This window comes from Tepidiforma sp., assembly GCF_034433535.1.
Taxonomy (GTDB): Bacteria; Chloroflexota; Dehalococcoidia; order Tepidiformales; family Tepidiformaceae; genus Tepidiforma.
Map to the genome: position 1 here is coordinate 1 of NZ_DAOUAO010000187.1, position 47,279 is coordinate 47,279.

General features: G+C 70.9%; 50 protein-coding genes and 2 tRNA genes. 25 read left to right on the forward strand and 27 right to left on the reverse strand.

What is annotated here, in order from left to right; genetic code table 11:
* Window positions 1–525, reverse strand: a 525-nt coding sequence (locus tag VAE46_RS09690) for a zinc ribbon domain-containing protein (protein WP_322796732.1), incomplete at its 3' end; no start/stop codon positions are given.
* 106 nt (window positions 526–631) lie between these two features.
* On the opposite strand from VAE46_RS09690, the gene VAE46_RS09695 reads away from it, so the two are divergent.
* Window positions 632–2,800 carry an ATP-dependent helicase gene (locus tag VAE46_RS09695; RefSeq protein ID WP_322796733.1) on the forward strand — a complete coding sequence of 723 codons (2,169 nt, stop codon included), beginning with the start codon at window positions 632–634 and terminating at the stop codon, window positions 2,798–2,800.
* Window positions 2,797–3,720 (forward strand): mechanosensitive ion channel family protein, encoded by a 924-nt coding sequence (locus VAE46_RS09700; RefSeq protein ID WP_322796734.1) that lies wholly within the window; start codon window positions 2,797–2,799, stop codon window positions 3,718–3,720. Before VAE46_RS09695 ends, VAE46_RS09700 begins: the two co-directional genes overlap by 4 nt.
* Window positions 3,721–3,740: 20 nt before the next feature.
* Here the strand turns inward: VAE46_RS09700 and VAE46_RS09705 are convergent, their stop codons facing one another.
* Complete coding sequence (locus VAE46_RS09705; protein ID WP_416223961.1) at window positions 3,741–4,202, reverse strand: winged helix-turn-helix transcriptional regulator; 462 nt, start codon at window positions 4,200–4,202, stop codon at window positions 3,741–3,743.
* A 115-nt stretch (window positions 4,203–4,317) separates the two neighbouring features.
* Here VAE46_RS09705 and ilvD point away from each other — a divergent pair, with 115 nt between their 5' ends.
* Complete coding sequence (gene ilvD / locus VAE46_RS09710; protein ID WP_322796736.1) at window positions 4,318–5,991, forward strand: dihydroxy-acid dehydratase; 1,674 nt, start codon at window positions 4,318–4,320, stop codon at window positions 5,989–5,991.
* Window positions 5,992–6,023: 32 nt separating this feature from the next.
* Here the strand turns inward: ilvD and VAE46_RS09715 are convergent, their stop codons facing one another.
* Window positions 6,024–7,094, reverse strand: coding sequence for a hypothetical protein (locus VAE46_RS09715; RefSeq protein ID WP_322796737.1), 1,071 nt, complete (start codon window positions 7,092–7,094; stop codon window positions 6,024–6,026).
* A gap of 107 nt (window positions 7,095–7,201) precedes the next feature.
* On the opposite strand from VAE46_RS09715, the gene VAE46_RS09720 reads away from it, so the two are divergent.
* Together VAE46_RS09720 and VAE46_RS09725 are read left to right on the forward strand one after the other, a co-directional pair.
* Window positions 7,202–10,576 carry a carboxyl transferase domain-containing protein gene (locus VAE46_RS09720; protein ID WP_322796738.1) on the forward strand — a complete coding sequence of 1,125 codons (3,375 nt, stop codon included), beginning with the start codon at window positions 7,202–7,204 and terminating at the stop codon, window positions 10,574–10,576.
* A 75-nt stretch (window positions 10,577–10,651) separates the two neighbouring features.
* On the forward strand, window positions 10,652–11,584 hold the full coding sequence (locus VAE46_RS09725; RefSeq protein ID WP_322796739.1) for an L-lactate dehydrogenase: 933 nt from the start codon (window positions 10,652–10,654) through the stop codon (window positions 11,582–11,584).
* 144 nt (window positions 11,585–11,728) lie between these two features.
* Here VAE46_RS09725 and VAE46_RS09730 read toward each other — a convergent pair.
* The 4 genes from VAE46_RS09730 to VAE46_RS09745 form a co-directional block, all read right to left on the reverse strand.
* Window positions 11,729–11,805, reverse strand: a tRNA-Glu gene (locus tag VAE46_RS09730).
* 74 nt (window positions 11,806–11,879) lie between these two features.
* Entirely contained in the window at window positions 11,880–12,893 is a 1,014-nt protein-coding gene (locus tag VAE46_RS09735; RefSeq protein WP_322796740.1) for a cytochrome c biogenesis CcdA family protein, read from the reverse strand.
* A 51-nt stretch (window positions 12,894–12,944) separates the two neighbouring features.
* A complete protein-coding gene (locus tag VAE46_RS09740; RefSeq protein WP_322796741.1) occupies window positions 12,945–13,193 on the reverse strand; it encodes a hypothetical protein in 249 nt (82 codons plus the stop codon).
* A 92-nt stretch (window positions 13,194–13,285) separates the two neighbouring features.
* A tRNA-Glu gene (locus VAE46_RS09745) sits at window positions 13,286–13,362 on the reverse strand.
* Window positions 13,363–13,410: 48 nt separating this feature from the next.
* Here VAE46_RS09745 and VAE46_RS09750 point away from each other — a divergent pair.
* From VAE46_RS09750 to VAE46_RS09765, 4 genes are read left to right on the forward strand one after another with little or no spacing between them, the layout of a single operon-like run.
* Window positions 13,411–14,655 carry a hypothetical protein gene (locus VAE46_RS09750; protein ID WP_322796742.1) on the forward strand — a complete coding sequence of 415 codons (1,245 nt, stop codon included), beginning with the start codon at window positions 13,411–13,413 and terminating at the stop codon, window positions 14,653–14,655.
* A gap of 52 nt (window positions 14,656–14,707) precedes the next feature.
* Entirely contained in the window at window positions 14,708–15,667 is a 960-nt protein-coding gene (locus VAE46_RS09755; RefSeq protein ID WP_322796743.1) for a cyclase family protein, read from the forward strand.
* A gap of 1 nt (window position 15,668) precedes the next feature.
* Window positions 15,669–16,082 (forward strand): TIGR03618 family F420-dependent PPOX class oxidoreductase, encoded by a 414-nt coding sequence (locus VAE46_RS09760; RefSeq protein ID WP_322796744.1) that lies wholly within the window; start codon window positions 15,669–15,671, stop codon window positions 16,080–16,082.
* Window positions 16,079–16,783: an HAD family hydrolase gene (locus VAE46_RS09765; protein WP_322796745.1), complete on the forward strand. Its 705-nt coding sequence runs from the start codon at window positions 16,079–16,081 to the stop codon at window positions 16,781–16,783. The genes VAE46_RS09760 and VAE46_RS09765 overlap by 4 nt, the downstream gene beginning before the upstream one ends.
* Here VAE46_RS09765 and VAE46_RS09770 read toward each other — a convergent pair.
* Together VAE46_RS09770 and VAE46_RS09775 are read right to left on the reverse strand one after the other, a co-directional pair.
* Window positions 16,780–17,406: a TetR/AcrR family transcriptional regulator gene (locus VAE46_RS09770; RefSeq protein WP_322796746.1), complete on the reverse strand. Its 627-nt coding sequence runs from the start codon at window positions 17,404–17,406 to the stop codon at window positions 16,780–16,782. The genes VAE46_RS09765 and VAE46_RS09770 overlap by 4 nt on opposite strands.
* Window positions 17,407–17,493: 87 nt before the next feature.
* Entirely contained in the window at window positions 17,494–18,333 is an 840-nt protein-coding gene (locus tag VAE46_RS09775; RefSeq protein ID WP_322796747.1) for an alpha/beta fold hydrolase, read from the reverse strand.
* 89 nt (window positions 18,334–18,422) lie between these two features.
* On the opposite strand from VAE46_RS09775, the gene VAE46_RS09780 reads away from it, so the two are divergent.
* On the forward strand, window positions 18,423–21,194 hold the full coding sequence (locus VAE46_RS09780; RefSeq protein ID WP_322796748.1) for a glycoside hydrolase family 38 C-terminal domain-containing protein: 2,772 nt from the start codon (window positions 18,423–18,425) through the stop codon (window positions 21,192–21,194).
* A 26-nt stretch (window positions 21,195–21,220) separates the two neighbouring features.
* Complete coding sequence (gene murJ / locus VAE46_RS09785; protein ID WP_322796749.1) at window positions 21,221–22,819, forward strand: murein biosynthesis integral membrane protein MurJ; 1,599 nt, start codon at window positions 21,221–21,223, stop codon at window positions 22,817–22,819.
* A 16-nt stretch (window positions 22,820–22,835) separates the two neighbouring features.
* On the opposite strand, the gene VAE46_RS09790 is transcribed toward murJ, so the two are convergent.
* Window positions 22,836–23,663, reverse strand: a complete 828-nt coding sequence (locus tag VAE46_RS09790; protein WP_322796750.1) for an enoyl-CoA hydratase-related protein — start codon at window positions 23,661–23,663, stop codon at window positions 22,836–22,838.
* Window positions 23,664–23,788: 125 nt separating this feature from the next.
* Here VAE46_RS09790 and VAE46_RS09795 point away from each other — a divergent pair, with 125 nt between their 5' ends.
* From VAE46_RS09795 to pheA, 8 genes are all read left to right on the forward strand, one after another.
* Window positions 23,789–24,820, forward strand: coding sequence for an aspartate-semialdehyde dehydrogenase (locus VAE46_RS09795; protein ID WP_322796751.1), 1,032 nt, complete (start codon window positions 23,789–23,791; stop codon window positions 24,818–24,820).
* A 75-nt stretch (window positions 24,821–24,895) separates the two neighbouring features.
* Window positions 24,896–25,873: an SDR family NAD(P)-dependent oxidoreductase gene (locus tag VAE46_RS09800; protein WP_322796752.1), complete on the forward strand. Its 978-nt coding sequence runs from the start codon at window positions 24,896–24,898 to the stop codon at window positions 25,871–25,873.
* Between the two features lie 534 nt (window positions 25,874–26,407).
* Window positions 26,408–26,623, forward strand: a complete 216-nt coding sequence (locus tag VAE46_RS09805) for an acetyl-CoA carboxylase biotin carboxyl carrier protein subunit (RefSeq protein ID WP_322796753.1) — start codon at window positions 26,408–26,410, stop codon at window positions 26,621–26,623.
* 55 nt (window positions 26,624–26,678) lie between these two features.
* Window positions 26,679–26,867, forward strand: a complete 189-nt coding sequence (locus VAE46_RS09810) for a hypothetical protein (protein ID WP_322796754.1) — start codon at window positions 26,679–26,681, stop codon at window positions 26,865–26,867.
* A 33-nt stretch (window positions 26,868–26,900) separates the two neighbouring features.
* On the forward strand, window positions 26,901–27,368 hold the full coding sequence (locus VAE46_RS09815) for a universal stress protein (RefSeq protein ID WP_322796755.1): 468 nt from the start codon (window positions 26,901–26,903) through the stop codon (window positions 27,366–27,368).
* Window positions 27,365–27,778 (forward strand): TrkA family potassium uptake protein, encoded by a 414-nt coding sequence (locus tag VAE46_RS09820; protein ID WP_322796756.1) that lies wholly within the window; start codon window positions 27,365–27,367, stop codon window positions 27,776–27,778. Before VAE46_RS09815 ends, VAE46_RS09820 begins: the two co-directional genes overlap by 4 nt.
* A 2-nt stretch (window positions 27,779–27,780) precedes the next feature.
* Window positions 27,781–28,455 (forward strand): TrkA family potassium uptake protein, encoded by a 675-nt coding sequence (locus VAE46_RS09825; protein ID WP_322796757.1) that lies wholly within the window; start codon window positions 27,781–27,783, stop codon window positions 28,453–28,455.
* Window positions 28,456–28,459: 4 nt separating this feature from the next.
* A complete protein-coding gene (gene pheA, locus VAE46_RS09830) occupies window positions 28,460–29,281 on the forward strand; it encodes a prephenate dehydratase (RefSeq protein WP_322796758.1) in 822 nt (273 codons plus the stop codon).
* 12 nt (window positions 29,282–29,293) lie between these two features.
* Here the strand turns inward: pheA and VAE46_RS09835 are convergent, their stop codons facing one another.
* The 4 genes from VAE46_RS09835 to VAE46_RS09850 form a co-directional block, all read right to left on the reverse strand.
* Complete coding sequence (locus VAE46_RS09835) at window positions 29,294–29,743, reverse strand: hypothetical protein (RefSeq protein ID WP_322796759.1); 450 nt, start codon at window positions 29,741–29,743, stop codon at window positions 29,294–29,296.
* Entirely contained in the window at window positions 29,740–31,311 is a 1,572-nt protein-coding gene (locus VAE46_RS09840) for a signal peptidase I (RefSeq protein WP_322796760.1), read from the reverse strand. The genes VAE46_RS09835 and VAE46_RS09840 overlap by 4 nt, the downstream gene beginning before the upstream one ends.
* A gap of 25 nt (window positions 31,312–31,336) precedes the next feature.
* Window positions 31,337–31,702: a hypothetical protein gene (locus VAE46_RS09845; RefSeq protein WP_322796761.1), complete on the reverse strand. Its 366-nt coding sequence runs from the start codon at window positions 31,700–31,702 to the stop codon at window positions 31,337–31,339.
* Between the two features lie 101 nt (window positions 31,703–31,803).
* A complete protein-coding gene (locus VAE46_RS09850; RefSeq protein WP_322796762.1) occupies window positions 31,804–32,184 on the reverse strand; it encodes a hypothetical protein in 381 nt (126 codons plus the stop codon).
* Between the two features lie 257 nt (window positions 32,185–32,441).
* Here VAE46_RS09850 and VAE46_RS09855 point away from each other — a divergent pair, with 257 nt between their 5' ends.
* Window positions 32,442–32,753 (forward strand): XdhC family protein, encoded by a 312-nt coding sequence (locus VAE46_RS09855; RefSeq protein WP_322796763.1) that lies wholly within the window; start codon window positions 32,442–32,444, stop codon window positions 32,751–32,753.
* An 87-nt stretch (window positions 32,754–32,840) separates the two neighbouring features.
* Window positions 32,841–33,131, forward strand: coding sequence for a twin-arginine translocase TatA/TatE family subunit (locus VAE46_RS09860; protein WP_322796764.1), 291 nt, complete (start codon window positions 32,841–32,843; stop codon window positions 33,129–33,131).
* 20 nt (window positions 33,132–33,151) lie between these two features.
* On the opposite strand, the gene VAE46_RS09865 is transcribed toward VAE46_RS09860, so the two are convergent.
* A complete protein-coding gene (locus VAE46_RS09865) occupies window positions 33,152–33,868 on the reverse strand; it encodes a hypothetical protein (RefSeq protein ID WP_322796765.1) in 717 nt (238 codons plus the stop codon).
* Window positions 33,865–34,794, reverse strand: coding sequence for a DMT family transporter (locus VAE46_RS09870; RefSeq protein ID WP_322796766.1), 930 nt, complete (start codon window positions 34,792–34,794; stop codon window positions 33,865–33,867). Before VAE46_RS09870 ends, VAE46_RS09865 begins: the two co-directional genes overlap by 4 nt.
* A gap of 131 nt (window positions 34,795–34,925) precedes the next feature.
* Here VAE46_RS09870 and erpA point away from each other — a divergent pair, with 131 nt between their 5' ends.
* On the forward strand, window positions 34,926–35,312 hold the full coding sequence (erpA, locus tag VAE46_RS09875) for an iron-sulfur cluster insertion protein ErpA (RefSeq protein ID WP_322796767.1): 387 nt from the start codon (window positions 34,926–34,928) through the stop codon (window positions 35,310–35,312).
* A gap of 93 nt (window positions 35,313–35,405) precedes the next feature.
* Here erpA and VAE46_RS09880 read toward each other — a convergent pair whose 3' ends face one another.
* Entirely contained in the window at window positions 35,406–36,059 is a 654-nt protein-coding gene (locus tag VAE46_RS09880) for a hypothetical protein (RefSeq protein ID WP_322796768.1), read from the reverse strand.
* Window positions 36,060–36,153: 94 nt separating this feature from the next.
* Between VAE46_RS09880 and VAE46_RS09885 the strand changes: the two genes are divergently transcribed.
* Entirely contained in the window at window positions 36,154–36,459 is a 306-nt protein-coding gene (locus tag VAE46_RS09885) for a hypothetical protein (protein WP_322796769.1), read from the forward strand.
* A 50-nt stretch (window positions 36,460–36,509) separates the two neighbouring features.
* The gene (locus VAE46_RS09890; protein WP_322796770.1) at window positions 36,510–37,040 is read left to right on the forward strand and encodes a shikimate kinase; all 531 of its coding nucleotides are present in this window, start codon (window positions 36,510–36,512) and stop codon (window positions 37,038–37,040) included.
* Here the strand turns inward: VAE46_RS09890 and VAE46_RS09895 are convergent.
* From VAE46_RS09895 to VAE46_RS09915, 5 genes are all read right to left on the reverse strand, one after another.
* Entirely contained in the window at window positions 37,027–37,836 is an 810-nt protein-coding gene (locus VAE46_RS09895; protein WP_322796771.1) for an enoyl-CoA hydratase, read from the reverse strand. The genes VAE46_RS09890 and VAE46_RS09895 overlap by 14 nt on opposite strands.
* 69 nt (window positions 37,837–37,905) lie before the next feature.
* Window positions 37,906–38,769: a M15 family metallopeptidase gene (locus VAE46_RS09900; protein ID WP_322796772.1), complete on the reverse strand. Its 864-nt coding sequence runs from the start codon at window positions 38,767–38,769 to the stop codon at window positions 37,906–37,908.
* Between the two features lie 42 nt (window positions 38,770–38,811).
* Window positions 38,812–39,588, reverse strand: a complete 777-nt coding sequence (locus VAE46_RS09905; RefSeq protein ID WP_322796773.1) for an alpha/beta hydrolase — start codon at window positions 39,586–39,588, stop codon at window positions 38,812–38,814.
* Between the two features lie 3 nt (window positions 39,589–39,591).
* Complete coding sequence (locus VAE46_RS09910) at window positions 39,592–41,013, reverse strand: alpha/beta hydrolase (protein WP_322796774.1); 1,422 nt, start codon at window positions 41,011–41,013, stop codon at window positions 39,592–39,594.
* Window positions 41,014–41,083: 70 nt separating this feature from the next.
* Window positions 41,084–41,728 carry a transglycosylase SLT domain-containing protein gene (locus tag VAE46_RS09915; protein ID WP_322796775.1) on the reverse strand — a complete coding sequence of 215 codons (645 nt, stop codon included), beginning with the start codon at window positions 41,726–41,728 and terminating at the stop codon, window positions 41,084–41,086.
* 92 nt (window positions 41,729–41,820) lie between these two features.
* On the opposite strand from VAE46_RS09915, the gene VAE46_RS09920 reads away from it, so the two are divergent.
* Window positions 41,821–42,339: a DinB family protein gene (locus VAE46_RS09920; protein ID WP_322796776.1), complete on the forward strand. Its 519-nt coding sequence runs from the start codon at window positions 41,821–41,823 to the stop codon at window positions 42,337–42,339.
* Between the two features lie 4 nt (window positions 42,340–42,343).
* Here VAE46_RS09920 and VAE46_RS09925 read toward each other — a convergent pair whose 3' ends face one another.
* The 5 genes from VAE46_RS09925 to VAE46_RS09945 all read right to left on the reverse strand — a co-directional run.
* Entirely contained in the window at window positions 42,344–42,931 is a 588-nt protein-coding gene (locus VAE46_RS09925) for a CehA/McbA family metallohydrolase (protein WP_322796777.1), read from the reverse strand.
* A 9-nt stretch (window positions 42,932–42,940) separates the two neighbouring features.
* The gene (locus tag VAE46_RS09930; RefSeq protein ID WP_322796778.1) at window positions 42,941–43,840 is read right to left on the reverse strand and encodes a LysR family transcriptional regulator; all 900 of its coding nucleotides are present in this window, start codon (window positions 43,838–43,840) and stop codon (window positions 42,941–42,943) included.
* A 105-nt stretch (window positions 43,841–43,945) separates the two neighbouring features.
* Entirely contained in the window at window positions 43,946–44,476 is a 531-nt protein-coding gene (locus tag VAE46_RS09935; protein ID WP_322796779.1) for a cyclic nucleotide-binding/CBS domain-containing protein, read from the reverse strand.
* Between the two features lie 100 nt (window positions 44,477–44,576).
* Complete coding sequence (locus VAE46_RS09940; protein WP_322796780.1) at window positions 44,577–45,617, reverse strand: 2-oxoacid:ferredoxin oxidoreductase subunit beta; 1,041 nt, start codon at window positions 45,615–45,617, stop codon at window positions 44,577–44,579.
* Between the two features lie 2 nt (window positions 45,618–45,619).
* Window positions 45,620–47,279, reverse strand: a 1,660-nt coding sequence (locus VAE46_RS09945) for a 2-oxoacid:acceptor oxidoreductase subunit alpha (protein ID WP_322796781.1), incomplete at its 5' end; no start/stop codon positions are given.

Here is a 47,279-nt window from a genome sequence, read left to right on the forward strand (position 1 = left end):
CTGGCGGGGCGGCTGTGCCCCGGGCGCCGCGAACTGCCGGGCCTGCGGTGCCCGGGCCGGCCGCGCGCCGTAGCCCTCCCGGGGCGCCTTCTCCAGCCCGCAGTACGGGCAGGCCACCCACGCGTAGCTCAGCGGACGCCCGCACTGGCGGCACGGCTCCTTCAGCTGCGTCCGGCACGACGGGCAGACCAGGAAATCATCCTGCACGCGCCGCCGGCAGGTGGGGCAGGCTTTCTGGTCTTCCAGCTCCTGCAGCAGGGCCTCTTCTTCGAGCGAGCGTTCGTAGAGTTCGGTCAGCGTGTAGCGGGGCCGCACAATCAGGTACACCCAGTGCCCCGGGAGGAAGAAGAGCAGCACCAGCAGCACCGCGACCGTCTGGATCACCGGGTCGCGGCTGCGCTGGCGGATATCGCGGTATGTCCAGAACACCAGGGCGACCCACACGGCCGCCAGGTAGATGATGATGACCGCGGCGAGGTAGCGGACGGTCGCTTCCCAGGAGCCCCCGGGCCAGGAATCGAACATGTGCAGCTCCGCGGCGGCGCGCGCCCCGCATCACCTTACCGCAGCCGCTGCCAAGATGCAGCCGGCGAATCGCTCAGGCGGATGATCGAATGTTACGATGGCGGCCGTGGAACCCCCGCTCGCGCCGGCCGACCTCCTCGCCGGGCTGAACGACGCCCAGCGCGCCGCCGTCACCCACGGCAATGGCGCCGTGCTCATTCTCGCCGGCCCGGGCAGCGGCAAGACCCGCGTCATCACCCACCGGATCGCGTGGCTGGTGCGGGAGCGCCGCGTTCCACCCTGGAACATCCTCGCCGTCACGTTCACCAATAAGGCGGCCCGCGAGATGCGCCAGCGCGCGGCCGCCCTCATGGGCGAAGACGCCGCCGCCCTCCACCTCGGCACCTTCCACGCCATGTGCGCACGCTGGCTCCGCATTGATGGCGAGGCCGTCGGCCTGCCCGCGGACTTTTCGATTTATGACGATAGCGACCAGCTCGGGGTGATGAAGCGCGTCCTGGAGGAGCTCCGCATCGACCCCCGCCAGGTTGCGCCGCGCTCGCTGCTGGCGCGCATCTCCGCCGCCAAGGCCGAGCTCCTGGGCCCGGAAGCCTTCCGCGCTCAGGCCCGCACCTACCAGGACGAGGTGGCAGTGAAAGCCTACGAGCTCTACCAGGCCGCCCTCCGCCGGGCCGGCGCGGTCGATTTCGATGACCTCCTCCTGCGGGCCATCGACCTCTTCCGGGACCCGGCGCTCCGCGAGAAGTGGGCCGGGCGCTACCGCCACGTGCTGGTCGATGAGTTCCAGGACACCAACCGGGCCCAGTACGAGCTCGCCCGCCAGCTGGCTTCGGTGCACCGCAACATCACCGTGGTGGGCGACCCCGACCAGAGCATCTACTCCTGGCGCAGCGCCGACATCCGCAACGTCGAGCACTTCCAGCGGGACTTCCCGGGCTGCGCCATCCACCTCCTCGAGCAGAACTACCGCTCCACCAGCCCCATCCTCGCCGCCGCCGATGCCGTCATCGCCCGCAACCCGGGGCGGCACCCGAGGAAGCTCTGGACCGCACGGGCCGGCGGCACGCCCATCGCCACCTACGAGGCGTACAACGACGAGGAGGAGGCCGAGTTCGTCGCCGCCGAAATCGGCCGCCAGGTCCGCGCGGGCCGGGCCTACGCCGATTTCGCCGTGCTCTACCGAACCAACGCCCAGTCGCGCGCGTTCGAAGAGGCGCTCGTCCGGCACCGCATCCCCTACCGGCTGGTCGGCGGCGTCCGCTTCTACGAGCGGCGCGAAATCCGCGACCTCCTCGCCTACCTGCGGGTCATTCACAACCCGGCCGATGAAGCCAGCCTCCTCCGCATCATCAACGTCCCCGGACGCGGCATCGGCGACCGCACCGTCGAGCGCCTGCGTGAACAGGCCGGCCGCGCCGGTTCGCTCTGGGCTGCCTGCCAGGCCGCCGCCATGGGCAGCCTCCCGGAGGTCACGGGCCGTTCCGCCGGCGCCCTCCGCCAGTTCGTCACCATGCTCCAGGACCTCCGCGAGCACCGCACCGGGCGGCTCACCGACCTCTTCGAACGGCTCCTCAACGCGACCGGCTACGTTCGCTACCTGCAGGAGGGCGACGACGCCGACGAGCGGCTCGAGAACGTGCTCCAGCTGCAATCCCTCCTCGCCGAGTACGAAGAGACGGCCGGCGAGGGCAACGACCTCGCCACCTTCCTGCAGGATGTCGCGCTGGTCACCGACGCCGACACCCTCGATGGCGGCGCCAACGCGGTCACCCTCATCACCCTCCACGCGGCCAAGGGCCTCGAATTCCCCGTGGTCTTCCTCGTCGGCATGGAAGAGGGCATTCTCCCCCACCAGCGGTCGTTCGATGACCCCCTCCAGATGCAGGAGGAGCGCCGCCTCTGTTATGTCGGAATCACCCGGGCGATGGACCAGCTCTATCTCACCCGCGCCTACCGCCGGATGACGTGGGGCAGCTCCACGGTCAACCCGCCCTCGCGCTTCCTCGCCGATATCCCGGCCACGCTGCTTTCGCCCCATGGCGGCCGCTCACGTGGCTACCTCGGAACCGCCGAGGCCGCGCCTGCCATCGACGACCGGCCGCCCGCGACCGATGCCGCCTGGCCTCCCGGGACCCGCGTCCGCCACCCGAAGTTCGGGGAGGGCCGGGTGACCGACGCAAGGGTCAACGGCGGCGATATCGAGTACGTCGTCGAATTCGACACCGCCGGCACCCGGCGGCTGCTCCAGAGCTACGCACGCATGGAGGCGGTATGACCGGCTACCTCCCCTTCCTGCTGCCCACCAGCCTCGACGAGTGGCAGGACTGGCTCCGGACCAACGGGCTCACGGTCGTCCTCGTCGTCGCCGGGCTCGTCATCACGCGCATCGTCGTGCAGCGGGTGCTCGGCCGGGTGGTATTGGGCGCCTCGCTGCGGGCCGCGAAGGTCCGCGCCGAGGACCCCGAGGTTGTCGAGCGGCGCGTCAACACCCTCATGTCGACCCTTGGGTGGCTGTTCAACATCTTCCTGGCCCTGCTGGGCGCCGCCATTGTCCTGGACCAGCTCGGGGTGCAGGTCTCGGCCCTCATCGCCGGGGTCGGCGTCGCCGGGCTGGCCATCGGCCTCGCCGCGCAGACGCTGATCAAGGACGTGATCAACGGCCTGTTCATCCTCGTCGAAGGCCAGTACGCCGTCGGCGATGTCGTCCAGGTGGCGGGCGTCAGCGGGCAGGTCATTGAAATCACCCCGCGCCGCACCGTCCTGCGCGATTTGAACGGCCACGTCCACATCATCCCCAACAGCGCCATCACGGTGGCCACCAACATGACCCAGGGCTTCGCCCGCATCAATCTCAATGTGCTGGTGGCCTACGAAGAGGACCTCTCGCGGGTCATCCCCATCGTCAACGAGGAATGCGAGCGCCTGGCCGCCGACCGCCCGGAGGACGTCCTGTCAACCCCGCAGGTTGTGAGGGTCGACCGCCTGGCCGATGACGGCGTCGAACTGAAAGTCGTCGGCGATGTCAAGGCGTTCAAGCAGTGGGAGCTAGCCGGCGAACTCCGCCGCAGGCTCAAGGACCGGTTCGACCGCGAAGGGATCGAAATTCCCTACCGGCACGAGGTGCAGGTCCCCCCGCGCCCCCGCCAGCGGGAGGCAGCACCGCCTCCGGAGCCGCTCGAGCTCGAAGGCGACTGAGGGGGTTGCGCCGACTGCCGTCAGTCCGCGGAGACGGGCGCGGGCGCCTGCCGTTCGGCGCGGACGCGGCGCGGGTCGAGTGGTTCGCCGCAGCCCCCGCAGACCATCACGGCGCCCAGTTCGTGGCCGCACGCATGAGTCAGCCGCACCGGCGGCCCCTCGGGCCCCGCCATCCAGCGGTCGCCCCACGCCAGCATGGCAATCAGCACGGGGTAGAGGTCGCGCCCTTTTTCGGTCAGGCGGTATTCGCAGCGGGGCGGCCGGTCCTGGTACTGCCGGCGCTCCAGCACGCCGTGCTCGACGAGCCGCTGCAGCCGGGCAGCCAGCACGTTCCGCGCGATGCCCAGCCGCTCGTGGAAGTCATCGAAGCGGCGGACACCGTTGAACGCCTCGCGGATGACCAGCATCGTCCACCACTCGCCGATCACTTCGAGCGTGCGGGCGACAGAACAGGGCATCTCGGCAAAGCTGGTCCTTCGCATAGCCGCACTATAGCACACTGGCGAGACCCGGTTTCGATGAGCAACTCACGCAGGGTCGAACGGGAGCCGGAGCGGGAGTAGAGTTGATTCAACCAACGCAGCACCGGAGAGCGCCATGACCTACGACCCCCGCGCACGCAGCCGCATCCTGGTCGACGGCCCGGGCCGGGCACCCGCCCGCTCGTACTTCAAGGCCGTCGGCTTCACCAGCGACGACCTCAAGCGCCCGCTGGTCATGGTGGCCCACTCCTGGATCGGCACCATGCCGTGCAACTTCAACCACCGCGAACTCGCGGCCGAGGTGATGGCCGGCGTCCGCGCGGCCGGCGGCACGCCGATGGAGGTGAACACCATCTCCATCTCCGACGGCATCTCGATGGGGACCGAGGGCATGAAGGCTTCGCTCGTTTCCCGCGAGCTCATCGCCGACTCCATCGAGCTGGCGGCGGTGGGCTACTCGTTCGATGCCGCCGTCATCATCGTCGGCTGCGATAAGACCATCCCGGCCGCTTCGATGGCGCTCGCCCGCCTCAACATCCCGGGCCTCATCCTCTACGGCGGCTCCATCGCGCCCGGGCGCTATAAGGGGCGCGATATCACCATCCAGGACGTGTTCGAGGGTGTGGGTCAGCAGGCTGCGGGCACCATCTCCGAGGAGGAGCTCGAGGAGATCGTCGATGCGGCCTGCCCCGGCGCAGGGGCCTGCGGCGCCCAGTACACCGCCAACACCATGGCTACGGCGATGGAGTTCATCGGCCTCTCGCCCATGGGCAGCACCACCGTCGGCGCCACCGATGACCGCAAGCGCAAGGTCGCCTTCCGCGCCGGCGAACTCGTGATGGACGTCCTCAACCGCGGCCTGCTCCCGCGCGACATCATTACCCGCAAGGCGCTCGAAAACGGCATCATCTGCGCCGCCTCCACCGGCGGCTCGACCAACATCGTGCTCCACCTCCTCGCCCTCGCACACGAGGTCGGCGTCCCCCTCGATATCGACGATTTCGACCGCATCTCCGCGCAGACGCCCCTCATCGGCGATATGCGGCCCGGCGGCCGCTACGTCGCGCTCGATATGGACCGGGCCGGCGGCACCCGCCTGCTGGCGAAGCGCCTCCTCGAAGCCGGCAAGCTGCACGGCGATGTCATGACCGTCACCGGGCGCACCATCGCGGAGGAAGCCGCCGAGGCCGTCGAGACCCCCGGCCAGGACGTCATCCTGCCGGTCGAGCGCGCGCTCAAGCCCACCGGCGGGCTCGTCATCCTGAAAGGCAACCTCGCGCCCGAGGGCTGCGTGATCAAGGTCGCCGGGCACGAGCGGCTGTACCACGAGGGCCCCGCACGCGTCTTCGAATGCGAGGAGGATGCCTTCCAGGCGGTTACCAACCGGCAGATCCACGCCGGCGACGTCGTCGTCATCCGCAACGAAGGGCCGAAGGGCGGCCCCGGCATGCGCGAGATGCTCGGCGTCACGGCCGCGCTCGTCGGCGAAGGCCTCGGCGAATCGGTCGCCCTGCTCACCGACGGCCGCTTCAGCGGCGCCACCCGGGGGCTGATGGCGGGCCACGTCGCGCCCGAGGCAGCGGTCGGCGGGCCCATCGCGCTCGTCCGCGAAGGCGACACCATCAGCTTCGATATCCCCAACCGGAAGCTGACCCTCCACGTCGACGACGCCGAGCTCGAGCGGCGCCGCGCCGCCTGGCAGCCGCGCCCGCCGAAGTACACCCGCGGCGTCTTCGCCAAGTACGCCGCCCAGGTCTCGAGCGCGTCCCGCGGCGCCGTGACCTCCTAGCCCGGGCGCCCCGCCTCGACGGCAAGAACGCCTCAGCGCGCCTGCAGCCGCAGCTCCTGCGCCGCCGGCAGCGTCGCCCCCGCAAAGGCGCCGGGGCTTATCTCCGGCATGTCGTGCGCGAACACCCCGCCCGCCGTGGGAAAGGTCCACACGTGCAGCTGCCACGGCGTCCTCGGCGCGAAGACGCCCGGGCACTGCTCGCGGCTGGCAGTCACCTGGACACCGTTGCCGACGAAGCAGAGGTTCTCGTGGTAGTGCCAGGCATCGAGCGCCCCGAAGTACGACGGCGGCTCCTCGGTGACGCCTTCCGCGAGGAACATCGCCCCGACAAGCCGCCAGGTGCCGTCGAGCCGCTTCGTGTAGAGCAGCACCTCCGGGTGCTCCGGGTCCATCTGGCGGCCGTCGCGCTGGTAATCGAGCCGGATGAAGTGGGCCGCGATGCCGGGCAGGTCCTGCGTTATCTGGATGTAGCCGTCGGCCATCGCCCGGCGGATGTCCTCGTACGGGGCGATGCTCGAACGGAGCCGGGCCACGAAGGCCGCTGCGGCCTCCAGCTGCTCCGCGGTCACCGCCACCTCTGCATGGTGGTGGTGCGCGGAGCCTTCGCCCATCGGGTCCTCGCCGGGTGAGGCCGGGGCATCGTGGCTGTGGGCGACGCTCGCCAGCCGTTCTGCGGCAGCCGCGCCAACGACCCGCGCCAGGGCGGGGTCGAGCGCGACCACTGCGTGGTCTGCGGAGTGGTCGTGCGCCAGGGCGTGGTCGTGGCCCGTGTCGTCCGCCCGCGAGGCGAGCCAGATCGAGCCCGCGGCGGCCACGCCGAGCACCGGCAGCCCGGCGCCGCGCAGCAGCGACCCCGCCAGCCCCTCTCCGCCGAAGCGATGCTCGTGCATCCAGGCCACGCCGATGCCCAGCAGGCAGACTGCCACCAGGGCCATCCCGGCGACGATTAGCAGGTGGCTGGGATTCCCCAGCGAGAGCACATCCTCCCGCTGCGCCAGCGTCGCATCCGATGCGTGCCGGTACACGTCCCAGCCGAGCCCTGCAAGGTGAATCGCCAGCCCGGCAACCGCGCCGAGCCATAACAGCCGACAGCGCATCCGCATACCCTCCGCCGGCACAGTAGCCGAACCCTGTTCGAACGAAAAGGGCCGCCCTGCACATCCCGCCGTCGCCCGGTATGCTTCGAGCACCCTACCCGGTCGACCTGCCCATGCCCATCCGACGCCTGCTCGTTGCCAACCGCGGGGAGATCGCCGTTCGCATCATGCGGACCGCGGCCGACCGCGGCATCGAAACGGTCGCCGTCTTCACCCCAGATGACGCCGGGGCGACCCACACCCGCCACGCGGACAGCGCGGTCGCCCTCCCAACCCCTGGCGCGGGCGGCTACCTCGATATCCCCGCCATCGTGCAGGCCGCCCGCGAGGCGCAGGCCGACGCCATCCACCCCGGCTACGGCTTCCTGAGCGAGCGCGCCGACTTCGCCCGCGCCGTGGAGGAGGCCGGCCTGCGCTTCGTCGGCCCGACCCCGGACACGCTGGTCCTCCTCGGCGACAAGGTGGCCGCCCGCCGCCTCGCCGCCGGGTGCGGCGTCCCCACCATCCCCGGCACCGATGTCCTCGACCCTGCCGGCGCCCGGGCCTTCCTCGCCAGCCTCGATGGCGCGCCGATGCTGCTCAAGGCGGTCGCCGGGGGCGGCGGCCGCGGCGTGCGCGTTGTCCGGGCAGAGGATGAGCTCGCATCCGCCTTCGAACGGGCCGCTTCCGAAGCCGCGCGGGCCTTCGGCGATGGCGCGCTCTACGCGGAGCGCTACCTCGAGCGGGCACGCCATGTCGAATTGCAGGTCCTCGGCGACGGCCGCGGCAATGTGGTCCACCTCTGGGAGCGGGAGTGCAGCCTCCAGCGCCGGCACCAGAAGGTGGTCGAATTCGCGCCCGCGCCGGGCCTGCCCCCGGGCCTGCGCGACCGCCTCCTCGCCGCGAGCCTGGCGATGGCGCGCCGCCTGGACTACCGCGGCGCCGGGACGTTCGAGTTCCTCATCGATGCCGCCGGGCCGCTCACCGACGATTCGCCCTGGTACTTCATCGAAGCCAACGCCCGTCTGCAGGTCGAACACACGGTCACTGAGGCCATCACCGGCCTCGACATCGTCGGCGCCCAGCTCGATATCGCCGGGGGCGCCACCCTCGCCGACCTCGCGCTGGCCGAGCCCCCTCCCGCCCGCGGCATCGCGGTCCAGCTGCGCGTGAACGCCGAGCGCATGACCCCCGACGGCCAGGCGCTGCCGGCAAGCGGCACCCTGCGCGCCTTCGAACCGCCGGCCGGGCCGTTCGTGCGCGTCGATACCGCGGCGCGGCCCGGTATGACCGTCAACCCCGCGTTCGATTCGCTCCTCGCCAAGGTCATCGTCAGCGAACCCTCGGGACAGTACGAACGCCTCCTCGCCCGGGCCGGCCGCGCCCTGCGGGAGTTCGCCATCGACGGGCCGGAGACCAACCTCGGCTTCCTCATGGCCCTGCTCGAGCTCCCGCAGGTGCGCGCGGGCGACCTCGCCACCCGCCTCATCGATGACCACGCGCCGACCCTGGCGGCCGCCTCGGCCCCGGTGCCGGCTGGCCCGGCCAGCGCCCCGGCCGAGTCCCCCGGTTCCGCCATCGCCGGCGCCGTCATCGATACTTCCGACCCCCTGGCGGTGCTCGCCTACGGCAAAGCAGCTGCCCGGGGCGACGCGCGGCCCGCGCGCCGGGACGAGGTAGAGGAGGGCCAGGCCGCGGTCCGGGCGCCCCTCCAGGGCACGCTCATCAGCGTGCTGGTGCAGCCCGGCGACCGCGTTCGCGCCGGGCAGCCAGTCGCCGTCATGGAAGCCATGAAGATGGAGCACGAGGTGGCCGCGCCGTGCCCCGGGACGGTCCTGCGGGTCGACCTGGCCCCGGGCGTGCCGGTCATCGAAGGCGCCGTCATCGCCGTCATCGAACCGGCCGCCGTCGACGAGCAGGCAGACGAGCAGCAGGAGACCATCGACCTCGACCACATCCGGCCCGACCTCGCCGAGGTCCTCGAGCGGCGGGCCCGCACCCGCGATGAGCGGCGCCCCGATGCCGTCGCCCGCCGCCACGCGAGCGGCCACCGCACCGCCCGCGAGAACATCGCGCACCTCTGCGACCCCGGCACCTTCATCGAATACGGCCCCCTCGTGCTGGCCGCCCAGCGCGCCCGGCGCTCGCTCGAAGAGCTCATCGAGAAGACTCCCGCCGATGGCCTCATCACCGGCGTCGGCAGCGTCAACGGCCACCTCTTCGGCGACCCCGCATCGCGCTGCGCCATCATGGCCTACGACTACACCGTCCTCGCCGGCACCCAGGGCGGCCAGAACCACCGCAAGACCGACCGCCTGATCGATGTGGCCGAACGTGGGCGGCTGCCGTTCATCCTCTTCGCCGAAGGCGGCGGCGGCCGCCCCGGCGATACCGACATCGTCGCGAGCGCACTCTCGCCCCCCACCTTCACCCGCTTCGCGCAGCTCTCCGGCCTCGTGCCGATCGTCGGCATCACCACCGGCCGCTGCTTCGCCGGCAACGCGGCCCTGCTCGGCTGCTGCGATGCCGTCATCGCCACCGAGGACGCCAACATCGGCATGGGCGGCCCCGCCATGATCGAGGGCGGCGGGCTCGGCATCTTCGCGCCCGAGGAGATCGGTCCGGTCGCGGTCCAGGTGCCGAACGGCGTCATCGACATCCTCGTCCGCGACGAAGCCGAGGCGGTGGAGGTCGCGAAGCAGTACCTCGGCTACTTCCAGGGCCGCCTCCCGGCCTGGGAGGCCCACGACCAGCGGCTGCTGCGCACCGTCGTGCCCGAGAATCGGCTGCGGGTCTACAACGTGCGCCGGGCGGTCGAGCTCCTGTGCGACGTCGGCTCCGTGCTCGAGCTGCGGCCGAAGTTCGGCGTGGGCATGATCACCGCGCTCGCGCGCATCGAAGGCCGGCCGATCGGCGTGGTGGCGAACAACCCCGCCCACCTCGGCGGCGCCATCGATGCCGACGCCGCCGATAAGGCCGCCCGCTTCCTGCAGCTCTGCGACGCCTTCGACCTGCCCGTGCTCTTCCTCTGCGACACCCCGGGCATCATGGTCGGGCCCGAGGCCGAAAAGACCGCGCTCGTGCGCCACGCCAGCCGGCTCTTCCTGGCCGGGGCGAACCTCAGCGTCCCGATCTTCACCATCATCCTGCGCAAGGCCTACGGGCTCGGCGCCATCGGCATGGCCGGCGGCAGCTACCACCACTCGCTCTTCACCGTGGCCTGGCCCACGGCCGAGTTCGGGGGCATGGGGCTCGAGGGGTCGGTCAAGCTCGGCTTCCGCAACGAACTGGCCGCCATCGCCGACCCGGACGAGCGCCGGCGATTCTACGAGCAGATGGTGGCGCGGGCGTACGAACGCGGGAAGGCGCTCAACCAGGCCTCGCTCTTCGAAGTCGACGATGCCATCGACCCTGCGGAGTCGCGCGCCTGGGTGGCCGGCCTGCTCGATTCGCTGCGCCCAACGCCCCCGCGCGACGGCAAGAAGCGCCCGTACGTCGATGCGTGGTAGGGCCGGGGAGGGGGCGCGGCCAACGGTTCACCGGGTTTTAACCCCCGCCGGCCGCGGCGGTGCCACGATCGGAGCGTGAAGGTTGGCATCGTCGGCGCGGGTCAGGTCGGAACGGCGGCAGCGTACGCACTGGCGCTGCAGGGGCCGGCCCGCGAGATCGTGCTGGTCGATATCCGCGATCAGTTCGCCGCGGCCCAGGCCGAGGACCTCCTGCACGCGACGCCCTTCGGGCACCCCGCCGTGGTGCGCGCCGGCAGCGTCGACGACCTCGAGGGCGCGGCGGTCGTCATCCTGGCGGCCGGCGTGGCGCAGGAGCCCGGCGAAAGCCGGCTCGACCTGCTGGGCCGCAACGCGGCACTGTTCCAGCAGCTTGTGCCGCAGGTCGCCCGGGCCGCGCCGCAGGCGGTGCTGCTGGTGGCCACCAACCCGGTCGACATCATGACGCAGGTCGCCCTGCGCGCCTCCGGGTTCCCCGCCGGCAGGGTGCTCGGCTCCGGCACCGTGCTCGATAGTGCGCGCTTTCGGGCGCTCCTGGCCGGGCTGCTGCAGGTCGCGCCGCAGTCGGTGCACGCCTACGTGCTGGGCGAACACGGCGACTCGGAGGTGCTGGCCTGGTCGAGCGCGCTTGTGGGCGGGGTCCCGCTGGCTGAGTTCGCCGCGCAGCGGGGGCAGCCGCTCGACGATGCCGTGCGCGCGCAGATTGATGACGGCGTACGGCGGGCCGCTTACCGGATCATCGCCGGGAAGGGCGCGACGGCGTTCGGCATCGGCGCCGCCCTGGCCCACCTCACCGCCTCCATCCTGCTCGATGAGCGGCGCGTCTACACCGTGAGCGGGCTGAGCCGGGGCCTGTACGGGGCCGAAGAGGCCACCTTCTCCCTGCCGCGCGTCGTCGGTCGCGGAGGGTGGGAGCACGCGCTCCAGCCGCGGCTGGCCCCCGACGAGGTCGCCGCTCTCGAACGCAGCGTCGCGCTCCTCGCGGATCTCGCCCGCCAGCTCGGCTGCTAAAGCCAGGCGGATGCCGGAGGGCGGCGGGGCAGCAGATCTCACGCCCCGGGAAGTCTTCCCGGGCCGCGGGACCGCAGGGAAGCTAACCGTCGCCAAATACTGAGGGGCCTGGACATTTCAGGCCCCCTGTCGCGATTCAATAGTTGGTAGCGCGTAGGGGATTCGAACCCCTGATCTCCACCTTGAAAGGGTGGCGTCCTGGGCCTCTAGACGAACGCGCCACGTCGCTCCACCGCCTAGCCTACCATGCCCACCCGTTCCGGGCACTCCACAGCATGCCCCGCGCCGCCAACCCTCACAGCCCCTGGTTGAACTCGGCAAACGTGAAAAACTCGTTCAACGCCGTCAGCCGCCCGCTCACCAGCAGCACGCCGACCACGATTAGCATCAGCCCGCTGACCACTTCGAGCACCGGCCCGTAGCGCTGGATCCGCTTCAGCACGCGAGTGGCGTCCGAAACCATCAGCCCGGTGATGAGGAACGGCACGGCCATGCCCGCCGCGTACCAGGCCAGCAGGTACGTCCCCTGCAGCGCCTCGCCGGAGGTGGCGGCCAGCGTCAGGATCGCCCCAAGGATCGGCCCGACGCACGGCGTCCAGCCCAGCGCGAAGGCGCCGCCGACGAAGGCCGAGCGCAGGTAGCTCACGCCGTGGTTCGCCCCGACGCGCACTTCGAAGGTGCGCTGGAAGAACGCGAGCTGGAGGTAGCCGGCGAACCGCAGCCAGACCACCAGCAGCACCACCCCCAGCGCCAGCAGCCGGGCGCGATCGTTGTGGAGGTCCCCGAGTTCGGCGAGGACGACGAAGACGCCGGTCAGGACCACCAGCAGGAGGGCCGACCTGAGCGGGTCGGCGCGGCCCCGCGGCGGGACCACGAGCACGCCCATCAGCACGAGCGCGGCCCCGGCGATTTCGCCCAGCCGCTGCTGGTTATCGACGAGCACGTACGAACCGAACAGCCCGGCAGCTGCCCCGAGGGCGATGAACACCAGCGAGAGCCCGGTTACGAAGGCGACAGCGTGGGTGAAGGTGACCCGGCGGCTGGCCGTGAGCCGGCCATCGACGATGCTCGCGCCGGAGATCTGCGCGAGGAAGATGGGCACCAGCGGCAGCACGCAGGGCGAAACGAACGAGAGCACCCCCGCCGAAAAGGCGAGGAACGGCCCGCCCGGGCCCCGCAGGCTGAAGCTGGAGCTGCTCAGCGGCCCGAGCGCGAAGGCCACGACCGGGACCGCCGCCAGCAGCATCAGCACGAGGTAGGCCGCGTTTCGCGGGAAGCGGGGTCGGGTGACGGTGCCGGCGCGAGCCATCTGCTCCCATTGTAGGGCCGGGGCCGCGCCGGGCGCCCGGTCCATTGGCCCCTAGCGGAAGGGATTCCTGTCCGGCGATTCGGGCGGGGCGTCAAGCGGGCTTTCCAGCCCCAGCAGGCGCCGGCGGGCGGCCTCCCAGCGCTCCTTGGCCCGCGCCTCGCGCCCGAGCAGCCCCTTCAGCTGGTCGGGGCGAATCGGCTCGCCGTCCAGCATCACGCGGTGCAGGTGCTGGAGCTGCTTCTGCCAGGCGTCCCAGGCTTCGCGGTAGGCGGCGATGGTCTCCGGGTCGGCAAACGGCACGGGTCACCTCCTGTTGCCCGGATCGTGGGGCACGGGCCGCCCGCCGTGAAGCGAAAAGGGCCGGGTTGGCGCCCGGCCCCGTGTGGTCTGGTTGGTAGCGCATAGGGGATTCGAACCCCTGATCTCCGCCTTGAGAGGGCGGTGTCCTAGGCCACTAGACGAATGCGCCGTTTCTTTGAGGATAGCCAACGGGGGCGATTTGCGGCAAGGTGAGCCCATGGCGCGGCCGCTGCTGCTGGTCATCTTCGCGGCGTGGATTGCTGCCATCGCGGCGGGCTGCCGCGGCGAACCGGAGCGATTCACCACGCGCGAACTCCCGCCCGGGTACCAGGCGGTCCTCGACGAGGTGGCGGCCACCCGGGGCGAGCCGGCCCCGACCGGCCTGCGGCTCGGGTTCGTGCGCCGCGCAGACCTGCCCGAACTCCTGCAGCGCACGCGTTCGCCCGACGAGGCGGCCTGGTTCGAACGGGTCACGCCGGTCTACCGGCTCCTCGGGCTGATCGGCCCGGGCGAGTCGCTGGAGGCGATCAATCGCCAGCTGCTGACCGCCGCCGCAGGGGCGCTCTACGTTCCTGGTCGGCGCGAAATCTGGCTGGTCAGCGACGGCGAGCCCCCCGCTTCGCCCGCCGACCTCCCGGCCTGGCAGCGGCGCCTGCTCGCGCACGAGTTCGCCCACGCCCTGCAGGACGCCGGGGCGAACCTGCCGGCACGGCTGGCCGCTGCCGGGACGATCGATGAGCGGCTCGCCCTGCTGGCCCTGCTCGAGGGCGACGCGACCTGGACCGAGTCGCAATGGACCGCCCGCTCCCTGCTGCCCGCACTGGCCCCCGGCGCGGCGCTCGAACCGCCCGCGGCCGATGCCAGCGAGCCGCCGGCCATTCTGCGCGAGTGGCAGTTCCTGTACGTGAACGGCGCCGAATGGGCAGCCATCACCCGAGAGGAGAACCCCGGCGCAATCGCGGCGGTGCTGAGCGGGGCAGCGCGGCTGACGACCGCCGAGGTGCTGCACCCGAGCCTCCGCGCGACGGGCTGGGCGCCGGAGGAGCCGCCATTCCCCGCATTCGAAGGCGAAGCCTGGCGCGTGCTCGATGCCGGCACGCTGGGGGAGTTCGTGCTGCAGAACGCCCTGCGCCAGCGGCTGCCGGCACTCGCGGCGGTGCAGGCCGCCGCCGGCTGGACCGGGGACCGCTACGCCTTCGTGCGCGGCGACGGGGGCGATGAGGCGCTGGCGGTGCGGGCCCGCTTCCGCGATGCCAAAGAGGCGGGAGAGTTCGCCGCCCGCCAGCGCGAATGGCTCGCAACGGCCGGCGCGGTGGAGGCCGGGGCCGACGCGGTCACCGCTTCGCTCCCCGACGGCCGCATCGTGCTGCAGTTCGAACCCAACGACCGCGACGTGACCTTCATCATCGCCTCGTCCCGAAGCCTCGCGGAGGCCATCGCCGGGGTGCTCCGCAACCAGTAGCCGGCCGCCGGCGGTCGATGCGCTCGCCGCGGACGCGCGTACAATCCGCGCCATGGCAATCCCCGACCCGCTCCCCCGCTTCGATCAGCTCCCGGCAGTGCCCGATGCGCCGCCCCAGTCCGCCTGGTGGCTCTTCGGCCGCGACGACGACATCGGCATGTTCAACCTGCAGACGCCCGAGCGGATAGCCGCCGCGGCCCGGCTGGTCCAGCGCGGGGCGATGTTCCCGCTCAACTGGAACCTGGAGCTGCCGAACCCGCCCCTCTTCAACCGCGGCGCCCTCCGCCAGACGATTTTCGGCGGGGCGATCCACCACGATGACGTGCTGGACAACTTCTATCCGCAGGCCAGCAGCCAGTGGGACACGCTGGTGCACGTCGGCAACTCGCGCCACGGCTTCTACAACGGCATCCGCAAGGAGGAGGTGACCGGGAAGCCCGGCAGCCGCGGCGGCATCGACCGCTGGGCGCAGCGCGGCATCGCCGGCCGGGCCGTCCTGCTCGACCTCGGTCGCTTCCTCGCGTCGCGGGGCGAACCGATCGATTTCACCACCGACCGCCGCTTCAGCGTCGACGAGCTCGAAGCGTGCCGGCAGGCGCAGGGCGTCGAGTTCGCGCCGGGCGACGTCCTGCTGATTCGCACCGGATGGACGGAATGGTACGAATCGCTCGATGCGCCGGCGCGGTCGGCGCTCGCCAACATGGCGGCCTTTCGGGCGCCCGGCATCGCGGCCGGCGAGGCGATGGCCGAGTACCTCTGGAACCGCCACTTCGCCGCCATTGCGGGCGACCTCCCCTCGCTCGAGGCGTGGCCGCCGCGGCGCGAACACGGCGGGTTCCTGCACGAGTGGCTGCTCGGGATGTTCGGGATGGCCATCGGCGAACTCTGGGACCTCTCGCGGCTGGCCGCCGATTGCGCGGCGGACGGCCGCTACGAGGCGTTCCTCGTCTCCGCGCCGCTGAACAAGACCGGCGGCATCGGTTCGCCGCCAAACGCCATCGCCTTCAAGTGAGATGCCCGCCAGGATCCCGCCGACGGCGGCAGCGTTCCTCGAGGCGGCCACCTGGCCCGGCGTGCTGACCACCCTGGGCCCCGACGGCTGGCCGCGCGCCTCGAGCGTCTGGTTCGCGCTGCGGGAGGGCTGCATCGTGATCTCCACGCCGGCGGGGCGGCCCAAGGCGGCGAACGCAGCCGCCGACCGGCGCGTTTCGTTCCTCGTGGATACCCGCGAGCGCCCCTACCGCGGGGTGGCCATCGAAGGGCTGGCCACGGTGACCCCCGACCCCGGCGCGGAAACGGTCCGGGCCATCGGCCGCCGCTACCTGGGCGATGCCCTCCCGCCGGAGTTCGAGGCGCGCATCGCTGCCGCTGAGCGGGTGGTCCTCGTGATCGAACCGGTGCGGGTGCGCACATGGGGCCTGGGTTGACCGGCCCGCGCCCGCGGGCGCTGCTGCTCGACCTGGGGGATACGGTCTTTCGCCTGGACCCGCTCCCGGACCTGGCGGAGCCGCTGGCCGCCCGGCTCGCCGCGCTCGACGTTCCCGACCCCGCTGCCGCTGCGCGGCGCATGCTGGGGGCGTTCGAATCGGCGGCGCGGGCGTCGTACGAACGGGGCGATACCATCGAGCGACCCGCCAGCGAGCTGGTCCTCGCGGAGCCCGGCCTGGCCGGGAGCTGGATGCAGGACGCCGCCCCGGCGCTCGACGACGCCATCGGAGAGGCCGACGTTCTCCGCTGGCTGCCGCCGCCCGGCAGAGCTGCGCTGCTGCAGGAGCTGCGCCAGCGCGGTTTTCGCCTCGTGTATGTCTCGAACACGCTCACGGCAGGCGAGCGGATGCGCGCGCGCCTCGGTGAGCTCGGCCTGCTGGAGGCGGCGCAGGGGGCGGTGTTCTCGGTCGAGCTGGGGGTGCGCAAGCCGGGCCCGGCGATTTACCGGGCGGCGCTCGCCCTGGCGGGCGTGGACCCCGCGGAGGCGCTGTTCATCGGCGACCGCGTGCGCGAAGACGTGGAAGGCCCGCAGGCGGTCGGCATTCCGGCCCTGCTGACGCACGAGTTTCGACAGGAGGAGCCGCGAGGAGCGGCGGTCATCCGCAGTCTCGAAGCGCTGCTGAGCCTGCCCCCGCCCTAGCCGTCGACCTCGGAGAAGACGGGGAAGCGGCGAGTCAGGTGCGAGACAAAGGCATCCTCGGCGTTGCGGGCGGCGAGGTCGAGGTCGAAGCCGTCCCGGTCGAGCAGCCATTGGAAGGCGATGCCGATGATGGTGCCGATGTGGTTGGCGGCGGCCGCTTCGGGGTCGATATCGAGGCGGAAGGCGCCGCTCTGCTGGCCGCGCCGGACCGTCTCGGCGGTCGCCCGGCGGAAGTCGCGGTAGAGATCGCGCAGGCGCTCGGCGAGGCCGGGGTCGACCCGCGCGCTTGCGGTGAAGTGCAGGAAGACGTCGTAGGTGGTCGACTCCTTGCGCGCCATCAGGATGGCGGTGCGCGTGATCATGCGCAGGCGGTAAATCGGGTCGAGGCCGGGGTTGAGCGAGCTGGCCACCGTATCGACAAAGACCTCGCGGCAGCGGTCGAGGACGCCGGCGAGCAGCTCCGCCTTATCGCCGAAGTGGTAGGAAACGAGCCCCCGGCTGACGCCGGCCGCCTTGCTGATTTCGTCGATCGAGGTTTCCTGCCACCCCTTCTCGCCCATCACCCGTACCGTTGCGTCGATGATCTGGCGGCGGCGCTCCGCCGTGATGCTCGCACGTCCCATGGGGCAGGTTCTCCGGGTGCAGGTACGCGCCGGGGCCAGTCGCGTCCGCGGTGGAATCTACCATGACAGGCTGCGGTTTGGAACGGCCTACCCGACGGTGCTGCGCCCGGCGACCTCGCGGCCGTCTTCGAGGTCGCGGAAGAAGCGGATGAGCTCGCGCGAGAACCGTTCCGGCTGGAGCACGGGCACGCCGTGGCCGGTGGCGCGGAACATCACCTGCCGCGCCCGCGGCAGCTCGCGGCACATCACCTCCGCCGCGCTGCGAACCGGGTCATCTTCGCCGAAGCAGACCATCACCGGCATCGTCAGCCGCGCGCCGATGACCGGCAGCAGGTTCGGCCGCTCGCGGCGGACCTTCGCGCAGCCGACCCAGCCGGCGGCGGAGATGCGCGCGTAGCGCTCGCGCAGGCCGCGGGCGAGGAACGGGTCGGAGATGGTGGCGGCGGCCCTGCGCCCCAGCTCCATCGTCCCGAAGCGGGCGACCACCTCGGTCGTCGCCTCGATGCGGCGCTCCCGCTCGCGGTAGCGCTCGTCGTAGTCCGGGTGGTCGTAGGCGGCGGAGGTATCGGTCAGCACCAGCCCGGCGAGCCGCCCGGGCGCATCGACCGCGTACTGGAGGGCGATCATGCCGCCGAAGCTGCACCCCACGAGCACGCAAAGGTCGACCCCGAGGTGGTCGAGCAGGGCGCCGACATCGCCGGCGAGCAGCTCTGCGGTGTAGAGCGACAGGTCTTCGGGCGCGGCGCTCTGCCCGTGGCCGCGGAGATCCATCGCGATGACCGCGTAGTCGCCGGCGATCCGCTCGACCACGGGGTGCCACATGCGCAGGTCGCTGGTGAAGCCGTGGAGGAGGACCACCGCGGGGGCCTCGGGGTCGCCCCAGGTTTCGTAGGCGAAGGTGAGCCCATCGTGCTCGAAGGTCGGCATCCGACGCATGCAACACCGCCCGGGGCCAAGGCGCAAGCATCGCCCTCGCGCGCCCCGTAGAATGCCGCCAGCCCCCAGGGGAGCGCCCCATGGACCGCGTCGTGTATGTCGTGCCGCACTGCCACTGGGACCGTGAGTGGTATCAGCCGTACGAGCTGTTCCGCTGGCGCCTCGTGCAGATGATCGATGAGCTGCTCGACCACATGGAGGCGCACCCGGAGTACCGCTGCTTCAACCTCGATGGCCAGTCGATCGTGATTGCCGACTACCTCGAGCTGCGGCCGGAGCAGGAAGGCCGGCTGCGGGCGCTCATCGAGGAAGGGCGCATCGTGATCGGACCGTGGTGGGTGCAGCCCGATGAGTTCCTGCCCTCGGGCGAATCGCACATCCGCAGCTTCCAGCGCGGCATCCGCTTCGCCGAACGCATGGGCGGCTGCCTGCGGGTGGGGCACTGCGCCGACCAGTTCGGGCACATCGCCCAGATGCCCCAGCTGATGCGCCAGCTCGGGCTCACCAGCGCCTGCCTCTGGCGCGGCGTGCCCGATGCCGTCCCCGGCTGGAGCTTCTGGTGGGAAGCCCCCGACGGCACCCGCGTGCCGGTCCTCTACCTCCGCAACAGCTACTCGAGCGGCTGGCGGCTGCCGAAGGACCCGGACGAGCTGATCGAACGCACCCGCCGGCAGGAGCGCGACCTCCGCCCCGGCCTCCCGGCGCTGCTCATGAACGGCACCGACCACTCCCGGATGGAGCCGCACGTCCCGGCGGCGCTGGCGGCGGCCTCCGGCCGCGGCTATGACTACCGGCTCGCGACGCTGGCCGAGTACGAAGCGGCCGTCTTCGCCGCCGGCATCGATGACGTGGTCCGCCGGGGCGAGCTGCGCTCCCCCGACCGCTCGAACATCCTCGTCGGGGTGCTCTCGACGCGGGTGCCGATTAAGCTGCGCGACTTCGAGGTTTCGCGCGCGCTGGAGCGGTACGCGGAGCCGCTTGAGCTGCTCGGCCGGTTGCACGGCGGCCCCGACGGGCTCCCCGCGCTGCGCCACGCCTGGTCGCTCGCGCTCGAAAACACGCCTCACGATTCCATCTGCGGCTGCAGCGTCGACCAGGTGCATCGCGAGATGTTCCCCCGCTACGACCGGGCGGAGCAGCTGGCGATGCAGGTCGCGCGGGAGGGCGCGGCGCACGTCATCCGGCGGATGGAGGTCCCCGAGCCCGGCGGGCTGGCGATCCTCCGGCCCGTGGCCGGCGCGCCGGCGACCATCGAAGCGAACGTGCCCGCCGCGTGGGCCGCGTTCGATGCCCTGCGCCTGCCCGGCGGGCAGCTGGTGCCGTTCGCGCTCGAGCCGAGGGAGCAGGGGCTCGTCTTGCAGCACGAGGAGGTCTCGCCCCGGGGCGTGCTGCGCCACCTCGATTTCCTCCGCGAGCAGCGGTACGACGTCCACGCCATCGAGGCGATGGCGTGGGAGCTCGAGGGCTCGCACCTGCGCGTCACCACCACCGTGGGGCCGGACATCACCGTGGTCGACGAGGACGGCCTCCGGGAAGAGGTTCGCAACGCGGTGTTAAGCGGCGCCGCCGAGACCGCTGAGGTGCTGGTCCGCGAGAGCCAGCGCGCCACCCTGAGGGCCGTGCTGCCGCCCGCAGAGGCCGTCGGGCTGGAGCTGGCGGTGCCGGTTCGCCTCGACGGGGCCGCGCCGCCGGCCCGGCCGCCCTCGGCCCGGAGGATCGCCAACGAATGGTTCGAGGTTCGCCTGCGCGGGCACCGGCTCGACGTCATCGACCGCGCGAGCGGCCGCCGCTACGAGGATGTCTGCCGCTTCGTTTCCGAAGGTGACCGCGGCGATGAGTACAACGCCGATATCCTGCCGGACCCGGTGGCGGAGCCGGCCGGGGTCACGCTCCACGGGACGCTGGCGACCCCGGCCTGCCAGGAGCTGCGCTACACCCTGGCCTACGACCTGCCGGCCCGGCTGGCGCGCTCCCGAACCCGCCGCAGCCGCCGCGCGCGCGTCCTGGAGCCCATTTCGGTGACGGTCCGGCTCTGGCACGACCTCCGCCGGGTCGATTTCCACGTGGCGGTGACGAACCTGGCGCGGGACCACCGCCTGCGCGCGCTCTTTCCGCTGCCCGGCCCGGTGACCGCCGCGATCACCGAGAACCAGTTCCATGTGGCGGAGCGCCCGCTCGAACCGCCGCCCTGGAACGGCCAGAGCGCCGAGCTCCCGCCGACCACCTTCCCGCAAAAGTGTTTCGCCGCGTTCGAAGCCGGCGGCGCCGGCCTCGCGGTCTTCAACCGCGGGCTGCAGGAGGGCGAGGTGGTCACGTTCGCGGGCCGGCAGTGGTACGCCCTCACGCTCCTGCGCTGCGTCGGCTGGCTCTCCCGCATCGACCTCCGCAGCCGGCGGGGCGGCGCCGGCCCGATGATCGCCACCGTGGACAGCCAGCTCATCGGAACCCACGCGTTCAGCTTCGCGCTCGCCACATATGAGGGCCCCTGGGACGATGCCGGCATCCACCGCGCAGCCCACGCCTTCGCCGCACCCCCGATCGGCTGGGCGACGAACGCCCACGAGGGCTCGCTCGATGGCCAGGTCGCGCTCCTCGCGCTCGAGGGCGACGCCGTCCTCAGCGTGGCGCACCGGAGCGAGGAGACCGGCGAGCCGGTGGTGCGGGTGTTCGCCGGCCCGACGGGCGGACCGGTTCGGCTGTGCGTTCCACCGGCCGCAGACTCCGAGGCGCTCCGGGTCGACCTGCTCGAGCGGAACCCTGAGCCGCTTCCGCGGGAGGGCGAGGGCTGGTTCCTGCACCTCCGTCCGTGGGAGATCGCGAGCATCCTGCTGCGCACCGCGGGGCGTTCGTAGCCGCCCGGCGACGTAGCATGCGGGGCATGGCCGGCGAAGACGTCGCCCCGGCAGGACGCACCGGCGAACGGGCCGGCGGGCTCGCGCTGGCGGCCGCGATCGTGGCCGCGGGATTCATCGGCTCCCGGCTGCTGGGCGTGGTGCGGACCATCGTCATCGCGAAGGTGTTCGGCGCATCGCCGGAGCTCGATGCCTACAACGTCGCCTTCCGCGTGCCCGACCTCATCTTCCAGGTGCTGGCAGGGGCGACCCTCGGGAGCGCCTTCATCCCCGTCTTCGCCCGCACGTTCGAACGGGAGGGCGCGCAGGCGGCCTGGCTGCTGGCTGCCCGGGTGCTCAACCTCGTGGTGGTGGCCACCGCGCTGCTGTGCGCGGCGGCGTTCGTGGCCGCGCCGGTACTGGTGCCGCTGCTCGCCCCCGGCCTCGGCGACGATATCGGGCGCTCCGCTGAACTGACCGGGAAGGCCGTCACCCTCACGCGGGTCATGCTGGCCTCCACGCTGCTGTTCGCCGCCAGCGGCATGCTCACCGGGATGCTCAACGGCCGGGAGCGGTTCCTCGCGCCGGCGCTCGCGCCGATGCTCTACAACCTCGGCATCATCTTCGGTGCGGCGGCGCTGGGCGAACGCTGGGGCGTGAACGGCCTCGCGGTCGGGGTAGTGCTCGGGGCGGCGATGCACCTCGGCGTGCAGGTTCCGCCGCTGCTGGCTGCGGGGTTCCGGCCGCGCGCGGTACTCGGCTGGAGCGACCCCGCCGTGCGGGAGGTGGCCCGCCTGATGGGCCCCCGGGTCATTGGGCTGGCCGCAGCCCAGTTCAACTTCGTGGTCACCGGGTTCTTCGCTTCCCGGGTCGGCGCCTCGGCGATCTCGACCGTCACCTACGCGTGGCTGCTGGCCGGGCTGCCGCTGGCCCTCTTCGGCATGGCGCTTTCGACCGCCGTCTTTCCCCGGCTGGCCGGCCACGCGGCCCGGGAGGACCTCGACGAGCTGGGCCGAACGGTGTCGCGCGTGCTCCGGCTGATCATGGTGCTGACGGTGCCCGCGGCGATCGGGCTCGCATTGCTTCGCGAGCCGGTGGTGGTCCTGCTGCTCGAACGGGGCGCCTTCACCCGCGCCGATTCGCTGCTCACCGCGGCCGCGCTCGGCTGGTACTGCCTCGGCATCGTCCCGCAGGCCGGCATCGAAATCCACAGCCGGGGGTTCTACGCGCTGGGGGACACGCGCACCCCGGTCGCGCTGGCGGTGGTCGCGGTGGCGGCGAACCTGCTGATGGCGGCCCTCCTCTGGGAGCCCTACGGCGTGCGGGGCCTCGCCTTCGCCGTCGGGGCGGCCTCGTGGCTGGAGTGGCTGGGGCTGTACGCGCTGTACCTGCGCCGAACCGGCTGGCAGGCCGCCCCGGAGCTGGGCGCGCTCGCCCGGGTGGCCCTTGCCGGCGCGGTGATGGCCCTCCCGGTGGCGCTGATCGCCGGGCTGTGGCGCCCGGGCGGCATGGCGAACGCGCTTGCCACCGTCCTGCTGGGCGCGACTATCGGCGGGGCGGTCTACGCCGCGGCCGCGCTGGCCCTCGGCGTGGACGAGGCGCGCGACCTCCTCGGCCGGGCGGTGCGCCTCGCCCGGGCTCGCTGAGCTCGACCGTGCTGCGCTACTGCCCCGGCGGCCGCAGCCCCGGGCGCTCGCCGCGCAGCCCGCGCAGGGCCAGGTCAACGCCGCCGAGGCGCCGCTCGCCGGGCACCCGGTGCTCGCCCCGGTTGGCCATCATCACGAGATAATCCGAAAGCCCCGATTCGAGCGAGCTGGTATAGCCCATCAGGTCCTGGGCTTTGTTGGCGGCCACCTTCGACATCCGGACCACCACCGGGTTGTTTTCGGCCACGCGCAGCGCGTAGTTGACCGTCTCGCGCTCGAGCTCGTCCGGTTCGAACACGCGGTTGACGAAGCCGAGCGACTGGGCCTCCTCGGCCGTGATGAAACGGCTTTCGAACATGAGCTCCTTGGCCTTGCGCACGCCGATGTCGTACGGCAGGGAGAAGTACTCCAGCAGTGCGGGCAGGAAGAGCGCGGTGCGGCTGGCGAAGACGAGGTCGACGCAGGCGGCCATCATCCAGCCGGCGAAGATGCAGTAGCCCTCGACCATGGCGATGGTCGGCTTCGGGGCGTTGCGCCACTTGAGGAGGAGGTCGAGGTTGTAGTGCTTGAAGGTGTTGTAGAACTCGATGCCGGCCTCGCCGATGCCGCGGGCGGCGCGGTCGTCGAGCTGCTCCGGCGTGCCGAGGTCGTGGCCGCTGGAGAAGTTGCCGCCGGCTCCGCGCGTGATGATCACCCGCACCGCGGGGTCGGCCATGGCCAGGTCCATGGCGCGGTCGTACTCATCGAGGAGCCGCCATGACTGGGCGTTGCGGTAGCGCGGGCGGTTGAAGGTGATCCAGGCGATGGGCCCATCGGTCTGGTAGAGGATGTCGTGGAACTCCACCGGTCGCCTCCTGGGGAAGGGATGCGCGGGGAGTGTAGCCGCACGCGGAGTGACCCGCTCGCATTTTCCGGGTGCGCGCCCGGGGCTACCATGGCCTGAAACACCAGCACACACGGAGCGCCCGGATGGACGCCTACAACATCACGGTGGTCGGCGGGAGCGGCCTCGTCGGCCAGGAATTTCTGAAGCTCCTCGATGAGCGCAACATCCCGGTCGGGCGGCTCCGGCTGCTGGCTACCGCCCGCTCCGCCGGGCGCACGGTCGAATTCCGCGGCCAAACCATCACCATCGAGGAAACGACGCCCGAGAGCTTCGGGCCCGACGACCACATCGTCTTCCTCTCGGCCTCGGGGAGCGCCTCGAAGCAGTATGCCCCGATTGCGGCAAGCCGGGGGAGCTTCGTGATCGACGACTCCAGCGCCTACCGCATGGACCCCAACGTGCCGCTGGTCATCCCCGAGATCAACGCCGATGACCTCGCCTGGCACCGGGGCATCGTCAGCCAGCCGAACTGCACCACCACGCCGATGCTGCTGGCGCTCGCGCCAATCCACCGGGTGAACCCGCTGCGGCGCGTCATCGTCAGCACCTACCAGGCGGTGGCCGGAGCGGGCGCGGCGGCCGTGGAGGGGCTTCGCCGCGAGACCGAGGCCGCCCTCGCCGGCCGGCACGAGCCGAGCGGCACCCAGAAGCGCGAGATCGCCTTCAACGCCGTCCCGCAGATCGATGTCTTCGCGGAGGACGGTTACACGAAGGAAGAGATCAAGATGGCCAACGAAACCCGGAAGATCCTCCACGCCCCGGAGGTGGCGGTCAGTGCGACGTGCGTCCGCATCCCCACGTTCTTCGGGCACGCGATGTCGGTCTGGGCGGAATTCGAGCGCCCCATCGATGCGGCCGAGGCCCGGCGGCTGATGGAGGGCGCGCCCGGGCTCACCCTGATGGACGACCCTGCCCGCGAACAGTACCCCACCCCGATGGACGCCGCAGGGACCGATGCCGTGCTCGTCGGGCGCCTGCGCAACGATACCTCGAAGCCGGGCGGCATCACCTTCTGGACGGTGACCGACAGTATCCGCAAGGGGGCAGCCACGAACGTCGTGCAGATCATCGAGGAGGCCGCGCGCCGCGGCCTGATCCGCCCGGCTGGGTCCTAGCCCGCTTCGGACCCACACCTGCGCTATAGGCGGAAGCTCTGCCATAATGCGGACCAATACCTTCGGAGTTCGCACATGGCATTCACCGTCAACCCTGAGAAGTTTCGCTTCCCCGAGGAGTTCCGCGCGGGCGTCAAGGGCAAGCGCGTCCTGATCTCCGGCGCCGGCAAGGATGGCGGCCTCGGGCAGTCGTTCGCGCTGGCCGCCGGCCTCAACGGCGCGGAGAGCGTCGCGGTGCATTTCCACTCGTCGTATGACGATGGCCTGGACCTGGTCGACTACCTGCGCTCCCAGGGCGTGAACGCGTTCCCGCTGCAGGCCGATGTGACCAACATGGGCGACCTCTGGGCGAGCCGCAGTTATGTCATTGAGAAGATGGGCGGGATCCCGAACCTGGTCATCTGCAATTCGGGCCTGACCGAAAAGGGCTACTCCTTCGGCCGTTCGCTGCGGGAGATCGAAGGGGAGTCGATGGCGATGCGCCGCGCCCGGGTCCGGCAGGCGTTCATCAACAACCTCAACGAGACCCGCCTCGTGCTCGACACGAAAATCGACGGCTTCATGGCGATGACGCACCTGTGGTCGGGCGAGGCGGTGTACGCCAACGAGCCGCTGCAGATCGTGTACATCTCCTCCCGCCAGGCGATCGACCCCGGCGTGAGCGTCCCGGGCTACGCGATCGCGAACTGGGCGGTGCTCCAGCTGCCGAAGGTGCTGCAGGTGAACCTCGGGCGGAGCGCCGAGCTGGTCTCGGCCTTCTCCGTGCTCTACCCCTTCGTCCGCACCGGCATGACGAACGAGTACGCGGAAAACCCGAAGGTCTTCGGGCGGTGGCAGCCGCGCATGCTCGAGACCTACGAAGCCGCCGAGGGCTTCATGCAGCTGCTGGCCCAGCCGAAAGAGACCACCAACCTCGGCATGTTCGAAGCGATCGTCGAGCCGCTGCCGGAGAAGGGCGAGCGCGCGGTGAAGTTCACCTGGAAGCAGGTGCGCTTCCACATCGAAGAGGAGCTGACGCCGTTCAGCGCCAACCGGCCGCTCGAATTCGCCTGAGGCGGCATAACGTTCGCGCGCGGGGCGCCCACCGGGACCCCTGCCGGGAATCTGCACTCGACGGAACGGCGACCGGAATATCAAAGGTTTGTGAAGGTCGCCCGGACCTGTCATAAGTTGCTTGGAAGCCGGCGCCGCGCCGGAGTACCTTGCGCGGCGTTGGAGGCGGGGTGGTCGGGCGGGGCGCCCGCCGGCGCACGAGGGGCGCAAGCTCCGAAGGCGCCAGCACGCCGGGACGAGTCACGGCTCGAGCCGGCGAGCAGGCAGCGGGGGTCCAGGGGCGGCAGCAGCGTTGCCCGCCGGGCAGAGCTGAAGCCGAAACGCCCCGGCGGAACCGCTGCAGGCGCGGCCCGCGGAGGCCCGGCGGTCGTGCCGCCGGCATCCAGCGCCCGATTGACGTCCTCCAACAGCACCAGGGGGCCGCTTCCTCCTTCCAGGGGACCGGAGCGGCCCCTTCGCATGCGCGGGCCGGCTGGAACGCCCGGGTTCGGGACCGTAGGATGCGCTCGACCATCTCAGCACAGGGGTATCGCCATGCCCGCCGAGCTGCCCGCTCCGATGACCGGCACCATCAAGGAGATCCGCACGGCCCCCGGCCAGCAGGTGACCGCCGGCCAGGAAGTGTTCATCGTGGAATCGATGAAGATGGAGATCCCGGTCGAGGCCGATCAGGGCGGCGTGGTGGCCGAGGTGCTGGTCCGTGAGGGAGACCGGGTGGAGCAGGGTCAGCCGCTGCTCCGCCTCGCCTGACGGCGCCGCACGATTTGCTGTTCGTTGGCCGGGGCGTAGCATGGGTCGCGGGCGTGTGCCGCGCCCGGCAGAACGCATGCGCACCGCGAACTTCATTTTTTCGATTGTCTCGATCGTCCTGGGCGTGGTCCTGATCCTCTTCCTGCTGACCCAGGCGGTAGAGTGGAATATTGGGATGGCGATCGGCGTGGTCCTGATTCTCAACGGGGCGATTCGGCTGTGGTTCGCACAGGACGACCGGTGACCGCAGGGGCAGCCTCCCGGGGCGTGCGCCGCCATGGATAACTGGCGCACCTTCCTGGTGCCGGTGACCTGCTCGCGGGCGAGCATGGAGGCCGTCCAGGTGGCCGCCTCCCTCGCAAAGGCCCGTCGTGCGCAGGTGGTCCTGGTGCACGTGATCGAAGTCCGCCGTTCGCTGCCGCTGAACGCCGAGCTCGACGCTGAGACGCGCCGCGGCGAGCAGGTCATCCAGCGCGCGGAGGCCGCTGCTGCCGCCGCCGGCTGCCCCTCCGCCCGCGGCATCCTCGTGCAGGCGCGCGAGGCCGGGCCGGCGCTGCTGGAGGAGGCCCGCGACCGCAACGCCGACGTCATCATCCTCGGGCTGCCGCCGTTCGAAGGCGAAGACCGCCCCTTCGCGCTGGGCAGGACGGCCGAATTCCTCCTGCGGCATGCGCCCTGCGAGGTCTGGCTCATTCGCCGGCCGATGCGCGATATTCCCGACCCCGGAGGTTTCGAGACGCCATGAAGGTCATCATCATGGGCTGTGGCCGCCTCGGCTCCCGCATCGCAACGATGCTCGAGCAGCAGGGCCACGCCGTCACGGTCGTGGATATCACCGAGAGCGCTTTCCGGCGCCTGCCGGAGTCGTTCGGGGGGAAACGCGTTGTCGGCAACGGGATGGACGTGGCCACCCTCGAGCGCGCCGGCATCCGCGATGCCGACGCCTTCATCGCGGTGACGCAGGGCGACAACCGCAACTACTTCGCCAGCCAGGTGGCACGCGAGGTGTACGGCGTGCGGCGCGTGCTCTGCCGGGTCTACGATCCCGTGAGGGAGGGGATCTTCCGTGAACTGGGCCTCGAAACCTTTAGCCCGACCAGCTACGGCGCCCAGATCATGGTCGATATGCTCATGAACGAGCCGGTGAGGAGGTAGGCATGTACATCATCATCGGCGGCGGCGGCAAAGTTGGGTTCCACCTGGCGCTCGAGCTGCTCCAACAGGGGCACGAGTTGCTCGTCATCGAACGCGACCCCCTCCGGGTGTCGAACATCCGGGAGGAGCTGGCGGGGAACGTGCTGCACGGCGATTGCTGCGAGGCCACCACCCTCGATGTCGCCGGGATCAGCCGTGCCGACCTCGTGGCAGCGGTCACCGGCGACGACGAAGACAACCTCGTGATGTGCGATATCGCCCGCTACCGCGGGGTGAAGCGCACGATCGCCCGCATCAACAACCCCCGCAATGAACTGATCTTCCGCAAGCGCGGCATCGAAACGACCATCTCCGCCACCCAGGCCGTGCTCGCACAAATCGAACAGGAGCTTCCGACCCAGGCGATGATCCCGCTGCTGCAGCTGCACTCAGGGCTCGAGCTCATCGAGGTGAAGCTGCCCGAGACCTCGCCGGTGGTGGGGCGCTCGGTGCGCGAGATCCTGCTGCCGGCGGAATCACTCATCTCGCTGGTGGTGGACCCGGGCGGCGTGCCGCGCATGCCCAGCGGCGACACCCGCCTGCACGCCGGCGATGCGCTGGTGGTTGTCGCGCCTAAGGAAAGCCTCGAGATGCTGCGCGAGCAGCTCGTGGGCTCGACGCACGGGCTGGATACCTGACCCGATGGTGCGCCTCGCCTACCTTGGTCCGCCCGGCACATTCGGGGAGCTCGCGGCAATCACGTTCGCGCCCGAGGCTGAGCTCATGCCCTTCCCCTCGCACGCTGCGGTAGCTGCGGCCGTGGAATCTGGCATGGCCGACCTCGGGGTCGTTGCCATCGAGAATCTCATCAACGGGTCTGTCCAGGAGACGCTCGATATCCTCATCCACGAGACCGACCTGCAAATCCAGGCCGAACTCTTCGTCCCCGTGCGGCATTGCCTCGTCGCAAAGCCGGGCACCCGCCCGGCCGACGTTCGCGTCATCTACTCGCATCCGCAGGCGCTCGGCCAGTGCCGCAAGTTCCTCGAGCGCTGCTTCCCGAAGGCCCAGGCCGAAGCGGCCCTCTCCACCACCGAGGCGGTCGAGCTGGCCCTGCGCCGGGATGGAGACGCCGCGGCGATTGCTACGGAGCGGGCCGCGCAGCTCACGGGGGCCGAGGTGCTCGCCCGCGATATTCAGGACTCTGACAACAACGTGACCCGCTTCCTGGTGCTTGGCCGCGGGCTGCCGGCCCCCACCGGGCGCGACCGCACGTCGATCGCATTCACCCTCGCCGAAGACCGGCCCGGCGCCCTGGCCAGCGTGCTCAACGCCCTCGCCGCGGCAAACATCAACTGCACGAAGGTCGAGAGCCGGCCCACCAAGGCCACGTTCGGCGAATACGTCTTCCTGATCGACTTCGAGGGGCACCAGGACGACCCCCACGTACGACCCGTCCTGGAACAGGTCCGCCAGCTGTGCTCGGACCTCAAGGTCTTCGGGAGCTACCCACGGGCGAGGTAGCGAGCACCCCGGTCAGGGGATGTAGGTCTCACAGCTGCTGACAACCGCCATCGCTGCTGCGCCGCGGTAGCAGGTGTCACTTCCGCCGCCACCCATCAGCCACACGACCAGCACCGGCCCGCCGATGAGCACATCGTTGCCGCCCTGGCCGCGGAGCGTGGTGGTGCCCGAGCCGCCGACGATGCAGTCGCGGCCGCCCCCGCCAGAGAGGGTAGCCGGCGGTCCCGAGGAGCCAAGCACCAGCTCGTTGCCGGCACCCCCGGTGCCCGAGTAGACGACGCTGGAGATGGGCATTCCCGCGCACTCCGGGGGCAGAAGCTGGGCGATAGCCAGCGGCGTGTTCGACAGGCCGATATTGGAAGGTGGCACGGTATTTGCCGCAGCCACCGCCCCAACCGCTGCCAGCAGGACCAGCACGGCAAGCAGTCCGCCGCCGATCCGGACGACACGGCTGAGGCTCATGCCACCCGCTCCGAGCTGTACTCGCCGGGGTCAACGGCAAACCGGTAGATCACGCTACCGCCGTGAACGTAAGAAACGTGGCTGCCCGGGCGGGATTCCTGCAGGATGATGCCCCCAACCCGCTCGGCAAGACGTTCGAGGTCCGCGAAGCTGGCGACATCGATGATCTCGCGGCCATCGGCGGCTACCGGGCCGCGCACGGCCACCGGCACCGGTTCGGCCAGGCCGTCGGCGGGGTCGCGCCAGCCGCGCCGGGCGAGTGCCACCGCGAACGCGCCGGCCAGCAGCACCGCGGTGCCGGCGCCGGCCATGCCAATCACCCGCGCCGCGGGCACCGGCAGGCCGAAGAAGAGCAGCCGCACTGTGTTGGTGCGGGATGCCGGGGCGGTGAGCACGCCCTCACTGCGCGGCTGCAGCACCGTGCGCGCACCGGTCGGCGGGGCATCGAGGCGGAGCTGCACCCGGTCGAGTGCGAGGGGCAGCGCGGCGTCGTCGAAGGTGGCCGAAATCGGCACGCCGCCGACGGTCCCGGAGACGTTCACCTGCGGCCGAATCGTGACGCTATAGCGGTCGTTGCGCACGCCCGACTGCGATTCGAGGAGCTCGATATGCCGCTGGAGTTCGGATAGCTGGAGCCGGCCGCCGGCGGTGAAGCTGGCGCCGGTGAAGGCGGTTTCGGGCGCGAGCTCGATGGTGCGCCGCCAGCCGCTGCTATCGCCGAGTTCAGCCACCAGGTGGTGCGAGCCCGAAAGCTCAGCCGGGCGGTCGGCATCGAACGTGTAGCTGAACGTGAAGGTGACGGCGTCGCTCAGGCGCCGGTAGACCGGTTCGCCCGTGGTGGCCATGCCGGCATCGTAGATGCGGGCGTCGGCGGCTTCCGCTTCGTAGGTGAATTCGCCGCGCTGGGTGAACGGCAGGCTTGCCGGGGCCTGCACCTGCGCGGGGCGGGCGAACGCCACCCAGGCCAGCAGCCCGAAACCACAGCCCGCGGCGAGCAGGATGGCCAGGGTGTCCTGCCAGTTGCGATAGAACGGAGCCATACGTGTCCCCCCGTGATGAGCGGTCCCGCCCCGGCGGCTGGCGCGCGGCTGGCGGGTGCCCCGCCGAGCGCCCCCCGCGCCCGCGCCCAGCCCGGCAATCGCCACGAACAGCACAAGGCCGGCCGCGACCGGCGATTGCAGGCGGGCGAACCAGCGCCCCGCGCCCGGGATGTGGAACCAGAGTTTGCCGACCACCTCATCGGGGGCCGGGTGGTAGGAATCGAGGAAGTCGTTGTTATCGCCCTGGAGCGTGAAGCGCCCGTTCTCTTCGGCCACGATGCGGTGGATGACGTGGCCGATCTCCGGGTGGCGGTAGGTGACCACGTCGCCGACCCGGTAGGTATCCGCCGCGCGCACGACCGCCAGGTCCCCCCGGTGCATCCCGGGCTCCATCGAGTTGCCGTTGACGATGACGTACGAGGTTGCGCCCCCGAGCTGGGTCGGTGCGAAGAGCACCCATGCCGCGGCCACTCCGACCATGAGGAGGGCGGTGGCGATGGCGACGACTGCGCGCTGCGATGCGGACACGGCGACGCCTCCAGCTCCCGGCGTGTTACTGGGCCGCGACCACGCGCAGGCCGGTCACGGAGGCGACCGTTGCGCTGGTGGTGCAGGTGATGCTGGAACCGGTGGTGCAGACGGCTCCCCAGGTCGCGCCGCCGTCGGTGGAGACGCGGACCGTGCCCGTCGGCGGGACCGCCGGCGAAATCGTGAAGGTCACCGACGAGAGCTGCTGCGGGTTGGCGGCGTTCAGGTTGTAGTGGACGTTCGTGATGGTGTAGCCGCTCACCGCCGCCGAGCCGTCGCCCGCGCGGGATGCGGGCACTGTGTTGCTCGCCGCGAACCCGTACGAAGCTGCCGCTACCGCAGCGATGGCCGCTGCGAGGACCAGGCGTCGAACGCGAAACAGGCCGGGCATTGCTTCCTCCCCCGGTGCCCGGCCCGGGGCTCGTGTGCCCCGGGCCTGCGGGCCTCAGTACCCGCGGCGTGACCGGCGCCGCGGGGCTCGTGCGCTTTGGGTTACTGGGCAGCCACCACACGCAGGCTGGTGAAGCCGGCGCCGATGCTCTGCGGCGTCGAGAACGTGCAGGTGATGGTGCCGCCGGTGCCGCAGGTCGCGGGCCAGGTCGCGCCGCCGTCGAAGGAGATTTCGACCGTGCCGCCGGCCGGGACCGCGGGCGAGATATCGAAGACGACCGAATCGGCCGTGGCGGGGTTGGTCGCGTTCAGGTTGTAGTGGATGTTCGAAATGGTGTAGCCCGAAACCGTGCCGGAGCCGTCGCCGGCGTAGCTTGCCGGCACCGTGTTGGTGGCAGCGAAGCCGAGCGCCGAGACGGCGACGATGGAGAAGACGGCCGCAGCGGCCAGGCGCCGCGGGCTCCTCAGGGCGTTGATGATCATGCAGCACTCCTCTGTTGCTGGCGGGGCCTCCCCGCCGTGGTGTTGAGAGCAGGACGCTCCGCAAGTGAGTTCGACCGGGCCGCCGGCCGCTGAAAGATACGGGCAGGTTGATATCCGATTTTGTCTTGTTTGATTTCGCTCATGCGGTATTCAGGGGCGGGAAGACCGGCCGATATGGCATCTGCGGCCGTCATCGGGGAAACCCCTCGGGCATTCGTGCGCTTGCGGGCCCTGCCGCGGCGCGCGAGGATCGGGACATGGACGAATCGCTCTACCAGGAGCTGACGCAGGCTCTCGAGGCGGGGACGCCCGTCGCCCTCGCGACCGTCGTGCGCACCCGCGGCTCCACGCCGCGCAAGGTCGGGGCCAAGATGCTCATCCGCGGGGATGGCAGCTTCACCGGCACCATCGGCGGCGGCTGCGGCGAAGCAGAAGTCTGGCAGGAGGCCATGGCCGCCCTCGAGGACGGCAGGCCGCGCGTGGTGGTGGTCGACCTCACCGAGCCGACGGATGGCGAGGACAAGATCTGCGGCGGCGTGATGGATATCTTCGTCGAGCGGGTCGGGTGAAGACGCCCAAACCTGCGGTGACCGCGACCGTCGCGAGGTGGTAGCATCTGGGCAGGTCCCGGCAGGGGACCGGAGAGAAGGCACGCTATGTTTGGTTCACTCGGGGCGCCCGAACTGCTCATCATCGCCCTCGTCGTCATCCTCATCTTCGGGGTCGGCAAGATCTCGGGCCTTGGCCGCGAGCTGGGCACGTCGATCAAAGAGTTCCGCCGAGCGGTGAAGGATGAGGACGCCGAGGCAGCCCGCCAGCAGCAACAGCAGGCCGCGCCGCCGCCCCAGAACTACCAGCAGTCGGTGCAGGCCCCGCCGCCGCCGCCGGTCGCGGCTCAGCCGCCCGCGCAGCAGAGCGGCGACCAGCAGAAGCCGAACGTGTTCTAAGCGGAGCGCACCAGGACGCGTCACGAAGACCCGGCGGCTGCCGGGTCTTCTTCGTTGCGGAGGATGCCGGCGGCGAACCGGCAGCGGGGGCGGAGTTCGCAGGCGCCGCAGTCCGGGTTGCGGGCCCGGCAAAGGTGCTTGGCGTGCAGCACGATGAGCGCATGGACCCGGCCGAAGGCGCGGGCACGGCCAGCCGACGCGAACTGGCGCTCCAGCTCGCCCCGGAGCCACTGCTGCCACGCGTCGTAGCCGTCGCGGAGGGGTCCCATCCCTAGGCGGCGGAACAGCCGGGCGGTGTAGGCGTCGATCACCAGCGCCTCGTCGCCGGCCGCGTAGCAGACGATGCAGTCGGCGGTCTCCGGGCCGATGCCCCACGTGGCCAGCAGGCGCTCGCGGAGCTCCGGCGCGGGCAGCGCCAGCAGGCGGTCGAAGCCGCCAGCCGCCTCGCAGGTCGCGAGGAACGCGCGGACCTTGCGCGCCTTCTGACGGAACTGCCCCGCCGGCCGCAGTGCGTCTTCGAGCTCAGCCGCCGAGAGCCGCGCCAGCGCCTCGGGGTCGAGCAGCCCGCGGGCGCGGAGCGCGTCGAGCGCGCGCTCGGCGTTGGTCCAGGTGGTGCGCTGGACGAGGATGGCCCCGAGGCAGATCTCGAACGGCGACGCCGGCGGCCACCAGTGCCACGGCCGGTGCCCGTGCATCCGCTCGAGCGCAGCCACCACCCCGGCCACCGTGACGGTCATGGCGCGTTCGCGGGGTGCAACACGGCGGCCGGGCGGCGCCGTTCGGCCAGCACGGTGCGCACGGCGACCGCTCCGATGATGACGGCGCCGCCCAGCACCGCCCACCGCCCCGGCCGCTCGCCGAGGAAGAGCAGCACCCAAACCGGGTTGAGCACCGGCTCGAGCAGGCCGATGAGCGAAGCTTCGAGCGCGCCGACGGTCGCCATGCCGTACCCGAACAGCAGGTAGGCAAGGCCAATCTGGACCACGCCGAGGAAGACGAGCCCCGCAAGGTCGCGCAGGGACGGCGCGAACAGGCCCGGCTCGGCGCGGGCGGCGTTGACGATCGCCAGCGCGGCCACCAGCAGCAGGTTGCCGAGCAGCATCCCGGCGGGCCGCGTTTCCGCGGAGCAGCCGGGCGCCCGCAGCAGCAGGAACATGGCGGCGAGCGTCACGCCGGAGGCAAGGGCGAGGGCGTTGCCCGCCAGCGCGTCGCCTTCGAGCCGGCCGACGAAGAAGAGGCCCATGCCGGCGAAGGCGACCGCCACCGTGGCGAGGTCGAGCCGGGTCGTTGGCTCCTTGAGGAAGATCGGGCCGGCGAAGAGCAGGTACACCGGCGCGGTGTACTGCAGGAAGATGGCGTTGGCGGCGGTCGTGAGCTTCGTGGCGGCGACGAACATGACGAGCGTGAGGGCGTAGGCGACGGCGATGCCCCAGGTGAGGCGGGGGGTGCGCCAGGGCATCTCAAGCCGGGGCCGCACCAGCACGGCGATGGTGAGCGCCGCAAACAGCGAGCGCCACATGGTGACGCCGGGGGCATCCAGCGAGACCCACTTGATGAAGAGGCCCCCGGTGCTCCAGAGGACCGCGGCCCCAAGGATGGCGGCCAGCCCCCGCTGGTGCGGCGTGAGGGCTGCGGCCCGGCCGCGCGCCGCAGAGAACTCCATAGCGGAAGTGTGGAGCCCGGCCGGCCGCCGTGCAAAACAGAGCGTGGACGCGCCCCCGGTGAGTAGCTATGATCTTGATAGCGCAGTGCGGAGCCCGAGGCTTCCCTGCCACCAAGATGGAGGTCCCGCCCATGTCCGTCGAACCCGGCGCGTCGGTTGCGCTCGTCAACATCACCGAAAAGGCCGCAGAAAAGGCGAAGGCGCTGCTCGAAGCCCGCGAACTGCCGAACGGCGCGCTCCGCGTCTTCGTGGCCGGCGGCGGCTGCTCCGGCTACCAGTACGGGATGGCGCTCGCCCGCTCCTCTGAAGAGGACGACATCGTCATCGAGCAGTTCGGCGTCCGCATCCTCGTCGACCCCGAGAGCGCGCAGTACCTGCAGGGCGCCGAAATCGATTATGTCGACGACATCATGAAGAGCGGCTTCAGCATCTACAACCCGAACGCCGTCAAGAGCTGCGCCTGCGGCTCCAGCTTCCAGACCGCCGACGGCAGCGGCCAGCCGCGCGCCTGCTGCTAGGCCGTCGCACCTACCGCCGAGAGCACGGGGGGAGGCCGTTTGGCCTCCCCTTCGCCGTGCCCGGCCGGCTTGCCGCATCCCCGCCGCAGGCCGCTACATCAGGTTGCGCATCAGGTGCGTTTCGCTGGTGAGGAAGACCATCGAGGCGCGAGTGGCTGCCCGCAGCCGGGCAAACTCCGCATCGGTGACGGCCATCTCGTCGAACTTCTCGAGCTCAGCCAGCGAATCGAACTCCGCCACGATGGAGACGCCGCTCGTGTGGCCCGTCATCGCGCTCCAGACGCTGGTGGTCGCATCGATGCCGCGCTGCTTCTGGTATTCGAGCGCCGTCGAGACGGAGAGCACGAACTCGCGGTGGTGCCCGGGCTGGACCTCGCCGGTGAGCACGCGCATGAACTTGCGCGGCGCCGTGGCATCCTCCGAGGTCATCAGCCCTTCGGAGTGGTAGGCGAGACGGTGGATGGAGACCTTCGCGTCGTCGTAGACCATGTGGGTGCGCACGGCCCGGCGGATCTGGGCGAAGCGGGCGTCCTCGGTCGCCATGTCGGTCCAGCGCTCCAGGTCCTCGAGCGTGTTGAAGTCGGCGGCGATGAGCACCGCGTTGTTGCGCCCGGTCATCGCGCCCCAGATGGCCGTCCGCGCGCGGACCCCGCGTTCGAGCTGGTACTCGTTGGCGATGCGCATCGCCTCGAGGAATTCGCGCGTCTTGCCCTGGGCGACGATGCCCGAGAGGATGCGTCGATACATGCGTCCCTCCGCCCGGCGGGCTCGCGGCCCGTCGGCTGGCAAAGTCTAACAAACGCCCGGCCTATGACGGGCCGCCGACCGCTATAATCTGGCCGTGCCGCTCTACGTCGCGTTCTTTACGTTCAAGCCCGGCACGAACCTGCTGAAGGGCATGGAAGCCTTCGAGCGGCGGAAGACGTTCCAGCACCCGCGGCAGGCCAACGTGCTCGGCGAGTACTGGGTCAACGCCCCGGAGGGCCAGCCGCAGGTGGTGCTCATCTGGGAAGCCGAGGACGAGGGCCCGGGCGACTACTACGAGGCCGCCTGGGGGGACCTCTTCGACATCACCATCGCGCAGGCCACCCGCCCGGTGAGCGAAATCCCGGCCGACCTGCCCGAATCGCTCCGCCAGCGCCTGTGAGCGGCCCGGGTCCCGGGCCCGGCCGGCCGCCGCCCGTGGGCCGGCGGATCGTGGTCGTCGGGCCGAGCTGCGCGGGCAAGTCGACCCTCGGCGCGGAGCTCGCCCGCCGCCTGAATGTGCCCTTCATCGAACTGGATGCGCTCTTCTGGCGGCCCGGCTGGCAGCGCCCGCCCGACGACGAGTTCTGTCGGCTGCTGGTGGGGGCGCACAGCGGGGAGGCGTGGGTGAGCGCGGGCAACTACCTCCGCCAGGCCCGGCAGGTCACCTGGCCCGCGGCGGATACCCTGGTCTGGCTCGATGTGCCGCTGCCGGTGACGACCTGGCGCGTTCTCCGCCGGTCGTGGCGGCGCTGGCGCAGCCGCGAGCTGCTCTGGGGCACCTGCCGGGAGAGCTTCTGGCGGCAGCTCTGCCTGTGGAGCCAGCACCGCTCGCTCATCACCTATAACATGGTGCGGCACCGGGCGAACCGGCGGGTCTTCGAACGCGCCTTCGACGAATGGCAGTCCGCAGGCAGGCGCTGCCTGCGGCTGCGTTCGTCACGGGATATCGCGCGGCTGCTGGCCGCGATCAGCGCCCCTTGAAGACCGGTTCGCGGCGCTCGGCGAAGGCGGCGAGCCCTTCCTTGAAGTCCTCGCTCTGGAAGAGCGGCAGCAGCTGCAGGTAGATGTGGTCGACCGCGGCCTCGAAGGTCTCTTCCATGCCGAGGCGCATCATCCGCTTCGTCGCCTGGACGCTGAGCGGGGCGTTATTGGCGATCTTCGTGGCCCACGCGCGGGCTTCGGTCATCAGCTGGTCGTGGGGGACGACCCGGTTGACCAGGCCGAGCTCGAGCGAGCGCTGGGCATCGAGCACATCGCCGAGGAACGCGACCTCGGCCGCCTTCGCCCAGCCGAGCAGGCGCGGCAGATACCAGCAGCCGCCGCTCTCCGGCAGCACGCCGCGCTTGGCGAACACGGCGCCCATCTTGGCGTGCTCGCTGGCGATGCGGATGTCGCAGCCGAGCGCGAGGTCCATGCCGTAGCCGGCGGCGGCCCCGTTGAGGGCGCAGATCATCGGCTTATCCATGCGGTTGATGACGATCGGCGGCGAATTGTGGAGGTCGAACAGCTGGTAGCCGCGGCGGCCGGGTTGGACGGCGCCATCGCCGCCGGCGGCCTGGTCCTTGAGGTCGAGGCCGGCGCAGAAGCCGCGCCCGGCGCCGGTGAGGATGACGCAGCGCACCTCGGGATCGATGTTGGCTTCCTGCAGCGTTTTCGACAGTGCGCTGAGCATGGGGCCGCTGATGGCGTTCAGGCGGTCGGGCCGGTTGAGGGTGATCGTCAGGATGTGGTCGGAGAATTCGACGAGCAGCTCGGGCGTGGGGGAAGGCGAGACCATGGAAACTCCTGCAGGGGCTTGAAATGGTTGCCGCCGGAGTGTTGCACCCCTGCGGGCGGGCGGCAAGCGTCAGCGCTGGAGCAGGTACTCGCGCAGGGTGAGCCCGCTGCGGTGGACCGCCTCGGCCACGTCCCGGCCGACGTAGCGCACGTGCCAGGGCTCGTAGGCGTAGCCGGTGATGTGCTCCTTGCCATCCGGGTAGCTGACCACGAAGCCGAACTTCCAGGCGTTCTCCGCCAGCCAATCCGCCTCCGGGGTGCCGGCGAAGTCCTCGAGGAAGAGCCCGCGGGCGCCGACATCGGCGGCAGTGCCGAGCTGGTGTTCCGAGTGGCCCGGGCGGGCGCTGGTGCGGTCGGCGTAGGCCTGGCCGTTGACCTGTACCCAGTAGTTGTAGGTCGCGGCCTGGGTTTCGTAGCTGCGGTAGGCGCTGTTGACGCGGAGTTCGAAGCCGTCCTCGCGGGCGGCATCGAACATCGCCAGCAGGGCATCGGCGGCCTCGCGGCGGAGGTACTGGGCGCCACCGGCGCTGGCCGAGGCCGGCAGTTGCACGAGGTCGGGGGGGACGCAATCGGCCGGCAGCCGGTGAACCTTGTCGACGGGGGCCAGGATATCGCCACAGGTCACCACCACGGTGCCATCGGGCCCGGCCGTCGGGGTGGCCGTGGGCGGCGGGGCAGTGGGACTGGGTTCGCCGGCGGGGGTTGTCGCGGTTGCGGTCTCGGCCGGGGTGCCCTGGCCGTCGGGCGCGCCCCCGGGATTCGGCCCCGGCGAGCGGGCGGAATCCGCAGCCACGGCGACAAAGACCACGACCGCGAGGACGAGCGTGATCAGCGCAGCGGCGAACCGCGGCGCCCAGGCCGAGCCCCCGCGCTTTGCGCCCACCGTTTCGCGCCTGCGGGTGGGAGCTGCGCGGCGGGTCCGGGAATCGGCCATGCTGCTACCTTACCGCCGCGCGCCGGTTGGGCCTACCACCCGTTAGCGCGCGGCGAGGCGCGGGTCGTTGGCCACGTCGTCGAGAAACGAGCGGATGAGGGCATTCGTGAGGTCGGGGCGTTCGAGCTGGAAGAAGTGCCCGGCGCCGGCGACCGGCTCCTGGCGGGCGAAACGCGTGACCGAGCGCAGCCAGGCCGGGTGGCCGAGCGGGCGTTCGGCCCAGATTGCCATGAAGGGCTTCGAATCGGCGAGCCGCACGAGCGCTTCCATTCGCGTGAACACTTCGTCGGCATCCTCGAGCATGCCGGCCGCGATATCGGGCGGGCAGCTCAGCATTACGCCGCGCACGTACTGGCGCACGGGCTCCGGGGTCCCTTCGACGAAGAACGATTCGACCATCGGCCCCAGGCCGGCCGCGGTGCCCTGCTCGCGGATGCGCGCCGGGAGCTGGCTGCTCCCCGGCTTCCATTCGCCGTAGATGGGCGAATCGCCGGCGACCACCCCCATGACTCGCTCCGGGACGAGCTCATTCAGCAGCAGGGCGATCACCCCGCCGAGGCTGTGCCCGATGACGACCACCCGCTCCAGCCCGAGGTCATCGAGGAGGGCGGCAAGGTCGGCTGCAGCAGTGGCCATGCCGTAGGGCGGCGTCGCCGGCGTCTCGCCGCGGCCGCGCAGGTCGACGCTGATGCAGCGGTGGTCGCGGGAGAGATCGGCGAGCTGCGGCTCCCAGGCGCGCCGGTCGCAGGCGAGGCCGTGGACGAAGAGCAGCGGCGGGCCGCCGCTCCCGGTATCGGTGTAGCGAAGCGGGCTGCCCACCGGCTATCCCCGGAGCGCGGCCAGCAGTCCGGAGCGCCGCCGCTTGCGCCGACCGGGCAGGAGCGACCGGAGCGCGGCATCGAGTCCCGTGCGCGGGAGGCTCTTCCGGCGGCGGGCCCGCGATTCGACCAGGTGGGCCGTCTCCCGGACGAGCGCCGGGGCCTGCTTCCCGGTCTGGCCGAGCGCGGCGAGCACATCGGCGGCCGCCGCGCGGGCTGCGGAGAGGTCCACCTCATCGAGTCGGCGGCGGGCACGCTTCGCGCTGTTCGCGCTCACCTCAGCGAGCCGGGCAAGCGCCTCAGCGGCCCGTTCGCGAGCGAGATCCAGGTCGACCGCCTGCGGCAGGACGGGCGCCTGGCGGGCGGCCTCGAGCGCCCTGCGGGGCCCGGACGACCGCCGGCGGCGCCGCGCCGACTCCTTTCGGACGAGGTAGCCGATCCCCGCGACCGCCAGGACCGCGGCGGCGCCCGCCAGCGCCAGCGCGGCGAGGCCGGGCCCGCGGCGCGCCCCGCGTACATGCTGCTCCGCAAGCTGGTCCAGCGGCGGGGAACTGGCCTGAGGCGGCGGGAACTGCCCGGATTCGACCTCCGCGAGGAAGGTCGCGACCGCCTCGGTGAAGGCATCGGGATTGTCGCCGGGGACGCTGTGGCCGGCGCCGGGGATGGTCACCAGCCGGGCCGCCGGCATCTCCTGCACGCAGCGCTCGGCAACCTCGCGCGAGAGGACGTCGCTCTCGGCGCCGCGCACCAGCAGGGTGGGGATGGTGATGTTGCGGAACTGCTGCCAGAGCTCATCGGTCGAGAGCTGCGAGCCGACGATGAGGCCGCTCTCGGGCTGGCGGAAGCGCCGGTCGAACTTCCAGGTCCACTTGCCGCCCTCGGTCGGCTTGAGGCGGTGGCGCATCCGCTCGCGGATGTTTTCGAGGGTTCGCCGCGGGTTGAAGCGGTGGGCCAGCTGCACGAACTCCTCGAATTCGAGCTCATCGGGCCCGCGGGTGAAGCGCACGATATTGTCGACGCCCTCCTTCGCCGCCTCGGGGCCAACATCGACCAGCACGAGGGCGGTGGCATGGCCGGGGTAGCGGTTCACGTAGGCGACCGCGTTCAGCCCGCCCATGCTGTGGCCTATGAGGATGAACCGCTCCAGCCCGAGCGCCTTGCGGAAACCCTCGAGGTCTTCCACAAAGGCGTCCCGCGAGTAGTCGCCTTCCTCGGACCAGTCGCTGTCGCCGTGGCCGCGCTGGTCGAGCGCGAGGAGGCGATAGCGGTCCTGCATGCGCTCGGCGAACTCGTCGAACATGTGCCCGGAAACGCCGAAGCCGTGGAGCATCACGATCGGCGGGGCGGAGGGGCTGCCCCACTCCTGGTAGGCGAGCTTGAGCCCATTGACCGTGACCGAACGCTCGATGTAGCCGGCAGTAACCATAGGGACCTCCGTCCGGGGCGCGATAGCACGCCTCGCGTTCGATGATACCACCGGGGCGGAGCGGGTCGGCTCAGGAAAGCGGAGGGAGCCCCTGGCGAGCGAGCAGTTCGTTGTAGGTCCGCACGAGCGCATCGCCCTGGTGCGCGAAGCCGCCGCCGGGGTTGAAGGTGTCATCGTAGGCGGCGCGGACCGCGTACTCGCCGGTGTAGCCCGCGCGCGTGACCGCCTGCCAGGAGGCGGCCAGCCCGCGGGCCGCCCGGTCAGCGTTGGCCTCGGGGTCGAAGCGGAGGTCGCCCATGCCGGCGCCATAGCCCTGGTCGTGCAGCTGGAAGAGCCCCACCGAGTGGCCGTTGTCGCCGATCGCGTCGGGGCGTCCGCCGCTCTCGATAAGCATCACCGCCTTGAGGAAGAGCGGAGGCACGTTGTACTTCTGGCCGAGCCGGTTGAGCAGGGCATCCCAGCGGTCCTGGTCGGCCGCGGATTCCCGCGCCGCGATGGGCGTATGCGCGAGAGACGGGTCGGCGCGGCCGGCGGCGGCAGGAGCAGTGCCGCCGCCCGGGGCGCGCCGGCCCGCGGTCGGAGGGGGCGGAGCCGGGGCGGGAGCAGCCGGCAGGATGAAGGTCGCGCCACGGATAGCTTTCGCGTGCTGCCCTGCTTCGGAGAGCGGGACGTGCAGCGGCGAAGGCACGCCCCCGGAGGCCGGGTCGATCGCCATACCCCCATGCTAGTACCCTGAAGACAGGGCGAGGCCGCGGGCATTCCCCGATTCCGCCGACCCGCAACCCCGAGACGCAGGAGGTGGCGCCCATGGAACGGCGCATCCCGGACCCCACGCTAATGGCGCGGCTCCAGCTGAGCGTGAAGGGGGTCGACTGGGCCGCGGGGCTCGTTCGCCGCTGGCAGTTCGAGGTCCCGCCCTCCGGCGGCTGGACGCCGCACCAGCACGTCGCCCACCTCCTGGCCACCGAGACCAACGTGTTCCATGCCCGCATCCCGCGGATGCTGAACGAAGACCGCCCCCGGTTCGAAAGCTGGGACCAGGACGCCTACATGGCCAACGATTACCGCCCGGAAGGCGATATCGAGGCGCTTGCCGAGGCCTTCATGAAGGCGCGCGAGCAGACGGTGGAGTTCTTCAAGCCGCTCACGCCCGAGCAGTGGGCCCGGACCGCCATCTGGCCGAACGGCGCCGAGGTCGATGTCGCCTGGGTGGCCGAGCGCGCCCTGGCGCACGCCCTCGAGCACTTCGTCGCGCTCCTGAACCTGCACCAGGAGTTCGACCGCCGCCACGCCCTGGCGTGGATGGGCCAGCCGGTCGAAGGCTGATGGGCTACTCCAGCAGCACCGCTTCGTAGGCGCCGGAGCGGAGCGCCTCGAGCAGCTCCGCGTCGCTTCGGACGGCTGCCGCGAAGCGGGTTGCCGCCCGCCCGACTTCCCCTTCCTGGTGGGCGTCCGAGCCGCCGATGCCCGGCAGGCGAAAGCCCCGCGCAAGCCCCGAGGCAGCGATGTTCTGCAGGCGCGAATCGGAGCCGTTGAGCGCCTCCACTGAAGCGAAGTACTCGATCGTCTCGCGCGTCACCCGGAGGAGCCCGTCGCGGGCGGGGTGGGCGAGGAAGAGCAGGGCGCCCCGCCGGGCCGCGGCCTCCGCGACCTTCGCTGCCTCCGCCGAGAAGTCCCCGGGCTCGAGCCCGAAGGCCAGGACGTGCCCGAGGTCGGTGGTGAGTTCGACCGCGTGGAACACGGCGATGGGGGCGGCTTCCCGCAGGGCCGCGAGGTCGGCGGGGTCCCAGGCGCAGTCGTGCTCGGTGAGGCAGACGCCGTCGAGCCCGCGGGCCGCGGCCAGCTCGAGGAGCCGCCCCGGCGCGAGCGCGCTGCACGCTGAGCGTGGGGCGGTGTGGCAGTGGAGGTCGATCAGCACCGGGGGGTCCTAGCGTGGCAGGCGGACGCCATAGATTTCGCCGAGCAGGTCGAGGAAGCCGGCCATCGGGCCGGACTGGGGCTTGTTGCGGCGGTACATCACGGCGATGTCGCGCTGGACCGGCTCGGCCGCTTCGATGTGGACCTTGTGCAGCGTGCCCAGCCGGATCTCCCGCTCCACCGAGACCTCGGGCAAGAGGGCGATGCCGAGGTTCGCCTCGACCATCTTCTTGGTGGCCTCGATCGAGTCGAGCTGCATCTGCTGGTGGGGCACCACGCCGAGGTCGCGGAAGAGGCCCATGATCATGCCGTAGTAGCCGGAATCGCGGTCGAAAAGGATGAGCGAATCCTCGGCGAGGTCTTCGACGCGGACCGAGCCCCGCTTGGCGTAGCGGTGTTGGGCTGAGACCACCAGCACCAGCTCGTCGCGGTAGAGCACGACGGTGCGGACATCCGGGTGGTTGATGGGGCGGCCGAGGCCGATCTGCACATCGTCATCGAGGACGAGCTGGAGCACCTCATCGCTGTGGCCCGTTCGAACGAGCACATCGACGCCGGGGTGGGTATCGCAGAACACCTTGAGCAGCCGGGGAAGGACATACGTCCCGACCGCCGGGGCCGTGCCGATCATGAGCCGGCCGGCGGTGCCGTCGCGCGTGCCCTCGAGGATCATCAGGCCGTCGTTGAGGGTGCGCATGACCCGCTGGGCATAGGGGAGGAAGGAGCGGCCGGCATCGGTGAGCTTCACGCCGCGGCCCATGCGCTCGAAGAGCGGCTGGCCGACTTCGCGTTCGAGGGCCTGGATGCGGTTGCTGAGCGAGGGCTGGGCGACGTTCAGGATCTCGGCGGCGCGGCTGAAGCTGCCGCAATCGGCGGCGGCGATGAAGGCTTCGAGCTGTGCCAGCTCCATAATGGCTGCTTCCCCAGCGATAGGGTCAGACTATGGAACGAGCATACGCCGGCGCGAGCCATAGGCCAAGGGCATAGGTCGATTCCCCCAGGCAATTCCACCGGCTCAGTCGAAGTAGCGGCCCATCACCCAGTTGAGGACATCGCGGCCGGTCAGCATCCCGATCAGCTCGCCATCGCGGACGACCGGGATGTGGCGGAACCCCCCGACGCCCATCTTGTTGAGCGCGGCGGCCACCATGTCATCCTCGCGCAGGACGACCGGGTCGGGCGTCATGACTGCCGCGACGGGCTGGTCGAGCGCTCCGGGCACAGCGGCGACCCGGCGCAGCACATCGCGGTCGGAGAAGATGCCGACCGCCTTGCCGGCTTCGACCACCACCACCGCGCCGACGTGGTCGCGGCGCATGAGGTCGATGGCCTCGCGGATGGCGGCCTGCGGCGCCACCTTCGCCGCCCTGGAGAGGCGCAGCGCGCTGATCGGCAGCGCCAGGTCTGATTCCTTGAGCACCTGGGCCGCCTCGGGGATATCGATGCTGGTGAGGTCCATCAGGCAGCGTTCGCAGCTGTCGCTGCCTTCGATGTTGGCCGCGCCGCAGCTCGGGCAGACGACCACGTTGGCCGGTTCGGGCGTCACATTCGACCTCCTGCACTCCTGGTCCGGCGTGGAACGGCATCGGGGCCTCCAGCTGGAGACCCCGACGATAGCAGAACTGTACGAACGATGGGACGCCGCGTTATTCGACCACCCAGGTTTCGCCGGCCCGGAGGGCATCCTCGAGCGAGCCGCGGCCCTTGGCCATGGCCTCTTCCACCTGCTGCTGGACGAGCCCATCGAAGGTGGGGCTGTCGATATCCCGGAAGACGCCGACGGGCACCGGGAAGTCGGGGTAATCCATGCCCACGAGGATGTTGGCGAGGGTGATGTTCTCGGCGTGCGCATCGTGGACGAGCAGGCCCTCGTCGCTCTCGGCGTTTTCCACGATTTCCGGGGTGAACCCGTTCAGGCGGATGCCGTGCTCATTCTGCTTGCCGAAGCGCAGCGGCTTGCCGTGCTCGAGGTAGACCATCCGCTCGGCGCGGACCTCCTTCTCGGCGAAGGCCGCGAAGGCGCCATCGTTGAAGATGTTGCAGTTCTGGTACACCTCCACGAAGGAGATGCCCTTGTGCTTCGCCGCGAGGTAGAGCATCTCCTCGAGGTGCTTCGTGTCGCGGTCGACCGAGCGGGCCACGAAGGTCGCGCCGGCGGCGAGGGCGATGCGGATCGGGTTCAGCGGCCGCTCGGTGGTGCCGTAGGGCGAGGACTTGGTGATCTTGCCGAACTCGGAGGTGGGCGAGTACTGGCCCTTGGTGAGGCCGTAGATGCGGTTGTTGAAGAGCACCACCGTGAGGTCGACGTTGCGGCGCATGGCGTGGAGGAGGTGGTTCCCGCCGATGCTCAGCCCGTCGCCGTCGCCGGTGATGACGAAGACCTTGAGCTCGGGGCGGGCCGTCTTGAGGCCGGTCGCGATGGTGAGGGCGCGGCCGTGGATGGTGTGGAAGCCGTAGGTGTTGACGTAGTAGGGGAAGCGGCTGGAGCAGCCGATGCCGCTGATGAAGACGATGTTCTCGCGCGGGATGTGGAGCTCCGGCAGCATCTTCTGCATCTGCGCGAGGATGGAGTAGTCGCCGCAGCCGGGGCACCAGCGCACTTCCTGGTCGGAGACGAAGTCCTTCCGGGTGAGCACCGGGAGGTCGGGCGAGATGATGCCGTCATTGGGGGCGGTTGGTGCGGTCATGGTCAGCCTCCACTCACACCGGCGCTGCGGGTGAACTCGAGCACGTATTCGTCGCGAAGCCCGAGGACTTCGTCGATTTTGCCTTCGATCTCGGCGATCTTGAACGGCTGGCCGGAGATCTTGTTGAAGCTCACGGCATCCACCAGGTAGCGCCCGCGGATGAGGAGGGCGAGCTGGCCGGTGTTGAGCTCGGGGATGAGCACCTTGCGGTAGCGCTTGAGCACCTCGCCGAGGTTCGCCGGGAAGGGGTTGAGGTAGCGCAGGTGGGCGTTGGCGACGCTCAGGCCGCGCTTGCGGGCGTTCTCGGAGGCGCTGGCGATGGCGCCGAAGGTGCCGCCCCAGCCAAGGACGAGGAGATCGCCCTCCTCGGGGCCGGTCACGGTGAGCGGCGGGATCTCCTGCTGGATGCGGTCGACCTTCGCCTTGCGGGCGAGGGTCATCTCGTGGTGGTTGCGCGGGTCGTAGCTGATGTCGCCGGTCTCGCCGGACTTTTCGAGGCCGCCGATGCGGTGTTCGAGGCCCTTCTGGCCCGGGATCGCCCACGGGCGGGCGAGCGTGTTGGGGTCGCGCTGGTAGGGGTTGAACTTGCCGGGCTGTGGCTCGGCGTAGCGGTATTCGATCTTCGGCAGCTCATCGAGGCTAGGGATGCGCCACGGCTCGGAGCCGTTGCCGAGGTAGCCATCGCTCAGGAAGACGACCGGCACCATGTACTTGAGGGCGATGCGGAACGCCTCGATGGCCATGAAGAAGCAATCGGAGGGGGTGCACGGCGCGACGATGGCGACGTAGCTATCGCCGTTGCGCCCGAACATCGCCTGCAGGAGGTCGGCCTGTTCGGTCTTGGTGGGCATGCCGGTGGAGGGGCCGGCGCGCTGGACATCGATAACGACGATCGGCAGCTCGGTCATCACGGCGAGGTTGAGCGCCTCGCTCTTGAGGGCGAGGCCCGGGCCGCTGGTGCCGGTGAGCCCGAGGTGGCCGCCGTAGGCCGCGCCGATGGCCGCCCCGATGGCGGCGATTTCGTCCTCGGCCTGGAAGGTCTTGACGCCGAAGTGCTTGAGCTTGGAGAGCTCGTGCAGGATGTCGCTCGCCGGGGTGATGGGATAGCTGCCGTAGAACAGCGGCAGGCCGCTCAGGACCGAGGCGGCGACGAACCCGAGCGCGGTGGCTTCGTTACCGCTGATGTGGCGGTAGGTGCCGGGCGCGACTTTGGCCGGGGGCACGCGGTACTGCACCCGGAAGAGCTCGGTGGTCTCGCCGAAGTTGTAACCGGCGCGGAGGGCGCGCAGGTTCGCCTCGAGGATATCCGGGCGGCGCCTGAACTGCTGGGTGGCCCATTTGATGGTGGTATCGAGGGTGCGGCCATAGAGCCAGAGCACCAGCCCGAGGGCGTAGAAGTTGCGGGAGCGGAACTTGTCCTTGGCGCTGAGCGGCAACCCCTCGAGGGCCAACTCATTCTGGCGGGTGATGGAGATCGGGACGACCTGGTAGCCATTGAGCGAGCCATCCTCGAGGGGGTTGCTGTCGTAGGCCGCCTTCTTGAGGTTGGTGGGCTCGAACTCGTCCTTATCGACGATGAGCAGACCGCCCGGCTTCAGGTCGCCAAGGTTCGTCTTGAGGGCGGCCGGGTTCATGGCCACGAGCACGTCGGGGCGGTCGCCA

Coding starts and splice junctions, on each gene's coding strand:
- VAE46_RS09920 (WP_322796776.1), top strand. CDS start 41,821: ATGGAACGGCGCATCCCGGACCCCACGCTAATGGCGCGGCTCCAGCTG.
- VAE46_RS09805 (WP_322796753.1), top strand. CDS start 26,408: ATGCCCGCCGAGCTGCCCGCTCCGATGACCGGCACCATCAAGGAGATC.
- VAE46_RS09820 (WP_322796756.1), top strand. CDS start 27,365: ATGAAGGTCATCATCATGGGCTGTGGCCGCCTCGGCTCCCGCATCGCA.
- VAE46_RS09800 (WP_322796752.1), top strand. CDS start 24,896: ATGGCATTCACCGTCAACCCTGAGAAGTTTCGCTTCCCCGAGGAGTTC.
- VAE46_RS09850 (WP_322796762.1), bottom strand. CDS start 32,184: ATGATCATCAACGCCCTGAGGAGCCCGCGGCGCCTGGCCGCTGCGGCC.
- murJ (WP_322796749.1), top strand. CDS start 21,221: ATGGCCGGCGAAGACGTCGCCCCGGCAGGACGCACCGGCGAACGGGCC.
- VAE46_RS09795 (WP_322796751.1), top strand. CDS start 23,789: ATGGACGCCTACAACATCACGGTGGTCGGCGGGAGCGGCCTCGTCGGC.
- VAE46_RS09845 (WP_322796761.1), bottom strand. CDS start 31,702: ATGCCCGGCCTGTTTCGCGTTCGACGCCTGGTCCTCGCAGCGGCCATC.
- VAE46_RS09860 (WP_322796764.1), top strand. CDS start 32,841: ATGTTTGGTTCACTCGGGGCGCCCGAACTGCTCATCATCGCCCTCGTC.
- VAE46_RS09865 (WP_322796765.1), bottom strand. CDS start 33,868: ATGACCGTCACGGTGGCCGGGGTGGTGGCTGCGCTCGAGCGGATGCAC.
- VAE46_RS09895 (WP_322796771.1), bottom strand. CDS start 37,836: ATGGTCTCGCCTTCCCCCACGCCCGAGCTGCTCGTCGAATTCTCCGAC.
- VAE46_RS09880 (WP_322796768.1), bottom strand. CDS start 36,059: ATGTATCGACGCATCCTCTCGGGCATCGTCGCCCAGGGCAAGACGCGC.
- VAE46_RS09720 (WP_322796738.1), top strand. CDS start 7,202: ATGCCCATCCGACGCCTGCTCGTTGCCAACCGCGGGGAGATCGCCGTT.
- VAE46_RS09940 (WP_322796780.1), bottom strand. CDS start 45,617: ATGACCGCACCAACCGCCCCCAATGACGGCATCATCTCGCCCGACCTC.
- VAE46_RS09755 (WP_322796743.1), top strand. CDS start 14,708: ATGGCAATCCCCGACCCGCTCCCCCGCTTCGATCAGCTCCCGGCAGTG.
- VAE46_RS09780 (WP_322796748.1), top strand. CDS start 18,423: ATGGACCGCGTCGTGTATGTCGTGCCGCACTGCCACTGGGACCGTGAG.
- VAE46_RS09750 (WP_322796742.1), top strand. CDS start 13,411: ATGGCGCGGCCGCTGCTGCTGGTCATCTTCGCGGCGTGGATTGCTGCC.
- VAE46_RS09870 (WP_322796766.1), bottom strand. CDS start 34,794: ATGGAGTTCTCTGCGGCGCGCGGCCGGGCCGCAGCCCTCACGCCGCAC.
- VAE46_RS09930 (WP_322796778.1), bottom strand. CDS start 43,840: ATGGAGCTGGCACAGCTCGAAGCCTTCATCGCCGCCGCCGATTGCGGC.
- VAE46_RS09735 (WP_322796740.1), bottom strand. CDS start 12,893: ATGGCTCGCGCCGGCACCGTCACCCGACCCCGCTTCCCGCGAAACGCG.
- pheA (WP_322796758.1), top strand. CDS start 28,460: ATGGTGCGCCTCGCCTACCTTGGTCCGCCCGGCACATTCGGGGAGCTC.
- VAE46_RS09915 (WP_322796775.1), bottom strand. CDS start 41,728: ATGGCGATCGACCCGGCCTCCGGGGGCGTGCCTTCGCCGCTGCACGTC.
- VAE46_RS09900 (WP_322796772.1), bottom strand. CDS start 38,769: ATGGCCGATTCCCGGACCCGCCGCGCAGCTCCCACCCGCAGGCGCGAA.
- VAE46_RS09770 (WP_322796746.1), bottom strand. CDS start 17,406: ATGGGACGTGCGAGCATCACGGCGGAGCGCCGCCGCCAGATCATCGAC.
- VAE46_RS09835 (WP_322796759.1), bottom strand. CDS start 29,743: ATGAGCCTCAGCCGTGTCGTCCGGATCGGCGGCGGACTGCTTGCCGTG.
- erpA (WP_322796767.1), top strand. CDS start 34,926: ATGTCCGTCGAACCCGGCGCGTCGGTTGCGCTCGTCAACATCACCGAA.
- VAE46_RS09775 (WP_322796747.1), bottom strand. CDS start 18,333: ATGCCGACCTTCGAGCACGATGGGCTCACCTTCGCCTACGAAACCTGG.
- VAE46_RS09715 (WP_322796737.1), bottom strand. CDS start 7,094: ATGCGGATGCGCTGTCGGCTGTTATGGCTCGGCGCGGTTGCCGGGCTG.
- VAE46_RS09825 (WP_322796757.1), top strand. CDS start 27,781: ATGTACATCATCATCGGCGGCGGCGGCAAAGTTGGGTTCCACCTGGCG.
- VAE46_RS09705 (WP_416223961.1), bottom strand. CDS start 4,202: ATGCGAAGGACCAGCTTTGCCGAGATGCCCTGTTCTGTCGCCCGCACG.
- ilvD (WP_322796736.1), top strand. CDS start 4,318: ATGACCTACGACCCCCGCGCACGCAGCCGCATCCTGGTCGACGGCCCG.
- VAE46_RS09760 (WP_322796744.1), top strand. CDS start 15,669: ATGCCCGCCAGGATCCCGCCGACGGCGGCAGCGTTCCTCGAGGCGGCC.
- VAE46_RS09910 (WP_322796774.1), bottom strand. CDS start 41,013: ATGGTTACTGCCGGCTACATCGAGCGTTCGGTCACGGTCAATGGGCTC.
- VAE46_RS09815 (WP_322796755.1), top strand. CDS start 26,901: ATGGATAACTGGCGCACCTTCCTGGTGCCGGTGACCTGCTCGCGGGCG.
- VAE46_RS09700 (WP_322796734.1), top strand. CDS start 2,797: ATGACCGGCTACCTCCCCTTCCTGCTGCCCACCAGCCTCGACGAGTGG.
- VAE46_RS09855 (WP_322796763.1), top strand. CDS start 32,442: ATGGACGAATCGCTCTACCAGGAGCTGACGCAGGCTCTCGAGGCGGGG.